Below are 56,592 nucleotides of genomic sequence, written 5' to 3'. Positions count from 1 at the left end.
CCTCGAGAGGGTGACGCATCAGTCGGACAGAGGTGATCTCAGCAGCAGCGGCCCCGGACCGCCAGGGACAGAAGCGGGCAAAATTCGCTTATCCCTAGGGATGGGAAAAGAGTTGGTGCAGCGGTCTGGGATGCGGGACAAATCCGCGTTCACGCTCCCGGCCGGTCCGTACGGCGAACCTTCCGACAGGCCCGCCGCTCCCGGTGTGTTACCGCCGGGGTGCCGCCGTTGGCCATCTCGGGCATGCCTGCTTCCGGCGGAACTCGGGCGGGCGGCCGTCAGCCGCCGCGGGCACTGCGCGTGGGCGGTTCGCGGCAAGGGCACGGCGCGCAGGCGGCAACGCAAGGGCCCGCGCCTCGGCACCCGGAGAGGGTGTGCCAAGGCCGCGGGCCCCGTGCCGGCGGACGGTGTCAGTCGGTCTGCATCGGCACGTCGATGTAGTCGCGGCTCACCCAGCCCCACTGGCCCTTGTGCGCGCCGTAGTACGGCTTCAGGTATCCCCAGCCGCCCTTGTAGCAGGCCCAGTAGACACCCTGGCCCTTGTTGAGCAGCCCGAGGCTGGTGTAGCTGGTGCCGGGCCCGGTGCGGAAGTTGACGGTGGCGATGACCCGGGTGTCGAGCTTGACCTGGTGGGTGCACGCCTTGGAGCCCGTCGCCGCGCTCGCCGGCGCGGCCGCGGCGAGCGACAGTCCGAGAACCGAGGAGGCGGCCACGGCCGTGGCCACGGTCATGGTCCGGGCGCGGTGCGCGGGCTTGGTGCGGCGGAGGGCGGACGGAAACGGCACGGCAATCTCTCCTTGCTCGGTGGTGGTGAAGGGGAGCCTCCAGGCGGGCAGCGGCCCGCAACCGGTGCCGGGCCCGGGCGTGCCAGGGCCCGGCATGGCGATCGGGGACGGCGTTCCGTGAGGTGGGACCACTCCCCCGGCGGTGGGAGCGGGCTCAGGCGGCGGCCGGTGCAGCCGCGGGCGCGGTGGGGGCTGAGAGCAGGAGTGCGCACAGGGCGGCGGCCACCAGCGGGACGGCGAAGTGCCCGCCGAGCGGACCGGCCAGAGCAGTGCCGCCGGCCACGCCCAGGCGGATCGCGCTGGACATCCAGCCGACCGCCTCCGTCGAGGTGCCCGGCGGCGCGAGCGCGGTGACGGTCAGACTGGCCACGGTCAGCAGGGGGACGAACAAGGCACCCGGCGCCGCCGACAGGACGAGCACGGCCGGGGCCGGGAGCGGGGCGAGCAAGGGGAGCCACCCGGCCGCGAACAGGGCCGCCAGCACCAGCAGGTGCCGTGACTGAGGAGCGGTCGCGCTCTGGAGGCGGGCGAACAGCACGCCGCCGAGCAGTCCGGCCGCGGAGAACGTCGCCGGCAGCGCGCCTGCCAGCCAGGAGGCGTCCTGCCGCCCGGCCACGGCGATCGAGGCGACGTCGAGGGCCCCGACCGTGCCGCCGAGGAAGACCAGCGCGCACAGCAGCAGGCGCATGGCGGGCGGGCGCAGCACGCCCAGCGGGTCCGGGCGGCGGCTCACCGCGCGCCAGGCCCGGGCGGGGGGCGCGGTGGCGAAGACGAGGGAGCCGGCCCAGGTGGCGGCGGCCGCCAGGGCGAGGGCCGCCGCCGGGGTGAGCCAGGTGGCCGTGACGACGGCGAGGGCGGGGCCTGCGACGTAGACGATCTCCTGGGTGGAGGAGTCCAGGGTGTAGGCGGTGCGCACGTGGGCGGCATCGGGCAGCACCGCCGGGTACAGCGATCTCAGGCCGCCTTCGAGGGGCGGGCATCCGGCTCCGGCCAGGGCGACGCACACGGCCGTGAAGGGGAGGCTGGTGGTGCCCGCGAGGGCCAGGGCGCTCAGCGCCGCCACGACCAGTACGGCTCCCAGGTGGCAGGGCAGTGGCAGGCCGCGCCGGTCGGCCAGCCGCCCCAGCAGGGGCAGCCCGAGCGCCGGACAGACGCCGTACAGCGCGGCCAGCAGGCCGGCGGTCGCCAGGCAGTGGCCGTCGGCCTGCGCCTGGAGGATCAGCGCGACGGGCACGATACCCAGAGCCATGCGTCCGGTCACCGAGGCGCTCAGCAGGCGGCCGCAGTAGCGGTGGCGCAGCACGGCGCGGAAGGTCGGCCCCTTGCCCGGTGCGGTCGCGGGGCGGGCCGGAACCTGGTGGGTGGACGGCTGGGGTGCAAGGCCGGCCACTTCGGCGGTGCGGGGGACGTCGCGGACCTGCACCTGGGCCATGCCTGCCTGCCTCTGCAAGAAAAGTCGGGGTGTTAGGCGGAGGGCCCGCCCGCACGGCGGCCTTGTCAGGGGTGCACGCCGCGCGGGCGGTGGGATGCAGCCCGGGGAAGAGCCGCAGGTGGCACAGCCCAACAGGCCCACGGGCACCGCCTCAACGCCGCGTCCCCGACAGCGGTCGGTGCCTGGTGCCAAGTCCCAGCACCTGGTGCGGCGTTCCCTCTCGCCGGTCCGCCTCGCGGCCCCGCAAGGGTGGCAACGCCGGTGGGCGGCCTCCGCGAGGGGCGCCAGTGTCGGGGCTGCTCGCCCACAGCAGCGACCGGTGGCCAACCGGCCGGCAGAGCCCCACGGGCTTTAATCACGAGTCGTGACGGGATCGACGAGTACATCGACGAGTACTTCGAGGACGAGCGCCCGCGGCTGCTGCCGCTGCCAAGCAGCTGAACAAGACCATCGCCCGCTACGGCCGCGTCGACCTGCTCTGTATCGACGAGCTCGGCTACATGGAGCTCGACCGCCACGGCGCCGAACTCCTCTTCCAGGTCCTCACCGAACGCGAGGAGAAGAACAGCGTCGCCATCGCCTCCAACGAGTCCTTCGGCGGCTGGACCAAGACCTTCACCGACCCCCGCCTCTGCGCGGCCATCGTCGACCGCCTGACTTTCAACGGCACCATCATCGAGACCGGCACCGACTCCTACCGGCTCGCCTCGACCCGGGCGCGGACCGAAGGCGCCCGCCAAAGCCGGCTGACCGTTGCATGGTTCAGCTTGATGGTCCTCCACCCCAAGGATCGTCAAGCACCGCTTCGGGGGTGTTCGCCGTGAGCATTTCGTCGATACAGCTGCGCAGCCCGACGCCGGTGGAGTCGATCCAGGTGAGCCATGGCACCGGCTGGAGCAGGCCGTCGTATTGACGGGTGCCGGGGTCGGTGAGGAGGGCGCGGAGCTCGTCGGGGGCGGGGTCGGTGACCAGGCACAGCCAGGCCAGGCCGGCGCCGATGCGGACCTCGGGCGGTCGTCCGGGATCCGACCACAGGCCCCGGGCCCACTTGGGAGCATGTTCATCCTGGTGTTCGCGGGCGAGTTGGGCGATCGCCAGGATCAGGCTCACCTGGACTACCGCATCGTCTTCCTTCGCCAGCCCGGACTGCAGAGCAGAGGAGACGTGTGAAAGCCCGTCGGTCGCCGCCGCCAGAACGTACGCGGTCACGGAGCGGACCTCGGGGTCAGGGTCGGAGAGAAGCGGGAGCAAAAGGTGCAGGTCGTCCGTGACGGCCTGACGGGCGGCCTGGATCGTCCAGTCCACCGGGCACATCGTGCTGCCCTCGATCATCAGCGGCTCCTCGGCGACCTGGAGCAGGCCTTCCCGCGATCCGTCCCCCATGTGCTGACACCGGCCGATCTCGGCGACCAGGCGAAGGGTCTGCGCACGGAGTTCGGGGCGCGCGATCACCGCGATCCGGAGTAGGAACGGCACCGCCAGTGCTCCCACCGCGATCGTGCTGCCCTGGTGGTGAAGACTCGTCCAGAGCTGCCACAAGGCCCTGTCGGCAGCTTCGGCGTCCTCGGACGCGAGCGTGGCGAGCAGGCCGGGGATCTCCTCGCCCGGGCCGTAGAAGTGCCGGAACCGCTGCCAGGGGACCTCGTCGTACCTGAAGCCGTCCTTGACCTCCCGCGGGATCGCGCTGACGGCCGCCCGCACGTCGCAGTCCGTGCCGACCCACCGTTCCGGCCAGTCGTCCCAACGGTCATCGTCCATGGCTTGGACTTCCAGTCCATCGACAGCATCCGAACGCCGGGAGTCTAACGACCGGTGATCAAGGGACGGACCGCTTCTGCCGCACTCCGGTGGCAACGCACCAAGGCGACGTCATTTCTCGTGAGCATCTGCAGCACTCAAGATCGCCAACTGCTGCCCAAACTGCTGATCAAACGCTGCTACTTCACGTGAACGAAGCCACCCCACCGCGGCGTGCGCCCCGGGCATGGCACACGGCGGCATCCCCGAGAGGGGTGCCGCCGCGGTGACGACGCACGGTCGCGCTGCTGCGCCAGACAGGATCAGCCGGCCAGCTCCAGCAGCCCGTCCTGACGCACCCAGCCCTTGGCGCCCTTGGGCAGGCCGGACACCGAGCGCCGCGAAAGCTGGGTGTACACCCAGTCGTTGCGGCTGCAGAGCACCGTCAGCTTGTCGCCGCGGTAGAGCAGCCCGCGGCTGGCGTAGCCGGTGCCCGGGCCGCTGCGGTAGTGCCAGCCGTTCTTGCCCACCGTCCCGCCGAAATTGCGGAAGTTGACGGTGCACTTGCTGTTCTCACCGAGGGCGTGCGCGGCCGGGGCGGTCGTCACGGTCACGGCGGCGGCGGCCGCCATCGCGAGGGCGGCGGAGGTGACGGAGCGGAGGGCGAGACGGCGGATCATGGAGGCCGACCTTTCAGGCGGGAAGGATACGGAGCACGGTGGTGCCCGGGGTTCGGGCGGGGCGTAGCCGATGCTGAGTGCTGGCGTACTGCCGCTGCCGGGCCCGGGCCGCGCCCTCCCGAGGGCCGGGTCAGCAACCCGGCGGCCCGTCCCGCCGGGCGGAAGAAGCAGGGGGCAGGTGCCCGGATCCCCGCCGCGGGTGCAGTTGGCCGACAGCAGGTACGGGGGTGCGCGCAGAGGCACAGCAGGGACCGGCGGAAGGGTCACGGGGCCGCTCTGCCGAGGATCCGGTCCTCGTGGCCGGGGCGGCTCGCCGAGCGCCTCGCCTGCATCGGGGAGTCCGTCCGGCGGGAGGCTCAGCACGGTTGTACGCCTCGATCCTCCCGCCAGACGGCGTCCTTGCGGGAGGATCGCCCGCGCGGCCCGCAGGCGCGCGTAGATGGGTGCACATCTGCTGCCGACCGTCCCGTACGGAGCCGACGACGTGAGTTCTCTCCACGATGCGACCTCGCCCCCTGCGACACGGGCGGTCATCAGGTACCAGCCGACCGGCGGCGCCGCGCCTGTGCAGTTCGCGCGTTGCCGGGACGTGTGTGAGGCCTTCGCGTGATCCGGGCCGTGCCCGTGCGCCGCTCGCTGCTCACCGAGTCTGCCGAAGTCGGTGACCTGATGGACCACACCCCGCAGTCCGCCTACGCGCATCTGCGCGACACCCAGCCGCGATGGTTCCTCACCCCACAGGGCGACAGCGCGATCGGCATCATGCGCTGGCCGATGGTCGAAGGGCAGGTCCTCCACCGGGACGAGGACCGAGTGGTCCTCGAGGACCCGGTCATCCTGCCGGACGGGCAGCACGCGCGCCGGCTGCGTCTGCTCTCCGCTCGGCCGGAGCATCAGGTGGCCGTGCTCCCGTTGCTGGCGGACAGCGTGGTTCTCACCGAGCGGTTCCAGCACGCCACCCGCACCTGGCACTGGGAGATCCTGCGCGCGCCCGGCGTGGAGGGCCTGGCCGATACCGACAACGCGGCCGGGCAGTTGCAGGACCAGCTCGCCGCTTCGGCCTCGGAGCTGATCGGCCTGGGCCAGGTCCACCCGGACCCCTACGTCCTGGCAGATCCAGTGCTGTTGTACGCCGGGCGGATCGACACAGTGGGCGAGGTCGCTGCGGCAGGCGGCATCCGCCGGGCCTGCACCGTGCCCTTCGCCGAGGCGGAAGAGATGGCCCTGACCGGCCTGATCACCGATGCCGTGACCATCAGCTCATTGTTCAGAGCGCGCCAGACCGGCCTCACCGGCTGACGCACCGGCGCCATGGCTTCCTGCCGGCAGCCCCCGGGAGGCGCGCTGCTTGCACCCCTTCACGTTCAGCGCAGGTCACGGCTGCACCCCGTGGACCGTGGCACCGGCTGCCAGAGCCTGGGTGGGAGCCTGGTCGTGGTCGTGGTCGCGGGCCGCGCGGCCGGAGGAGACGGCGGAGCGGGCCATGGCCTGCTGCGTGCGGGCGCGGATGGCCTCTGCGTCGAGAGGTGCACCCGGGTCGGTGAGCTGGTCCAGCGCGCCACGTACCCGGGTCAGCAGGTCGCCCTCGGCGCTGGCGGCGGCGCGCAGGCGGGCCGGAACCGGCCTGCTCAGCTGGTAGCTGATCTGTCCGTCCAGCACGTGTCGGGCGCGGTCGGTGGTGCCGAAGGCCTCGATGACGCGGCGCTGCGTCTGGCCGGTTGCCACCGCGGCGAGCTCGGCGGGCAGCTCGCGGGGGGCCGGTACGAGATGGGCGAGACGCCCGAGCGCGTCATGCATGAGGTGCAGCTGGCCCTCCCGCGCGGCCAGGTAGGAGTTCTTGGCGTGCAGCAGTTCCGGGTCGGCGAAGTAGACGGTGCTGTCCTGCGCCGTGGCCGTCGCCCGCTGCGCTTGCAGGGCGCCGACGGCCTCCTGCGCGGTGCCCGAGTCTTGGCGCCAGGCGGTGGCCGGACCGCTGGCCTGTACGCAACGGCCCGGGACCGGGAAGGCGTCCAGAAGCCGCTGGGCCTCCGTCTCCCGCCCCGAGTAGGCCGCGGCGGTGTACTTCCGCACCGTGTCGCGGGCCTGGGCCAGGTGCGCGGTGCGGGCCTCATCCAGCGCGGGCGCAGCGATCCCCGGCTGGTGTCCGTCGCCGCGCCGGTCAAGGAGGTAGTCGGTGATGTCCGGCTCGAGGACGGCTCGCAGTTGCTGGGCGTTGGCGTCGCGCAGGGCGACCTGGTCGAGCAGCCAGTCGGCCAGTTCCCGTAGCGCCGGGACGTCGGCGGCCAGGGATTCCACCGCGTGCCAGTCGTCGACGAGCTCGGTCCGGGACCGGTAGGAGCCTTCCACACGGTCGAGCAGGTCGCTGGCTCTCAGAACTCCTATCGCAATGACTTCAGGCGTCTCCAGCAGATGAGTGCGCATCCGAGGGTGAGGAAGGCTTCGTGGATGTCGTCGCGTATCTCCCAGCGGATCCGCAGGCGACGGAACCAGTGCAGATGGGCGAACGCGCGCTCGACGACCCAGCGTTGGGTGCCCAGGCCGGAGCCGTGCTCGGTGCCGCGGCGGGCGATCAACGGCTTCACGCCGAGGTCCCAGACCAGGCGGCGGTACTTGTCGTGGTCGTAGCCGCGGTCGCCCAGCACTACGTCCGGGCGGCGCCGGGGTCGGCCGCGCTTGCCCCGCACCGGCGGCACGGCCTGGAGAAGAGGGATCATCTGGGTGACGTCGTTGCGATTGCCGCCGGTCAGGGTGGCGGCGAGCGGAATGCCGGTGGCGTCGGTGATCAGATGATGTTTGCTGCCGGTTCTGCCCCGGTCGACAGGGCTTCGTCCGGTCTTGGCGCCCCCTTTAACGCCCGGATGTGGGAGCCATCGACCGCCGCGCGGGAGAATCCAGGGCGTTCGCGCTGCGGAGCTTGGCGAGGAGGACCTCGTGCAGCCGGGGCCACACGCCAGCCTCGGTCCACTCGGCCAGGCGGCGCCAGCAGGTCATGCCCGACCCGAAGCCGAGCTCCTGCGGAAGGTGTTCCCAGGAGATCCCGGTGTGCAGGACGAACAGGATGCCCTGGAACACCAGCCGGTCCGGATGCCGCTTGCGTCCTGGGTGGCGGGTCCGTCGCTCGACCTTGGGCAGCAGCGGCTCGATCACCGCCCACAGCTCGTCGTCGACTTCCTACGGCTTCGGCCGCGCCACCTCGCACCCCCGGATCATCGGTCCCGGAGTGATCCAACCACCTCGAAGATCATTTCGTTGCCCGCCTCACCACACGCCGACCGGCACCGGTCGACCACATCCTGCACTGGTCATACTGGCGACGACGACGCCAACACCAAGCCCGCCGCAGTCACTACAAACGACGCGGACACAGCCCCTGAAAACTGCCCAGCACTCAGAACAAGCACCGTTGCAGTATTAGACGCCATCTCATTTGGTTAGTCGCCGGTAGCAGATGAGAGTGCAGGCGATGCTGGTGAAGGCCAGGAAGTGCTCGGCTTTGCGCTCGTAGCGGCGGTGCAGTCGGCGGCATCCGGCGAGCCAGGACATGGTGCGTTCTATGGTCCAACGATGGCGGCCCAGGCGGGTTGAGGACTCGATGCCTTTGCGGGCGATGCGGTGCCTGATGCCCCGCTCACGTAACCATCGCCGCAGGTGGTCGTAGTCGTATCCCTTGTCGGCGTGGAGCTTGCCCGGCCTACGCCGTCGGCGTCCGCGCCGGGATCGGATCGGCGGTATGCCCTTCACCAGCGGGATCAGCGCCTGACTGTCGTGCAGGTTCGCCCCCGAGATCCCGGCGGACAGGGGCAGACCGGTCCGCTCGGTGATCAAGTGGATCTTCGAGCCGTACTTGCCCCGGTCCACAGGATTCGGACCTGTCAGCTCCCCCTTTTCAGGGCCCGCACGTTCACCGAGTCGATCGCGCAGCGGGACCAGTCCAGCTCACCACGGGCGCCGAGCTCGTCGAGGACCAGGCGGTGGAGCTTTGCCCAGACCCTGGCCTTCGTCCATTCGGCGAAGCGTCGGTGAGCCGTCGCTCCCGACGGCCCGAACGAAGCGGACGGCAGCTGCTGCCACGTGCAGCCCGACGTGGCCACGAACACGATCGCAGCCAGCACCTCCCGGTCACCGTGCCGGCGCCTGCCGCCTCCCTGAGGCCGGGTAGGCGCTTCCGGCACCACTCGCTGGAACAGCTCCCACAACTCGTCCGGCACCAGCCGCTCAACGATTCCCACGGCAGCAGGCTATCGAACACGCCAAATGAGATGGCGTCTTAGGCGATCCCGTGGTACGTCTTCGTTGTACGTATCGAGCACGACGTAGGCCGCCCACTTATTCCCTTGGCCTCCCTCGCTGGGAGGTGTTCCCTACCATGGAGGTTGCCCCGGCCTCCAACCGCGACCAGGGCATGGCAGGACATCGAATTCAGGCGCCGTTTCGACGGGTGTCTCTCGCACCACTGGGAATTGGACTTCAAGCAATCAAGCCTTAGCCATATCGCGCGGGTCTTGCGGCACCCCGTCCTGAACGCCTCCAGACAGGCACCGCTTTCCGAGCATGCTGTTGTCCCCTCACGCTTTCGTGCTCAAGTAAGCCCTGCGACCCAAGAACCTCCCTCCAAGTTCATCCCGACTGCGTCGGGGATACAACGAAGCGCCGCACGGCGCACGCTGGACCAAGACCTTCACCGATCCGCGGCTCTGCGCAGCCATCGTCGACCGCCTCACGTTCAACGGCACGATCATCGAGACTGGCACCGACTCATACCGCCTCGCCAGCACCAGGGCACGAGCCGAACACGCTGGCGGCGGTTGACCTCGAGTGCCATGCCCACCGATAAGTCGCCTACTGAAGGTCACTGGCGCTGGCTGGCGGCCGTTTTCCGTGGGGGATGCCGTCGCGCAGCCGCGCGAGGGTGACTTCGGCAGCTGCGAGATCCTGCACGCCGAGCCCGATGAGTTTGCAGATAGTGATCTCACTTTCATGTGTCCGGCCGGGTGCTACTCCTGCGAGGACTTCGCCGAGCTCGGCGAAGTCCTCGCAGACTGTCCTGGCCCTCGCCAGGTCTCCATGGACGGTGGCCAGCGCACGGCTGTCGACCACGACCCGCTCGGCGCGCTGCAAGCAGCTGGAGGAAAGCTCAGCTTTCGAGGGGTCGTCGGCTCCGACGGCTGTGATGTGAAGGCCAGGAGTCAGCCAGGCGTCTTCCACCAGCGGTTCGGTGCTCGCCGTGGCCGTCACCAGTACGTCAGCAGCCGTGCACACCTGCTGAACGCCTGCCACCGAGGTCACGTGCAGGTCTGGCCGCCTAGATCGGAGGGCCTCGGCGAGGCGTAGGGCGCGGCTGTGGCGGCGCCCCCACACGCGCACCTCTCGTATGGGCAGTTCGTCTGCTGCGGCCAGTACCTGCAGGTAGGCCTGGACGCCGGTTCCCAGGACGCCGAGGACGGCGGACTCGGGTCGGGCCAGGGTGCGCGCGGCGAGCGCGCCGGCAGCGGCGGTCCGGATGTCGGAGAGGTGATGCTCGTCTTCGAGTATCACCCGGAGATCTCCCGTCTCGGCGTCGAACACTGCGATCACGCCCGCGCCCGGGGTGCCGCCGCGGCGGGCGCGTTCCAGGAACCAGGTCGCAACCTTCACGGTGAAAATGGGTCGTCCAGGCAGCCAGGCCGATTTCACATGAACGTCGCCGTCGCGGCCAGCCGGGGCAAAGACGGTACCGGGAGATTCCCCCAGCCCGCGGCTGTAGTCGGCGAGCGCGGTCGCGACCGGCTCGAGGACGTCCTCGTATCCCACGGCCGCGCGAATTGCGTGAGGACCGAAGTGCGCTGGCATTCGCGCGGTCATTGGGGCAGTTCCTGAAGACGCCCTTCGGCGACGAAGGCGACCTCGCCGCCGACCTTTACGGAGCGGATGTCCTCACCCTGGCCGTCGGCGCTGATCGTCATCTCGCTGGGGCGGCCGGTGAAGCGACCCTGCCGCAGGACCGCAGTCTCGCCGTCGCCGATCCGGTGGTGGCGGCGCAGGTAGGCGGCGGCGCATCCGGCGCCGCTGCCGGTGGCCACGTCCTCGACGATTCCGTCGTTGTTCCAGTGTCGTCCCTCCAGGGCAGTGGCGTCGAGGAGGTAGGCGAACTGGGCGCCGAGCCCGGCAAGTGGAGCGTCAAGATCCAACGCGATACGGGCACGTTCCAGTGCGCCGCTGCGCACGGGAAGCACCAGGTAGCGCAGGCCGGTGGACACGACCTCGGCGGGCAGGTCCGGATCCAGATCATCGGTGTCCAACGAGAACCAGGAGGCCACATTTTGCGTGTCCGGTCGGCCGAGGAAGGACGCCGGGCCCTGATCGAGGACGCTCGCGTATCGCCCGGGGCCGCGACGCTGTGTGGTGACCTCCACCGTGCGGGCCTTCAGCCGCAGCGTCCACGTCTCGTTGTCGTCCGTGCCGTGCAGGGCGTGAAGCACGCATGCCGCGCCGATAACGGGGTGCCCGGCGAAGTCGAGCTCCTCGACGAGGTCGAAGACACGGGCCTGCCATGTGTCATCCCGCGCACCGCCGCGGGTCAGGAAGATCGATTCGAAGTGGCGCAGCTCCTGGGTGATCCGTTCCATCTGAACGCCGGTGAGCCCGGCGGCGTCGGGAAACACCGCGAGGCTGTTGCCGCTGTACGGAAGGACGCTGAAGACATCGACATGGAAGTAGTGCATGTGTCGACGCTACTGACCGACCCAGCCAGAAGGAACTGGTCGAATGCTGGGGTGGCCCATAGCATCTGCTTATGCCCACAGATCTTGAGACGGCGCTATTGCGGGTCTTTGTCACCTCTGCCCGGTCCGGCAGCATCAGCCGAGCCGCGGCCGCGCTGGGACACAGCCAGCCCGCGCTCAGCCAGCAGCTGCGGAAACTGGAACGCACCGTCGGACAGCCCCTACTGCATCGCGCCGCCACCGGCGTGTCACTCACCAAGGCCGGTGAGGCACTACTGCCGTACGCCGAGCGAATCCTGGCGCTGTCCGCCCAGGCGCTCACCGCAGCCGGGCCAGCGGTGAAGGGACACTGCGGCGTGGGGCTGATCGAGGATCTCACCGCCGCGCCGCTTCCCCAGGCTTTGGCCGACTTCACCCGCATGAGTCCCGAAGCGACGCTCGAACTGATCAGTGCCCCAGGTCCGGCACTGCAGGAGGCACTCACAGCCAGGCGTATCCACCTGGCGCTATGTGACCCCTCCTACCTTGCCGAACCGCCGCGCTGGACGGCACGGCTCCCCCTGATCTGGGCGGTGGGGCCCGGCATCGATCCGAGCCTCGACCCGCTGCCGCTCGTACTGTTCTCCCAGCCGTGCCGCTGGCGCGTACCAGTGCTCGATGCTCTGGAAGCCGCCGAACGCGGTTGGCGCATCGCCTTCGAAAGCACCAGCCTGGCGGGCGTACAAGCGGCAGTCCGGGCCGGGCTCGGCGTCGCCGCTTTGCTCCCGGCGAATGTGGAGCCGGGCACAACAGCGCGCGGCCTCCCTGAACTCCCCCACGTCGAACTCGGCCTGGTACGGCGCCCAGGCACCGACGGCAACCCCCTCATCGACGCCGTAGAAGAAGTACTCAGACGCCTCATCTGACACAGGGTCACAGCTGCCACGGTCATCTCCGTCCGAATGGCTACTGCAGGTCACTGTTGCCCGCATCAGCGGAATCCGCAGCGATGCTGAGGTGCTGTCATTTCCGATGAACATGCATGCGTCCATTGATAGCCGACTGCTGTTGAAACTCATTGACAAACGCTGTCGCTGAAAGTGAACGAAGCCACGCGTGGGAGCAGGCGCGGGTCGAACTGGATGCGCGGACGCGAGAGGAGATCAGCCCGCTGGCCGCGCAGATCGATCTGCTGGCCGCAGCCCACGCGACGGCCCGCACGCGGACGACGATGCTGGAGCGGGAGCTGGAGCCGCACCACCGGCTGGCCGAGCTGTACCGGTCCGTCCAAACAGCCGAGGAGGAACTGAAGGGGGTGCGGGGAGGACATCCGCAAGCGCAAGAACCTGCTGGCCGGGCGGCAGGCCACGCTAGGCGAGTTCGAGGAGCACTTCGCCGGGCTCATCGACGCGGTCGCCCTGCCCGGAGACCCCGGGGCCCGGATCAACCACAGCTCGCTGCTGCCACAGGTACGCGCCGGGAACCTCACCAAGGTCGGGCACGGAGTGCGCACCGCGATCAACGTCGTGTACCGGATGGCGTTCCTCAGCTACGCGCTGGTGACCGGGGCGACCGACCTGCCGTCGCTTCTCATCATCGACTCGCCACGCAAAAACGTCGGATACGGGCAGGACGACCAGGAACTCATCGGCCGACTGTATGCGCACTTCCTCGACCACATCGCGGGTCTCCGCGGCGGCGCGACCCATACCCGGCCGCACCAGATCATCATCGTCGACAACGACCTGCCCCAACTGCCCAAGCGCCTGCTGGAACAGATGCACACCATCGAACTCACCCGAGAGGACCTGCTCGTCCGGTGATGGTGTGGTCTGCTGTTGGTGGTCGCTGTGGTTTGGGTGTGCTGTGTGGTTCAGGACGTGCGGGAGCTGCCGGTCTGCCGGCTTCTCCAAGGTCCTCGGACGTAGGTGTGTTGGTTCGGGTTCAGCCGTGTTGTGGCAGTGCGGTGATGGCCACGAGGGCGTGCGTGAATGCGTCGGCCCAGGGCCAGCGGGCGGGGAGTCGTAGCCGTAGTCGTCGGGCTGTGTGCACGAGGCGGCCGGGATGGTGAACAGGGTCCGCTGGAGGGTGGCGGTGGTGGCTCGGGCGAGGCCGTGGCCGGCGAGGATGCCGACCGCGCGGCCGAGGTTGTGGGCCATGGCTGCCAGTGCGAGCCAGGCGGCGTTCGCGGTGAAACGCCCTGATGGAAGGTGGGCCAGGCCGGCTGACTTCAGCTCGGCGATAGTCTGCTCGACCACGGCGTGTCGGCGGTGGTCGGCCTCGAGCTCGGTGAAGTCTCCGGTGCGGTCGGTGACGAACGCGTGGTGGTCGTAGGTGGTGAGCAGGGCCAGCTGGGAGCCGGGGGTGGGACGGACCCGGCGCACGATCAGCCGCACTGTGACCGGTGTCTTGGTGTGCGCGAAGCAGGTGTAGGTGGTCTCGGCGACGTCCGCGCCGGAGACTTCGGGGGTGGACAGCCAGTACGGGATCGGCGTCCATGCGTCGTCGGGGATGGCGGCGATGGTCGCCTTGATCTTGGGGTCTGGCGGATGGTGATGGAAAAGCGCACGTCCAGTTTGCGGGCGGTCAGCAGCACGTCCTTGGAGTAGAAGGCGGAGTCGGCGCGGACGGTCAGCTGCCCGGATGCTCCCGCGTGGCGGGTGCGGCTGATGGTTTCGGTCAGGAAGGACTTCGCGGCGCGGGCCGCACCAGCACTTCCGCCGTGCAGGCGGGAGAAGAGGACCTGCCCGCTCTGGGCCAAGGTGGCCAGTTGCGGGTGGTAGCCGCGGGTCTTTGTGTAGCCGAACGCGGCACCCTGCTTGGCCCGTCCGTAGACCGGAACGATGGTGGAGTCCAGGGTCGATGGTCAAAGGACCGGCCAGGTCAGCGGGCCCGCCGCCTGCGGCCCACAGGCGCTTGAGAAACTCGCGGGAGACCGCATCCAGCTGGCGGATGTTGTGCCAGCGGAACGACCGCAGACAAGTACCCACAGTGGAAGGGGCGCGGGTGGCGTTGAAGATCTCACCGGTCGCACCTGCCCGTAACAGGGCGGTGTCGTCGATCGAGTCGCCCCCTCCCAGCACCGCCCCGATGGCCGTCAGCGCCTTCGCTCCGCCGTGTGCTCCGTGGGACCGCAAGTGCACACGGCTCTCGACCAGTTCTGCCAGGCCGGTCCGCTGGGCGAGAAGAGCCGGGGCCAGCAACCCGGCGCACGGCACGAGGTTCGGCTCGTCGAAACTCACTCGTACACGGCCCAGATCATGAGAAGCTCGCACTCGTCAGATGCCCTCTCGACGCGGAACGATTCGGCCTCAACAACCGAGATCATCCCAATTCAGAGGGCATCTGTCTGTTCAAATCCACGATCCGCCAGCACAACGAAACGGTGGATCCGGGCTAAGACGCCATCCGCTTTCCGAACGTGATCGTTTGGTTCGGGCTGGGTGGGCATGAACTCCGGCTGGCGGCGGGAGAGATGGGCGTGGTTCGTTCGTTCGTCTCGCTTGTGGAGGTGGCTGGTGCCGTCGGTGCTCGGTCTGCTGGAGGCCCGGGAGAAGAAGGTCCGGGAAGATGTGGCACGGCTGCGGGAGGAGGCTGAGCGGGTGCAGGCCGCGCTCGGCGAGGCGGAGCGGGCACTTCAGCGTCTGGCGGATGCCCGTGTGACGGTGGCCGAGGTGCTGGCGGAGCCGCCTGTCGCGGTCGCGGAGCCGGTGGTGAGTGCGATGGCGGGGTCGGTGGTGCCCAGACGGGCCGAGGGCATGACAGCGACGGTCCTGCCTCCGGACTACCAGCGGATCATGTCCGTGCTGGAGTCGGATGCGGCCCGGGAGGGTATGCGGTGCCAGCAGCTGGCCGCAGCCCTGGGCCTTGAGGCGGTTCCGGCGAAGGTCGAGGGGCTGCGGTCGAAGGCGAAACGCCTGGTCGAGCGGGGGTGGGTGCTCCAGGTGCGGCCGGGGGTGTTCACCCCGCTCGGGGCGCCGGCCGGCTGAAGGTGCCTGGCCGGTGCCCGGCCAGGCGGTTGCTCATGAGCATGGTCATGGACCACAGCACCATGGCCTCGTGCATGGCGGGCAGCGTCTCGTAGTCGCGCACCAGGCGGCGCGAGCGCATCAGCCAGCTCAGCGTCCTCTCCACCACCCACCTGCGCGGCAGCACCACGAACCCGCTGGTGTCGTCGGTGCGTTTGACGATCTCAAGGGTGAGCTGGAGCTTCTCGGCCGCCCAGTCGACGAGCCGCCCCGCATAGCCACCGTCCGCCCAGACGAGGTGGATGGAGAAGTACATGTTGCGCAGCCGCTCCAGCAAGGGCAGTGCGGCGTCGCGGTCCTGCACGCTCGCCGCACTCACCACGACGGCAAGGACCAGGCCGAGGCAGTCCACCACCAGGTGCCGCTTGCGGCCGCCCACCTTCTTCCCGCCGTCCCACCCGGACGTCGAGCGCGGAATGTTCGCCGCTGCCCGCAGTGACTGCGAGTCCACGATGGCGGCCGTCGGGTCCGGCGAACGGCCTTCCTTCTGGCGCACCTTGTCGCGCAGCCGGTCGTGGAGCTCGGCAAGCAAGCCCGTCACCTGCCAGCGGCGGGCGAACGCGTGCACCCGCCGGTACGGCGGGAAGTCACAGGGTAGGTTGACCCACTTGACGCCGTTGTCGACTACATAGCGGACCGCGTCCAACATCACGCGGTGGCAATAGCCCTCCGGCCGCCCGCCCCGCCCCTGAAGCCACGCGGGGACCGGCAGCAGCGGCCGGATGACCTGCCACTCCGCCTCCGTCAGGTCGGAGCCGTAACACCGCAGGCGGTCCGGCCCGTCCGCCGCGTTGCCGAACCTGTGCGCGAGACAGTCACACGCCGGAGACGGCGCGTTGGACTCCACAGACACGAGCACGAAAGACTGCGACACAGGGCCTCCTGGTGCTGCTCGGTTGGGATCGCAACCCCGAGCTACCAGGAGGCCCTGCCGTTATGCCCCGACCGTCAAGACATCACCCGAACAGGAACCGTGTTCGACTGATCAAGCCTGCCGAGCGGTAAGCGGATGGCTTCTAAGCATGAGGGCACTCCGGGCCGGCCGGTCAGTGCCCCGCAGAACATCGGCGATCGCCTGGGACCAGGCGCGGCACCAGACGTCGTCCGAGGTCTGCGGCTTACTGACTTCGGCTCGTCAAGGTGACGCTGGGTCGTCGAGGGTCAGGCCGGTGCCCGCTATGAAGCCGTTGAGGGTACCGGGCTGATACTGGAGGCGTTTGAGCCGGTTGCGTACGAGGACTTCGAGCCGGTCGAGAGCAACGATGGCGAGGTTGGCCAGGCTGCGCTTGACATGTGCCCATACCCACTCGACGGGGTTCAGGTCCGGCGAGTACGCGGGCAGCAGGAACACCGTCAGCCATTCACGCTCGGCGATCAACTCACGCATGGCGTGGGAGACGTGCGTGTTCAGGCGGTCCCACACCAGCACGATGGGCGCCTTGACGAGGTGGTGGACGCCGTCGATCAGCGCGATGAAGTCGCGCTCTCCCAAGCTGCGACGCTTGGCCTTGCCCGCGGAATGGGTGCGCAGGCGGTGGCACAGCCGGGTGCGGGAACCGGGCCGTATGGCGATCAGCCCGGCCACGGACAACCGTCCCGAGCGTCGCCCGCTCACCGTCACGACCGGGGTGCGGCCACGCCGGCCCCAGGTGCGTCCTTTGGGCGGCCGTCGCGTGAAGCCCGCCTCGTCCTCGAAGCAGACGTAGCCCCCGCACGCCGCCCGGGCTCTTTTACCTCGGCCCAGGTCGCCTCCTTCCACACGGCCACGGCCTGCTCGTCGCGCTCGGCCACCCGCCGCGCGGGCACCTGAGGGCTGAAACCGAGCCGGTGCATCAGCCGTGTGGCCCCCGAGACGCTGTAGGAGACGTGGAACTTCCTGCCGATCAGCGTGCCACCCGGGCAGCCGTCCACACCTGGTCCTCTACCCAGCCGTGCGCGGCAGGCCCCTCATCGAGGTACGCAGCCAGCTTTTCCAGACAGCGCGGGGACAGGCGGCATCGCGAACCACTCGGGCCACGGGAGACCAGTGCCTGCACGCCGCCGTCCCGCCACAGCGTGTGCCACTGGTAGGCCGACTTCGGGCTCACCCGCAGGCGCCGTGCGACCTCCGGCGGCTTGATGTTCTGCTCGAACAGCTCGGCCGCCTGCATCCGTACCGTCTCCCGGCGCTGACGTCCCCCAGGGGTCAGCCCGCCCCCATCCGCATACCTCATACACCACGGGATACAGACAACATTCCGGGCCCATCAGGGACTCAGAGAAAGATCACCCTAACGAGCCGAAGTCAGTATCAGCGAACTCGTTGTGCGGGCCTTGAGGTGTCACCCGCCGGTTCGCGTGAGGACGTTCAGGACGGTTTCTGCTCGTCGGAGAGGCTGGAAGTGGATGTGTCCGTCTGGGGTGATGCGCACTCCGTGGACTGCAGGCTCGGGCAGGCTGTTGTAGTGGAAGGGAGTGGATGAGTAGTAGGCGCCGGTGTCCAGGAGGGCGACAATGTCGCCGGGGGCGAGCGTGGGCAGGGGCCGGGCCTGGGCGAGCAGGTCGCCGGCGAAGCAGCACGGGCCGGCGATGTCCTGGGGCACGGGTTCGCCGTGCTTGACAGCGCCGTCGGGGTCGTGGGCGGTGATGCGAAGGGGCCAGGATTCGGGCATGAACACGGTGCGGGCCGCAACCTGGGCGCCGGCGTGGGTGATCGCGATCCGGCGTCCGCCGGAGGTCTTGGTGTATTCCACGAAGGCGGCCGTGAAACCGTTCTTGGCCAGCAGGGACCGTCCGAACTCGGTGACGATCTGGTAGCCGCCGCGGAGCAGGGCTGGCGCATGGGTTTGGAGACAGGCCACGTACTCGTCGAAGCCGGGGGCCGTCTCGTCGTCTGCGAAGTTGACGGGGAGCCCGCCGCCAATGTCGATGCCCGTCACTTGGCGTCGGCCGCATGTGGTGTTGACCTCGTCCGCGAGTACCACGGCTTTCGCGATGCCCTCGGCGATCAGCTCCAGGGGGCAGCCTTGCGATCCGACGTGGGCGTGGATCCAGGAGAGCCACGGGCGGTCGCGGTAGGCGGCGATCAGCCGTCGCCTGCTTCCGGCGTCCTCCAGCGGGATGCCGAACTTCGACGTCGCGGTGGCCGTGCTCATGGCCGCGATTCCGCCGCGACCGACCTGGGGATTGACGCGCAACCCGATGCGCGAGGCGGAGGGCGAGGAGCGGGCGGCGAGGATCTCGTCGATGCGGGCGAGTTCCTGGAAGTTGTCCGCGTTCACCGCGACTCCCAGTTGAAGGGCCTGGTGAAGATCCCGGCGGGTCTTCGCGGGAGAGTCGAAGACGATCCGTTCCGCCGCGAAGCCGGCGGCCAATGCCTGGGCGAGCTCTCCGGGGCTTGCCACCTCGCAGCCCATGCCCAGGGTGCGCAGTTCATTGAGCACCGGCACCAGGCAGTTCGCCTTCGCCGCGAAGGTGTGCAGGACGTCGACCGAGGCTGGGAAGGCCTTGTGCAGCGCCGCGACGCTCTCCTCGACCCCGTCAAGGTCTATGAACGCGGCCAGTAGGGCGTTGTCGGGGTCGAGCAGGCGCTCTTGTACGGCCGCACGCAGGATGCGCTGGCGCCGCTCGCCTGCTGGGGAGTTGGTCATGGGGCGGTGTTCCGTTCTGTGTGGCGAGCGGCCGCGTATCGGGCACAGGACGCGACGAAGTCGTCGAAGAGCCTGCGGTGGGCCGGTTGGTGGAGCAGCTCTTCCGGGTGGTACTGGACGCCAACGGTCCACCGGTCGGGGTCGGTCGACTCGACGGCTTCCACGACGCCGTCCTGCGAGGTGCCGACCGCCCTCAGCACCGGGGCAGTCCTGGCGATCGCCTGATGGTGCAGGCTGTTCACCCGCAGCAGGGTGCCGCCGGACAGCGCGGCGAGGCGGGACCCCGCCTCCAGCCGGAGGTCATGGGTTTCCGTGTCCAGTGGAAGATCCTGGAGGTGGTTCAAGTCACCCGGCTCCAAGTGCTGGACAAGGCTGCCGCCGAGGGCGACATTGAGGATCTGGCAGCCCCGGCAGACACCGAGCATCGGCATGCCCAGGCTGTTGGCGTGGGCGATGGCGGTGATCTCCAGCGCGTCGAGGTCCTTGTCGATGACGGTCTCGGGCCGCGCCTCCTCGCCGAAGTGGCGAGGATGGGGGTCTGGCGCGTCCACACCACCGGGCAACAGCAGGCCGTCGACCCGTTCCACTAGGTGCCGGATGGCGGCGCTGTCGGTGCCGGTCACGATGACGACGGGTATGGCGCCCGAAGTCGTCAGGACACGTACGTAGCTCTCTGTCAGTCTCAGGAAGGAGGGGCGGTCGGGCACGTCTCGCCCGACCGTGACCCCGATCAGGGGCCGATGCAGGTCGTCAGACACAGGGGTGGGGGCCTTTCGTAGGGGGGCGGGGCCTACAGGACGCTGTCGAGGAAAGCCCTCGTGCGCTCGTGCTGCGGATCGCTAATGACGTGGCACGGCGGGCCGGCTTCGACGACGACGCCGTCGTCCATGAAGACGACCTGGTCCGCCACCTCGCGGGCGAATCCGATCTCATGGGTCACGACGATCATCGTCATTCCGCTCTTCGCCAGGTCGCGCATCACGCTCAGCACATCACCGACCAGCTCGGGGTCCAGCGCGGAGGTCGGCTCGTCGAACAGCATCAGCTTCGGGTCCATGGCGAGTGCCCGGGCGATGGCAACCCTCTGCTGCTGGCCTCCCGACAGTTGGGCCGGGTATGCGCCGGCGTGGTCGGTGAGCCCGACGCGCGCCAGCAGTTCCATGCCGCGTGAGCGGGCGGCCTTGCGGCCCTGGCCTGCCACACCGACCGGGGCCTCGGTGATGTTCTCCAGGGCCGTGAGATGGGGGAACAAGTTGAACCGCTGGAAGACCATGCCGATGCCCCGGCGCTGGGCCGCGATCTGTCTCGGCTTCATCTGCCGGATGCGGGGCCCGTGTTCCTCGTACCCCATGAGCTCGCCGTCGACGTAGATCCGGCCGCCGTCAACTCTCTCGAGGTGGTTGATGCAGCGCAGGAAGGTCGACTTACCCGAACCCGACGGCCCGAGCAGGCACATCACCTCCCCGCGCTGGACCTGGAGGTTGATGCCCTTGAGTACGTGGTTCGCTCCGAAGCGCTTGCGCACGTCCCGCGCCTCCACCAGCGGGTTCGGCGTCATGAGTCGGTCTCCGTCCTGGTATTGCCGTGGCCTGCGCGGACATCGGTGTGCGCCACGTGGGCGACGCGGGTCCGGAACTGGCCGGCCATCTGCCGTAGTTGTTGCCATGGCGTCATGGGCAAAGCGCGGTTGGCCCCTCGGCCGTACCGGCGTTCGAGGTAGTACTGCGGTACGGAGAGCACCGAGGTGAGGAACAGGTACCAGGTACTCGCGACGATCAGCAGCTCCACCTGGCTGAGGTTCTGTGCGGAGATCCAGCTGGATCGTGTGTACAGCTCCGGCACGGCAATCAGCTGGAGGAGGGCGGTGTTCTTGAGCATCGAGATCGTCTCGTTGCCCATGGGCGGGATGATCACCCGCATCGCCTGGGGTACGACGATGCGCCGCAAGGTGCGCGTGGGTGACATGCCCAGCGAGTGGGCCGCCTCGACCTGGCCGTGATCGACGGAGAGCAGACCCGCGCGGACGATCTCGGACGCGTAGGCGGCCTCGTTCATCCCCAGAGCCAGCAGACCGGCGACGAACGGCGTCACGATCTCGTTGGTGTTGGCCGAGAAGAAGTGGAGCGACGTGAAAGGGATGCCGAGGCTGATCTTTTCGTACAGCAGGCCGAGGTATCCCCAGAAGACGATCTGGACCAGCAGCGGGGTGCCGCGGAAGAACCACGTGAACGCCCAGGACACCACACGCAGCACCGGATTCGCGGAGAGCCGCATCACCGCCAGCATCACGGCCAGAGCCGTTGCCAGCAGCATCGCACAGGCGGTCAGCGTCACCGTGAGCATGACGCCCTGGATGATCCGCCCGTCGAAGAGGAAGTCGGCAATCGTGGGGTGGTCGATATTCTGGTTGCTCCACAGCGAGAGCACCCAGCCCACGCACAGGACGACCAGCGCTGCCGCCGCGGCCCACCGCCCCGGGTGGCGCCGGGGCACGGCGGCCACGTCGTGGGGCATGTCGGTGGCGGGGGTCATCCGGCGTTCACCGTTGCGGTCTTGACGCCGTACGATGACAGGCCGTACTTCGCCAGAAGCTCGTCGTAAGTGCCGTCCTTGATGACCGCCGTCAACGCCGCCTGGAGGGCCACGACGAGGTCGTGGTCCTTACGGAGCACTCCGATTCCGGTGTACACCGGTGCGTAGCCCGTGGGGTTGGCAGGGTCGCGTACGACCTCGAAATGCTTGCCGTCGCCGGACGTCCGAGCCGTGTACTCGGCAGCCGCGGCGTCCAGGACGTCGGCAGTGGCCTTCCCCGCCCGGACGGCGACCAGGGCGTCGCCCTCGGTTGGCAGCTCGACCACGGTGATGGGTTGCTTCCCGGCAGCCTTGCACTTCGGGGCTTGGGCCCTCACGAGATCGGCCTGCGTGGTGGCCTTGGCCACCGCGGCGGACGTGCCGCAGAGATCGAGCAGGCCGGTGATCTTCTCCGGGTTGCCCTTCTTCACGATGATGTCCATGCCGGCGTGGAAGTAGTCGACGAAGTACAGGCTCTTTTGCCGCTCCGGCGTGTCGTTCATCCCGTACATGATGATGTCGTGCTTGCCGGACTGGAGCGACGGAATGATGCTGTCGAACGCCTGGTTCGTGAAGGTGAACGAGATGCCGAGTTTGGCCCCCAGTGCCTGTCCCAGGTCGTAGTCGAAGCCGGTGAACCTCTGCTGCGAGTCGAGCATCACCATCGGTGGGTAGACACCGCTGGCCACGTTGATCCCGTTCTTGAAGCGCGCGGGAAGCAGCTTCGCGACCTTGGCGTCGGCGGTGACCGGCGCGGCGGTCGTGGCTTCCTTCGCCGTCGTGGGGGCGTCCGGTGTGGCGTTGCAGGCGGTGAGGAACAGCGCTGTGGCCGTGACGGCGATCGCGGTGACGCGACGGAGTGTGGTCATGACGGGTATCCGTTCGATTCGACAAGCGTGAGGTGAGCCGGGCCGGGTGTACCGGACCATGGACGTCACCGGAATCAGGCATTTCAGCGGTCTTTGTCCGCACCGAAGCCTTCAGGTGGTCGGCGGTACTGGAGATTTTTTCATCCCCCGGGGCCGGAGGTAACGGCCGATTGGACTACGATTTAGCTATGTCATCGTCTGTTCCGACAACAAGCGGGATGGTCACCGTCCGCCATCTCACGGAGACCCTCGGGTCGCCGATCCTCACCGTGCTGGCCTCGCCCGGCGGGCTGGAGCGTCCCGTACGAGGCACCGTCGTGCACGACCCCGCCGACCCCCTGCCCGCAGGCACGGATCAGCTGTTGCTGATGCCCGGGCTACGGGCCGACCAGCCCGCAGCAGCCGATCTCGTACGGGACGCCGCGGACCTCGGGTACAGCGCGATGGTTGTAAAGCTCAGGGGAACGGACACCTCCGTGCTCGTCACCAAAGCGGAGCTGAGCGGCCTGACGCTGCTCGCCACGGCCGACGAGGTTTCCTGGCGCCACCTCGACGCCCTGCTGCTCTCCGTCCTCGGCTCACAGGGCGTCGGCGGAGAACCGACGACCGACACCGGAGACGGGCTGTTCACCCTGGCCAACGCCGTCAGCGCCGTCATCGGCGGATCGGTGGCGATCGAGGACCTGGACCGGCGCGTGCTGGCCTATTCGTCCTTGCCCGACCAGCGGATCGACTCCCTGCGTCGTGAAGGAATCCTCAGCCGCAGGGTCCCCGAGATCGAGCACAACCTTGAGCGCTATCGCATCGTGCTCGCCTCCAACGGCGTGGTCCGGTTCCCCGAGGCTCTCGGCGCCCTGCCGCGAGCGGCCATCGCCATCCGGGCCGGCACCCAACCCCTAGGCACGATCTGGGCGATCGAGAGCCCCAACGGCATCGACGCCCGAGGGGAACGGGCCCTGGTCGACTGCGCGCCGCTGGCCGCCCTGCACATTCTCCGCAGCCGCAACGCCTCCGAACTGGAACTCCACAAGCGCGAGAGCGCACTGCTGGGAGCGCTCGACGGCCTGTGGGCCACCCACGAGACGAGCTTCCGGCTGTCCATCCCGCCGGGAGCAGAACTCGGCCTCCTCGGGTTCACCGCCTCCGCCGACGCCACAGGTCTGCTCGCGCTGACCGCCCACCTCGGCTACGTCTTGTCCCGCTACGTGGCGCCATTCCGGCCCGACGCGAGCATCGCCACGACGTCCCGCGCGATCTACGTTCTCCTACCCGGCGGCGGGGCCCAGGCCGCGACCCGGCTCGCCAAGGACGCGCTGGCTGCGATCCGCGGCTCCTTCGGCGATTTCGTACGCGCGGCGGTCGCTCCCACCGACACCGATCCGGCAGCTCTGCCCGCGATGCGCCGCGAGATCGACGACATCCTCCGGGTGACCACCGCCTACCGGGACGCACCGCACATCGCCGCCCTGACCGATGTCCAGGCACGGCTGCTGCTGGCCCGCGTCGGTGACGAACTCGGCCGGGAGCCGCGCCTGAGACACCCGGGCGTCGCGGCCATGGCCGCCCACGACAGCGAACACGGAACGAACTTCGTCGCCTCGGTCCTCGCGTGGCTGGAGGCGGTGGGCAACGTCGCCGAAGCCGCGGCGCGATTGGACGTGCACACCAACACCCTCCGCTACCGCCTGCGCCGCACCACCGAACTCTTCGACCTCCCCTTGGACAAGCCCGACGAGAGACTCACACTCTGGCTCCAGCTGCGGCTCATCCGCCTCTGATCCGACGCTTCCTCAGCAGGCGACCGCTGCGTCCGGCTCCGCGCCGATGGACGGGGAATGGACGGCATCCGCAAGGCAACGGGCTCTGGCAGTCGGTGCGAGGCGGCCAGGATTCACGGCGCCCCCTACGTCAGCCCTGGTCGGAGTGCTTCCGGATGCCACATCAGCCTCGGCTCATGCCGTCGCCTCGATCGAGCCGGACCGAACAGGATCAGGGAAGTGGCCCACGCCACATTGACCACCCTCGGTCGCATCCTGCCGAGATCGCCCTCCGGATCTCGAGCGCAGCGAGCACAGGAGAACCGACCATGCGCACAACTACCGCTGTCCAAACTGTACTGCCCATGCAGGTTGGTTGAGTTCGTGCGACGACACGGTCTGGATCTGTGAGATGACGAAGGCCTCCGGTTGTGGAGTGGAGCTGTCTGGGAACCGCTCCGCCAACCAGGAGGACTGCGGGTCTCACGCTAACGCTGCTTTGACTCCTCGTGCCCGTCTTCGCCTGGCGTGTCTGCAGTGATTGTCGATGACGGATGGCCGGTCGCCCGTGCGGCCGAGCGCTACGACGTGTCCTGGCCCACCGCGAAGCGCTGGGCCGACCGTTACGCCGAGTCCGGTCCGGCAGCGATGGCCGACCGGTCCTCACGGCCGCACCGCAGCCCTGCCCGAACCACGCAGCCACAGGTCCGCAAGATCGTGCACCTGCGCTGGAAGCAGAGCCTGGGCCCGGTCCAGATCGCCGGACGGCTGGGCATGCCTGCCTCGACCGTCCACGCCGTCCTGACCCGGTGCCGGATCAACAGGCTCTCCCACACCGACCGCGCCACCGGCGAGCCGGTCCGCCGCTACGCACACGACCACCCCGGCGCGATGCTCCACATCGACGTCAAGAAGCCCGGAAACGTTCCCGACTGCGGCGGCCGGCGCTACGTCGGACGCGTCCAGGGCCGCAGGAACCGCGCCGCGACACCCGACAGGCCCCGCAACAAATACCGCGGCCCGCTGCTGGGAACCGCGTTCGCCCACACCGTCGTCGACGACCATTCCCGGGTCGCCTACGCCGAGATCTGCGACGACGAGAAAGCCGCAACCGCAGTCGAGGTCCTGCGGCGCGCGGTCGACTGGTTCGCCGCCCGCGGCGCGAAGGTCGAGCGGATCCTGACCGACAACGGCTCGGCCTACCGCTCCCGGCACTGGACACAAGCCTGCACTGGGGTGCCGCCTACGGGCGCCAGGCAGCTCCGGTCGTCAGCAGCTATGGGCGTCAGGCAAGGGCCAGTGCCCATTGCGAGCCGGCGCAGCACGGCGATGGCGACAGCTCCCTTTCATGCCCGTGATCAGGGGTTTTGACGGCGAGGGTGGCCCAGACGAGTTTTCCGCCGCGAGGCTTGGCCACGACACCCCAGCAGCTGGCCACACACTGGAGGATGAGCAGGCCGCGGCCGTGTTCTTCCGCAGCTGCCGGGGAACAGGGGACGAGCACGGCGGCAGGGGACTGGTCGGTGACGGCGATCAGCAGCTGCGGCTCCGCCAACGTGCCGCACTTGGCCAGGTGCACCGTGACGGTCTCGGTACGGCCGTAGAGCACCGCGTTGGTCACCAGCTCGGAGGTGATCAGGGCTGCGTCCGCTGCCAAGTGGCCCAGGCCCCAGCTCCGCAGATGGGCGGTGACCTCCCGGCGCGCGGTGGCGATGTGAGCCGGGTCGGCGGCCAGGGCAAGGTCGACGCGGTTGCGGTGGGGGTTGGACGGCTCGCAACTGGAACTCGGAGCCCGGGCGGCCAGGCCCGAGACCGGAGCGCGGGCGACGGTGGTAATCATGACCGGGTGCTTCCCTTCGGGGTGCACTGGACCGGGAGGGGCACCAGTGCGGAGTTCTGACTTATGGCGATTCTTCATCCCAGCCGGACTGGACGTCACAGCCGATCGGACGTCAATTCGGCCATACCCTTGTCCGATCAGACAACCGACACGATCGACGCGGTCAGAGCCCGGCGGGTCCCAGCCAAACGGTCACCGCAGCCAGCACCAGAAGGGCAACATTTTGAGCCCGATCACCCGACCTCACCACGAGACAGGTGCAGCACCATGCCGCCCATCTGCAGAATGACCAGGCAGACCGCGGCCGCGACGGCGAGCAGGGCCGCGATGTCGTCACCGCCGCCATGGCCGAACACGTTCAGAGGGGGACGACGCGCTCTCCGTACACGTAAGCAGCCGCCGGAAGTCATCGGCACCGGGACCTGACCCGGGTACCACCCACCACCTGGTCGTACAGCGCCTTGCATGCCTCGCGGAGTGCGACCGCAGAGGCCGTCAGGCTTTCGGACGGATCATGCCGCTGCTGGCTGAGGGTCGCCAGAGATGCCAACGTCTTACTGATCGTTTCAGAATGAGTTTGGCTCATAGGCTTGGCAGTTGGGCTGGTGGACGGCAGAGTTCTGCGGGTGTCGGATGATCTTGTGCCTGATGATCTGTGGGATCGTGTCGCTCCGCTGCTCCCGCCTCGTCCGCCGCGGCGTCGGCGGTATCCAGGCCGACTGCCGGCGGATGACCGTGCGGCTCTGCGGGGGATCGTCTACGTGCTGCGCACGGGTGTGACCTGGGCGGACGTGCCGACCGAGACGATCGGCTGCAGCGGGGTGACGTGCTGGCGGCGCCTGCGGGACTGGACCGAGGCCGGCGTCTGGCCCCGTCTGCACGAGATTCTTCTCGCGGAACTCCGCAAGGCCGGACTGTTGGACATGGAGGACGCCGCGGTCGACGGCTCGCACGTCCGGGCCCTGAAAGGGGGGCTCACACCGGACCTTCGCCGGTCGACCGCGGCCGCCGGGGCAGCAAGCACCATGTGATCACCGACCGGCACGGAACGCCCCTTGCGGTGTCGTTGACCAGCGGAAACCGTCACGACGTCACCCAGCTCATGCCCTTGCTGGACGCGGTACCCCACATCCGCGGCCTGGTGGGCAGGCCGCGTCACCGACCACGGCGGCTGTTCGCCGACCGCGGCTACGACTACGACAAGTACCGGCGGCTCCTCCGCGCTCGCGGCATCACGCCAAAGATCGCCCGCAAGGGCACCGCCCACGGATCCGGCCTGGGCAGGACCAGGTGGGTCGTCGAGCGAACCTTCGCCTGGCTCCACCAGTTCAAGCGCCTGCGGATCCGCTACGAGATACGAGCCGACCTCCACCTCGGACTGCTCCAACTCGCCTGCAGCATCATCTGCTTGAGACGACTCCGAACCTCATTCTGAAACGATCAGTTAGAGGTCGCGCGGATAGGCGCGTTGGGGACACCGGCAACAGAACGGGCACAGGTCCCGGTGATCATGGAGTTGCGACGCTCTGTGATCACTGAGGAGACCTGTGCCCGCGCTGCCGTCATGGCTCACCGAACCGCTCTGGGACCAATTCGCGGCCCTGCTGCCCGGGCGGGCGGAGTACCACCCGGACCATCCACTCGGCTGCCACCGTCGGCGCATCAACGACCGGATCGTCTTCGACAAGATGCTGCAACTGTTGCGCTTCGGCTGTTCTTACGAGGCCATTGCCGACACGACCTGCTCGGCCACCACGATCCGCAGCCGCCGCGACGAGTGGATACGACTGGGCGTCTTCGCCCGGCTCAAGCAGATCGCGCTCGACTCCTACGACCGGATCGTCGGCCTCGTCCTAGACCAGATCGCCGTGGACGGCTCCATCACCAAGGCTCCCGGAGGCGGCGAAGTGGCCGGGCGTTCCCCGGTCGACCGCGGCAAACAGGGCCTGAAACGCTCGGGCATGACGGACGGATACGGCATTCCGCTGGGCCGCGTCCTGGCCGGAGCCAACCGGCACGACTCCCCGCTGCTCGCCCCGACCTTGGACCCGCCTGGACGACCTGGGCCGCTGCCCGTCGACGTCACCGTGCACCTGGATGCCGGCTACGACTCGGACAAGACCCGCGCTGTGCTCGACGAACGTGGCCTGCACGGCCGCATCGCGCACAAAGGCGAGAAGGCGCCCATCCAGGCCAGTCAGCGTTGGCACGTGGAACGTACCCACGCCTGGCAGAACGCCTTCCACCGCCTCGCCCGCTGCTACGAGCGGCGTGCCACCGTCGTCGACGCATTCTTCGACCTCGCCGACGCGATCATCACCGTGCGTAACCTGATCCGACGGGCATGGACAACCCACCGCTGGGACGAACGACCCAACCGCCGACCATGAACGCACACCTACTTCCACGCGACCTTTACCGCGGCGCGACGGCCGCGAGTACTCCCCGTGCAGCCGTTCCGTTCGGCCAGGTCCACCCGGCGACGAGACGTCCGGACGACCACTGCGCGGCCTCCGCTGGCCGCAGGACGCGGTTGACCTGAACGTCAAGCCCGTCGCCAGGGCCAGTTCCGTGCACGGTGACGGTCGGGTCAGGGGTGTCGCTCTTGCTCTGGTGCTGCGGCATCGCCTCACCGCACAGGAGGGCGCGCAACTGCGCCATCACCACCGGGTCGTGGACGCCATCGTAGATCCATCGGGTGCCGAGCACCCCGTGCTCGGACGTGCCGATCAACGCCTCGACAGGGACGTCCTCCAGCGCCGCACCGCGGTAGCCCATCGGCACCAGATACGCCACCGGCTCCTGCGCGGCGGCGTCCACCACGACCATGAACTCGATCCCGACCGCGCCCTCCGGATCGTCCAAACGGAACCCACCGGCCTTAACCAGTTCCGGCGTTCCTGCGTCGCCCACGTACCAGCTTCGCTTCGGTAGCCAGCCGGTGAGCAGCTCCAGCTTGGTGGGCGTCATGGTGGTGCGGTGGATAGAGGCCATGCGAGCTTCCTCACGCGTAGGTCTGGGCCCGTCCTCCAACGGGATGTGATCGAACCTATAGGAAACCGCCGTGCTTCCCGAGCGGCAGAGAGCTGGCCTCGATGATCGCAATGCTCCTGGTTCCCACCTTGCCGAGCGTGGCTATCGCCATCGCGATCGTGCGCCACAACCTGTTCGACATCGACCGCATCCTGAGCCGGTCACTTCTCTATGCCGGACTGACGGGCATCGTCGTCGGGCTCTACATCGGATCCCTGAGCCTCTTCGGGCTTGTACTGCAGCACTCAGCCTCCGGGGTTGCCCCGCTGCTGGCGACCGGCATGGTCGCCGTCGCCCTACAGACGCTGCGCGACGTGCTGCAGCGTCTGGTCAGCCGGCTCGTGTACGGATTGCGGGACGACCCGTATGCGGCTCTCGCCCAGCTAGTGCTCTGACCGCCTAGGTTCGCCGGGTTGACGGTCGTGGCGGTTGGATGTGCGGTGACGTCCGTAATGCGTTCAGGACCTGTCGCTGGTGAGCATGGCGGCCGCCACGGCGTACGCCTCGTTCGCCGCAGCGGGCGTGCGTTCGCGCAGTGCGGTGACAATGGCCCCGTCCATCAGCAGCACAAACCGCCGCGCGAGTTCGTCGGGTGCCGCATGGCCGTTCTCGGCGAGCAGGTCCGCGACGTACGTCGCGACGCGTTCCTTGTGCTCCGCCGCGACCCGGTAGGCGCCGCTTTCGGTGTCGGCGGTCTCGGCCATGGTGTTGATGAAGGCGCAGCCGCGGAAGTCGGCGCGTGCGAACCGTTCGGCCAGCGCCTTGAACACATCCAGCGGTTCTCCGCCGAGCGCGTCCACCCTCTCCGCCAGCCAGGCGCGCCAGGCCCGGTCACGTCGCTGGAGTACGGCCACGACCAGGTCGTCCTTGCTTGCGAAGTGGCGGTAGAAGGAGCCGCGGCCGACCCCGGACTCGGCCAGGATGCGCTCGACTCCGACAGCTCGGATGCCTTCGGCGTAGAAGAGTTCCTCAGCGGTGTCGAGGAGGCGTTCGCGGGCTTTGGTGGCCATGACTGCAGCTTATCCCGACCTTGACGAAGATGGAACCGATCAGTACCGTTCTGCAAGACGGAACCGATCGGTACCATTTGGAGGTCGACCATGCCACGTATCCCGCAGCTCACCGAAGACCCCGCAGGACTACTCGACAAGACCCGCCAGCAGCTCGGCCGCGTGCCCAACCTCTATGCGGCGCTTGCCAACGGCCCGGCCGCGCTCGCCGGTTACCTGGCGATGCGTGATCAGCTCACCCGCGGCGCCCTGCGCGTCCGTCTCCGTGAACAGCTGGCGCTTCTGGTGGCCCAGGAGAACCACTGCACCTACTGCGTCAGCGCCCACACCATGCGCGGAAGGAAGCTCGGTCTGAGCGACGAGGAGCTGGCCCGCACCCGTGAGGCGTCCGACGACGGCGACCCGCACGCTGACGCGGTGCTGCACCTGGCACGCGAGATCATCCGCACTTCAGGGCGGGTCGAGGACACGGTGCTGGCCGCTGCCCGAGAAGCCGGCGTGACCGACGCCGAACTGGCCGAGATCGTCGCCCACATCGCGCTCAACACGCTCTCGAACTTCTTCAACCACCTGGCTCAGCCCGATCTGGACTTCCCGGAGGTCGCCGCGTGAACGTGAACCCCAACTGGCGCATAGGCTCCATCGAGCTCATGGCCGGCTACACCCTCACCGATGCAGACGGCCGCTGTATCGACCGCGCCGACGACATCCACTTCGCGATCGAGGGAGGCTTCATCAACGTGCAGCTCCCCGACGTCCCGGACATCCAAATCGTCTCGGCCCCCGCCCTGCGTCTGCTGACTTGCACCGCAACAACCCTCGGGCAGCCCTCGCCGGGCTGATCCCAGACACAGGGGCCGAGCACCGGGCGGTTGAACGGCCGATAGCGGCCGGCCGCGGCACCGCGGGCGCCAGCGTTTCGAGAGGCGTCGCCCTGTCGGGCTCCTCGGACGCCCCGCTGTGACCGGGCCGGCCACGGGGTCAGACCCGGCCGGAGCCCCCCGGCTCACGTGCGTTGTCTGGGGCCGCCCCGGCCTCGGGACACGCCCGCGGCCGACGGTGCCGCGTCTAGCGCTGTGACCGCGTAGGTTCGCTCGGGGTCAGGCTGCGGTTTTGACTCGAACCGCTCGACCCGCACGACGGACACCCCGTCCAGGTCGAGCAGCAACGTCGTGTCGTTGACCAAGCCCGTGGCTCCTGCATGATCGTTCTGCGTCGAGAACAGAAATGATCACGCAGGCCCACGGGCGCTCTGCGTCCAGGGGACGATCACCACCATCACGGCCACATAACGTGACACCACGTCAGTAACCGAGACGAGGCACACGCTCAATTTTGAAGACCCTACAACGGCGGCGCAGCAGCGCTCAGGCCTCGTGATCGGCCCTGCCGAGGCGGGGGAGCTTGGACATGAAGGTGACAGCCTTGCGAAGCAGCGGAACGGTGACCGACCCGGCGCCTACGAGGGTGATCTGCAGAGTTTCGAGTACCTGGTCCTGGCTGACTTGCTCCTCGTCGCAGCGTTCCAGGTGATAGTAGACGCACTCCTCGCAGTCCTTGATCACGGACACGACGAGGCCGAGCAGCTCCTTGGTCGCTGTGGGCAATGCGCCGGAGGTGTAGGCCGCGCCGTCGAGGGCGAAGAACGACTCGAAGATCGAGCCACCACTGCGCAACCGGTCATTGCCCTCTGCACGGGCAAGGCGGAAAGCTTCTGGTGTTGGGGTGACCACGCGGTTTGGGCCGGAGTTGCCAGCGTCTGCACTGAGGCGGGGGGAATCGCACATGCGGACACTGTGGACCAGCGACCAGTTTAAACGCCAACGGCGACTTCTGATTCTGGTATTAGGCAGGCTGATGCGCTGGTCCGCGCCCGGTCGGACTCTTCACGGGCCGAACCTGTTCGCCGTCTCGGCGAAGTCCGGGAGTCCGTCCGTTAGGGCAACAGGCGGCGCACGTCTTGTGTCACCACTCGCCGAGCCCGCGGACACCTCCGCACCGCGCAACTTTGAAGACCCGCCATGATCCTCGCCCCGGAGACCTCGCGGCCACCAGAGCAGAGATCAGCAGCCTGCCCGTGCGCGCCAGGAGTCGGGAGGTGTCGACTCGCCGTCAACTTGATGCCCTGGTGTCGTTCGCGGAGCACTCGCAGAGGCACATGCCCGTCCGGAGGTGTCGTACGCCAGCCAGTCGGCATGTGCCGGTGGAGGCGAGCGGAGGGGACCTGCGCCCAAGCGCGGCGATGGCGGGTGACGATGTCGCGTACCCGCTCGAAGCCTTCGCGGCGGCTGCCGCTGCTATGACAACGCCCACCGACATAGAGGTTCTCAACAACCTCAGGGAATCTCAAACAAGTTCAGGTAGCGCTGCTCAAGCCCTTCAACGCTTCAGACCAAGGGCGCACATGCCGTCAAACGTGCAGGTCATCAGCCAGACAGCTAAGACCAAGATCAATCTCATGCATGGACAGGGAACCGAGCCACCAGAGCAGCTGCCAATCTCACGCACCTGAGACAAGACGAGAACCCACAGTGCGGGGGCGTTCGGCCAGGGCGGTCTTCAGCAGGCGGTCGAACTCGCTGGGGTGGCGCGGTGGTTCACCGGCCAGGTCGAACGCAGTGAACAGTTCGTAGCGCACCGCTCGGGCGGTGGGACGGGCCCGGAAGGTGATCTTGCGGACGTCCTCGCCGGGCTCGAGTGCGCGCAGGCAGATGTTGACGGCGAGGGTCTTGCCGAAGCCGGCCCCGCCGTGGATGCACATCATGGCGCGGGCGGCGACCGTGTCGGTGATGTTCTCCCGGGCGGCCAGCAGGGCCCGGGTGGTGACCACGGACGCATCGGGCAGGTCGACGTACTGGTAGGTGGCCGCGGTCACGAGGCGTCTCCGTCTTCGTCGGTGGTGGGAGGTGCGGCCCACCCGTCGCGGCCGTCCGGGGCGGAAGCGCCATCATGGCCGTACGGGTGCCGGACGGGCGGGCCTGGCGTGGTCAGCGCGGCCAGGGAAGCAGGGGTGCGCCAGTCTGCCGGGGGCGCGGCGGGCGGGATGAGGTCCGGCATCGCGAGCTGCGCGAGGTCGGAGTCGGCAGTCTGGGCGAGTTCGGCCTCGGCCTGCGCGGTCGTCAGCGCGCCGAGCCGCTGAGGTGCCTCGGGCTGGTTCACGGCGGCGTAGCGCTCGCGCTGCGAAACCTCCAGGTCCTTCTTCAGGCGGCGGGTGCGGGCGAACCGTGCCCGCCGTACCGCGCGGAGCTGTTCCTCGGTGGCCTGATCGGCCAGGTCCGCAGGGCCCAAGTAGCAGCCGGTGGCCGCGTGGTAGACCTCGATGCGGTGGTCGTGGTGGGGCATGAAGCGGATACGGACCTGGATCCCGGCCTGGCCGGTCATCCACGGCCCCACGTAGTCGCGTTTCCTGAAGCGGACACCGCGGGTGGTCAGCGTGCGGGTGCCGGCGTCTTCCAGGGTGAACGTCCACAGATCCGCGGCCGGCACGTCCCGCAGCGGGGCGGGATCGTCCTGCCACGCCTGAAGCGGAGTCTTGCCCTGCAACGGTGAGGGGCGGTGCTCGGTGTTCCACCAGAGTGTCCAGGCCAGCAGCCGGGCGGTGAAGTCCTCGAAGCCGAGCAGCACCTCGTCCTTCGGGCGAGAAGCCCGTTTGCCGGGGCGCGGCTGGCGGGCATAGCCGGGCAGCGCGGCCAGAAACATGCTCTCCACCGCCCGATTGAGGCCTTCCACGGTGCCCTTGAGGTGGGGGGTGTAGGCGGGCAGGTCCTCCACCGTCACGTCGAGGAGATCGAACGCTGCGGTCACCGTCCGGGACAGGAAGTCCTTGCCACGGTCCACCCGTACCTTCTCGGGCACGCCGCCGAACGGGCCGTAGGGTTCCTCACGCAGGACCGCGGAGCGCAGCGCGGCCAGCACCGACTCCCGCGACGGGTCTCTTGGCGTGACCGCGACGCCGGTGATCGCGTTCGTCGCGCAGTCGGTGAACCAGGTGATCCATGGCCTGCGGGCCTTGCCCTCGACGTCGACCAGCACCGGGGCCTGCATGTGGTCGGTCTCCCACACCTGGTTGCGCCAGCCACGCGGCCGGGCCAGGAATACGTCGTGCTTGCGCGCCGCCCGCTCCCCTCCCGCAAGTCCGGCCCGCTCCCCCGGCGTCAGATCACGGCGGATCGCCCGGTGCAGCGTCGTCAGCGACGGTGCGTCTGCAGGCGGAGACTGCCTGGCAGCACGCAGGACCAGTTCGCGGTGGACCGCCCGCACGTTCCCCTTCCACAGCGCCAACAGTCCACGGACTTCAGGCGTGATCGTGAACCTCGCGTCGGTCTGGGAGCGTGCGCCGGGGTTGGCGGCTGCGGTCTCATCGCTCTGAGCGGTGGCCAGCCATCGCCACACCGTGCGCTCCGACACTCCAAGCGCACCCGTACGTGGACTGCTGTCAGCTTCTTACCTGCCCGGGGGCGAGCAGCCGCCGCACGGCCGGACCGCGCAGCGCCGTCCTCGACGCCGCAGGCAATCCGCCGTCTTTGCGGATGGCGTCGCCGTCCTTCATGTCAGCTCCCCTCACGCGAGTGGGACGTCGTGTGCTTGCCGGTGGCCGGGAGCATGCGATCGCCCTCCCGTCTCTTGCAGGAGCGCTCCGTTCACAGTGGCGGCGCGACCCGCTGGAACAGCCGCCTCAGCAAGGCCCGGTCGATGGATGCATCAGCGATGGTGAGCAGCGCGTTCTGCAGGTGCGCAGTCAAAGCGGCCCACGTGCGGAACGTGCCGTGCGCGCACGACCGGTCGATCCACGTCAGATCCTGGGCCGGTACGGTGCGCCACAGCGGATGGAAGCCGCTCACCACGGTCGCCACTTCCGCTCCGGTCAAGCGTGGAACCTCCTGCCATGCGCCGATACGCGATGCCAGCTGCGGCAGCCGGGCCAGCGCCCGCTCGCTGCCCGCCCCGCACAGCACCAGCATGATCCGCGTGCCGGGGTGGTCCCACAGGCTCTGCAGGTACTCCAGGCACGGCACGGGCAGGCGCTGCGCCTCATCGACCACCATCACCCGCGCCTCACTCAAGGCCCCCGTGACCGCGGCGTCGGCCAGCGCAGACGTATGCGGGAAGCGGCCCGCCAGCGCCAGCGCGTCGAATGCCGCACGCCTCATGCCGGCCACCGACGGGCGCACCGGTACTGGCACCCACGTCACCTTCCAGCCCGGGGGCACTTCGCTAAGCGCCATCCGCACGGCGGCGGTCTTGCCCCGGCCCGGGTCGCCGAACACACACACCGCGCCCTGGGTCGCCATCGCCTGCCCGACCGCCTCGGCCACCGCCCGCACCGACGACGTCCACACCAGCCGGGCGCCCGCCGGCAACGCCACACCCGCCGGCGCACCGCCCTCCCCCACTGGCAAGCCCCCAGTCGCCTCTGATACGAGACGCGAGGGCGCAGACGTCTTCTCCTTCTCCGCGCCACCCTCACGCGGCCGGGCCAGGGCGAGGTCAGACAGGGCGTGCCGCGTTTGCTGCTCTTCGCGCTCCCGCCGTACCACCGCGCGGTCCGGCAGGACTCTGCCGGCCTGAAGGTCCCTGCGCACCACCCGGTGCAACGACGCCAGCGAAGGCACCTCGCCCCCGGCCTCCTTCAGGTACCGGTACAGCGCCGCCACGTTCCCGCCCGCCTGCGCCAGCACCTCCCACGCCTGGTCGGACAACTCCAGCCGGGCCCGCGGCCTGCGCTCCACGCGGCCCTCCGTCCGCGCCGCCTCCAGCCAGCGCCACACCGTGCGCACATTCACCCCGCCGACCTGGGCACCCGCACGCACATGCGCCGTCGTCAACGCCCCGGCCGCATCGAGCTCCAGCAACCGCGCAACCAGCACCGGCCTGGACACCCTCAACCCCGCCGCGACCTCACCCCACGCGCCCGGCTCCCCCACCCACGCTCTCCCGCCTGCGGAAACCGACACCGACCACCGTGCCGCCGCGCAGTCCTCGGAAGGATCAGAAGTGCCGTTCCCGAGACAGAGACACGGGGCGGGGTGTACCGCCCCATGACAGCCACGCCGCTACAGAAACCGCCCCACGACAGTGACCACGCCCTTCCTCAACGCCCGACCATCGAAAACACCCAGCTCTGATGTGCCGTCACTGACACCCACCCACTGACACAAAACCGGCACATCGCATTCTGAGCAGCCGGCGCACACGGAGACGCCCGTGCCGGAGCACCGCGACGCCGACGACACGATGACGGACGAAGAGCGCGAAGCCGAGGCGGCCCGCGGCCTGGCGCCCATGAAGCGACTCACCGAGCTGACACGGAAGCACACCAAAGCCGAACTGCTGCGCATCGCCTACGCGGGCGGTCTAGTGCGCCACAACTCCCCTGAGCAGTGGCGCAAGGATGAGATCGCCTCCGCCGTCGTGGACAACGAGCTCAGGGCCGCCGCCCGGTCCGGAGCCGACCAGCGTCCCGCTCCGCCCAAGGCTGTCGCCCCGCCGAAGCGGCCGCCGGTACGGCACCACCATGACGAGTGCGACAAGACGGTGTACGAGGGCGGCGCCTGCACCTGCGACATCATCGAGCAGTTCGGACCGCCCTCCGATCGGGACGACTATTGAGACGGCCTCCGACCGCTCCCCACTGGACCCCGGGCCTGTCGAGGCCCGGGGTCTTGTGCGTTCACGGGGTGAGGCGGTGCCAGATGAAGACGCAGCTCTCCAGGCTGGCGAGTGACGGCCGGCGCAGCACGGATCGGATCCGCTCGGGTCCCACCAGGACGACGGGCATCCGGCGCTCACGCTCCTGGAACAGGCTCCACACCCCGTAGACGTGCAGCAGGGCCTCGGTCCGCAGCAGATGGGCATCGCGTACGACCACCACCGGCCAGGAGCGCCGCGCGAGTTCGTTCTCGACAGCCTGCTGCGCGTCGGCCAGCCGTCGCGGCCGGGCACCGAGGTGCAGAGCGGCGTGGAACGCGTCCAGGAGCGCCGCCAGGGTCCTCGGTGCTGCGGTCGTCACCACGACGGGGTCGGCCCCGTTGCAGCGGCTGAGAGCGGCCTCCACCACGGCCTCACGCTGGACGTCCTCCGGCGCGATGACGCACAGCAGCGCGCGGGTCTCCAGGATGTGTCCCAGGTTCTCGGCAAGTGCGGCGAACGCTTCGTCGGACACGGCCGTGGCGACCTCGCCCATGGCCCCTCCTCTGGAGTTGCGTACGGGACGCCACCAGTCCAGCACGTTCGCAGACAGCGGCGGAGCGTTGGCGTCATCACGGCGCAGATTGACCGGGCCTGTTCGAGACGTGATGGCTGTGCCGGATCAGCGAAACTCGGGACCCGGGTGACGGTTGCCGCGGGAGTCGTAGACCGCGAGTGACAGGTCTTTCACCGCGGCTCGGGCACGTTCGGCGTCCAGGCCGTCGTCAAGGGCCTCCAGCGCGGCGGCCGCCGACACCCGAACGGAACGGGGCAGGCCGTCATAGGCGCAGAGCCGGTACGCGACGGTGCGACGTGCCTCCTGTTCCTCATCGCTCACCCCGTCAGAGGTCAGCGGGAAGACCGCAGCCTCGTACATCGCGATGCTCAACAGGACCGTGTCGGCGATCCCTTCCGCATAGCCGTCGCCCACGGCCTGGACGGAGGTCACCGCGGGCCGGGGGCGGGCAAGCATTCCGAATCCCGCGCCCAGGGCGGTGGTAACCGCGCCCACCACGGCCCCCGCCCAGCCGTCCAGGACAAAGCCGAAGCAGGCTCCACTACTCACCACGCACGCCAGCAACGCGACGGTCATCACGTATACACGGGTGCCGAGCGGGGACGTCATGGCCAGCAGTATGAGCCACTCGGGTGGCGGACATGGCGGGTGGAAGGGATGGGAGGTGACATGGACACTGCCGGAGCCGATGCTGACCACCCCCGTGCCTGGCGGGGCGGACCGCCGAGTACCACCGCAACCAGATCCGCGAGGCCCTGGGATTCCGGCCTTCCACCCGGGCGGACGAGGAACGTCTGATCGCCTGGCTGGCCTGCGAGGTGTGCCCGGTCGAGCTGGTCGAGGACCGGCTGATCGAGGCCCTGCTCGTGCAGTGCCGCGAGGACCACATCAAGCCGCCGGGCCGGATCGACCGCATCATCACCGCAGCGCAGACCCGGGCGGAGGAGGCGTTCTGTGCGCGGACCGTCCAACGCCTGGGCGTGGCCGGCGCCGATCGACTGCTGGGCTTGGTCGCCGAGGACGACGAGAGTGGCACCGCGCTGTTGGCCGCGCTCAAGCGCGACCCGGGCACGGTCGGCCTGGACTCCCTGCTCACCGAGATCACCAAGCTGAACGACGTCCGCAGACTCGGCCTGCCCGAGGACCTGTTCACCGACTGCTCGGAGAAGGTGCGCGCCGCGTGGCGGGCCCGGGCGATCAAGATGTACCCCTCGGACTTCCGCGACACGAGCGAGGACGTACGGATCACGCTGCTTGCGGCACTGTGTTCGTCCCGGCAGTCGGAGATCACCGATGCCCTGGTGGATCTGCTGGTCGCTGGTGCAGAAGATCAACGCCCGTGCCGAGCGGCGGGTGGAGAAGCAGCTGACCGCGGAGCTGAAGAAGGTCCGTGGCAAGGAGGGCATCCTCTTCCGCCTGGCCGACGCGGCGATCGGCCAGCCCGACGAGACCGTACGTACCGCCCTGTATCCGGTGGTCGGGGAGAAAACGCTGCGCGACCTGGTCGCGGAGGCGAAGGCGAACGTGAAGGTGTTCATGGCCAAGGTCCGCACCACGCTGCGCTCCTCGTACAGCTCGTACTACCGGCAGATGCTGCCGCCGCTGCTGAGCACGCTGGGCTTTCACTGCAACAACACCGCCTACCGGCCGGTGATGGACGCGCTCGCTCTCCTTGCGAAGTACGCCGACGTCGACGGCAAGACCCGCTTCTACGACATGGGCGACGCGGTGCCGATGGACGGCGTCGTACGCAAGGACTGGCGCGAGGCGGTCGTCGACGAAAAGAGCCGCATCGAGCGGATCCCGTACGAGCTGTGCGTGCTGGTCGCGCTGCGAGACGCGATCCGGCGCCGCGAGATCTACACCGACGGGGCAGCCCGGTGGCGCAACCCCGAGGACGACCTGCCCGGCGACTTCGAGGCAGCTCGTACCGTGCACTACGCGGCGATCCGCCAGCCCATGGACCCCGCGGCGTTCATCACCGGTGTCCAGCAGCGGATGACGGACGGTCTGGACCGGCTGTCGGCGGCGTTCGCGGACGGCTCGGCGGGCGGGGTGAAGGTCACCACCCGGCACGGGGAGCCGTGGATCACCGTTCCCAAGCTGGAGAAGCTGGACGAGCCCACCGGGCTTCAGGCACTCAAGGACGAACTCGTACGCCGCTGGGGCGTTCTGGACCTGCTGGATGTGTTCAAGAACGCCGACTTCGACACCGGTTTCACCGACGAGTTCTCCTCGGTCGCCGCCTACGAGCGCATCGACCGCGATGTCCTTCAGCGCCGCCTGCTGCTGGCGCTGTTCGCGCTGGGCACGAACATGGGCATCCGCGCGATCGTGTCGACGGGCGAGCACAGCGAGAGCGAGGCCGCGCTGCGGCATGTGCGTCGGCACTTCATCACCGTCGACAACCTGCGCGCCGCCGTCACCAAGCTGGTCAATGCCACCTTCGCCGCGCGGGATGCCGCCTGGTGGGGTCAGGGCACGGCGTGCGCGTCGGACTCGAAGAAGTTCGGCTCCTGGTCGTCGAACTTCATGACCGAGTACCACGCCCGCTACGGCGGCAACGGCGTGATGATCTACTGGCACGTGGAGCGGAAGAACGTCTGCATCTACTCCCAGCTCAAGTCCTGTTCGTCGTCCGAAGTCGCGGCGATGATCGAGGGTCTGCTCAGGCACTGCACGGACGCCGAGATCGAGTCGAATTACGTCGACACGCACGGCGCGAGCGTGGTCGGGTTCGCCTTCACCGAGCTGCTCAACTTCCGCCTACGCCGCGGCTGAAGAGCATCGGCAGCATCCGCCTGTACCGGCCCGATGACACCCCGCCCGGCTGGCCCGCGCTCGGCGCCTCGCTGACCCGCGCAATCCGCTGGGACCTGATCGCCCAGCAGTACGACCAGATGGTCAAGTACGCCACCGCGCTCCGCCTAGATGATCTATTCCAAGGGGTGTCCGTAGAGACGTGAACGAGGGTGTCCAAGATCGTTGTGTGACGAACAACCTGGACACCCTCGCGACCGCACTCTACGTGAGAACCGACGACCTACTGAAAGCGGCTCCGCACCTGGGCCCGTGGCGACCGAAGGTGGGCATAGCACCCAAACTCAGCGACGCTGAACTGGTCACTCTGGCGGTGATGCAGGCCCTGCTCGGCTTCACCAGCGAGGCCCGCTGGCTGCGCCACACCCGCGCCCACCTGCGCCACCTGTTCCCCTACCTGCCCCAGCAACCCGGCTACAACAAGCGCCTGAGGGCGGCGGCATCGCTGATCCGCCGCACCATCCGCGTCCTGGCCACCGACACCGCGCTGTGGAGCGACGACGTGTGGATCGTGGATTCCACCCCGGTGGAATGCGGCCGCTCCAAGGAGACCGTCAAACGCTCCGACCTGGCTGGGCCGAGTACGGCTACTGCGCCAGCCACAGCCGGTTCTTCTGGGGCCTGCGACTGCACCTGATCTGCACCCCGCACGGCCTGCCGGTTGCCTTTGCCCTGGCTGGGGCCAAGGCAGTCGAGCGCGAGGTCCTGCTCTACATCTTCGCCACCGAACCCGAATTGCTCCACGCCCGGCCGGGCCAGACCCTGCTCGCGGACAAGAACTACTACGGTCGCCAGTTCGAGCAGCAGCTGGCAGAGCAGGGCGTACGGCTGCTGCGCCCGGCCCGCAAGGGTGAGACCCCACGGGCCGGAACAAATCTGCTCAAGCCGCTACGGCAGCTGATCGAGTCGGTCAAACGACACCCTCAAGGGCCAGCTCGACCTGGAACAGCACGGCGGCCACACCCCCGCAGGCGTGACCGTCCGCGTTCTGCAGCGCATCCTCGCCCTGACTGCCGCGATCTGGCACAACGACCAGACCGGACAACCGATCCCCCGCTCACTGACCGCCTACGATCACTGACCCCTTGGAATAGATCATCTAGGCACGGCAGAGGCCGAGCAGGTGCTGCGGCGCGTCACCCGCGGCGGCCCCAAGCACCCCACCTACCAGGCATTGGAAGAACTCGGCCGCGCCGTGCGCACGATCTTCGCGTGCGACTACCTCGCCGGCCCCGACCTGCGCCGCGAGATCCACGGCGGCCTCCAGGTCGTGGAGAACTGGAACTCGGCGAACACCGTGCTCCACTACGGCAAGGACGGCGCCCTGACCGGCCCGGACAAGGAGCACGCCGAGACCAGCATGCTTGCGCTCCATCTCCTGCAGTCGAGCCTCGTGCACATCAACACGCTCCTGCTCCAGCAGGTCCCTGCCGAACCCGCCTGGGCATCGAGGCTCACGCCCGAGGACCGGCGCGGACTGACCGCGCTGTTCTGGTCGAACATCAACCCCTACGGCACGTTCCGCCTCGACATGAACAAGCGGCTCGACCTGCTGTCCGCCACGGTGCCCCGCCCCCGTACGCCCGCCGGCGCCGCGTCCTCGCCCGCAGCGCCGTGACCCCCTCTCGCACCGAAGGACTTCGGCATCGCGCTGAACAATCCGCGGCCGGCCGGCTCGCGGGTCAGCCTGTCGGATGGGCGCCTGGTGTGTGGCCGAAGGTGCGTCGGAAGACGTCGATGAACGCGCTGGCCGATGACCAGCCGCATCGGTGTGCCACTGCGGTCACCTGTTCCTTCTCGGCCAGCAGGACCAGCGCGCGCTGCAGCCGCAGCTGGGTGCGCCACTGGGGGAAGGTCATGCCGAGGTCGCTGCGGAACAGCCGGGACAGAGTGCGATCACTCGCCCCGACCTGGCGGCCCAGCTCGGCGAGAGTGCGGGGGTCGGCCGGATCGGTCAGCAGGATCTCGCACAGTGTGCGCAGCAGGGGCGTGGCCGGTGTGGGCAGGTGCAGCGGCTCCTGGGGGGAGGCCCGCAGCTGGTCGAGGAGGACCGCGCGCATCCGGGTCCGTTCCGGGCTGTCGTCGTCGGGTGTGTGGGTGTAGGCGATGATCAGTTCACGCAGCAGCGGGCCGACGGCCAGTACGGTCGGTGCGTCGAGGCCGAGTGGGTTGTCGGTCGCGGGCAGACCCACCAGATGCAGTTCGAGTTGCCCGTGGGCCTGGTGGGCATGGACGATGCCGGCCGGCACCCAGATGGCGCGGGTGCCCGGGGCGACCCAGGAGCCTGCGCTGGTCGTGACGGCCAGCACTCCCCGGCCGGCATAGACGATCTGGTGGTCGTCGTGCCGGTGGGCGTCGATCGCGCCGCCGGGTGCCAACCGCTGGGTGCGCGTCGGAGCGATCGACTTATGGCGGATTTGCGTCATAGTTTGGCAGTTTATCGGAAGCGCGACACGAGGGCGGGTCCAGACCATGGTGGGGTGCGAAGGAATACATCGATCACTCTGCTGTCCGTCGGGCACGCCTGCGTCGACATCTACCAAGGCGCCGTGGCGGCCTTGGTGCCGTTCTTCATCGCGGAGCGCGCCTACAGCTACGCGGTCGCCTCGGGCATCGTGCTGGCCGTCTCGCTGCTGTCCTCGGTGGCGCAGCCGGTGTTCGGTGCGCTCACCGACCGCTGGGCCATGCCTTGGCTGCTGCCCGTCAGCACTCTGCTCGGCGGTGTCGGCATCGCGCTGAGTGGGCTTGGCGGCTCGTACGCGCTCACGCTGGTGTTCGTCGCGATCTCGGGCATCGGCGTGGCCGCATACCACCCGGATCCGCCCGCGTCGCCCGGATCGCCAGCCAGGGCAGTCACCGGGCCATGGGCTGGTTCTCCACAGCCGGCAACATCGGTTTCGCGCTGGCCCCGCTCACGGTCACCGCCTTGGTGGCCCCCGGGGGACTGAGCTGGACGCCGCTGCTGGTGCTGCCGGCCCTCGCCTGCGCCATGCTGTGCCTGTCCGTGGTGCGCTGCGTACAGCAGCGGCAGGCCGACGGCCCCAGTACGGGGAGGCGGCCGGAGCGACGACATCGCCTCCTTCGTGAAGCTGTCCCTGGCCGTAGCCTTCCGGTCGATCGCGTTCGTCGGCCTGAGCACCTTCATCGCGCTGTACGTCCGCCAGCGCCTGGGCGGCAGCGCGGCCGCCGGCACCGCGGCCCTGACCGTGCTCTACCTCGGCAGCGCGATCGGCTCGGTGCTGGGCGGAAGCCTGGCGAGCCGCTGGGACCGGGTGACGGTCTCACGCTGGTCGTACCTGATCACCGCCGTGGCCATCGCGGGGATGGTGTGGGTGCCGGGCCCGGCCATCTATCTGTTCGTGGCGCTGGCCTCAGTCAGCCTGTACGTGCCCTTCTCGCTGCAGGTCACGCTCGGCCAGGACTACCTGCCCTCCCGGGTCGGTACCGCCAGTGGGATCATCCTCGGCCTGACCGTCAGCATCGGCGGCCTGGCCAGTCCCGTCATCGGCAGCCTCGCCGACGCCACGTCACTGCAGACCGCGCTGGCGCCGCTCGTCCTGATGCCCCTGCTGAGCTGGCTGTTCTTCCGCAACCTGCCCGAACCCACCGCACCGCACCCTGGGGCTGCGACGCAGCCGAAAGCCGACGACACCGGTGTCACACACGCGCCCGCCCAGCAGCCCGACCCCCGCTGACCGACACGGGGTGACGTCACCGGCGTGCAGTCGCACCCCACCATCCAGCACATGGCCGACGGTGCGGTGCCTGCTGCCGCGACCGCACCGCCGGACCTACCCCAACGCCACGACCGTTCGACAACTGCCCTGTCACTGACCACCAAAGGACGATCCGATGGACACAGAGACCCTTCTCATTCACGCCGCCCGGCAGACTGCGGCCGCCGCACATTCGGTGAACCCTCCGCTGGTGCGCACGTCGACGACCGTGTTCGACTCGTTCGACGCCTACAAGCAGGCACAGGGCGCGCTGGTCTTCGACGGTCCGCGTTACGGCAGATCAGGCACGTCAACGACATTCGAACTGCAACGCGCCATGGCGCAGCTCGCGAACACCGAGACGTGCATCGCGACAAGCAGCGGCCTGGCGGCGATCACCGCCGTGCTCGCCGCACACGCCGGTCCCGGACGCCACATCCTGGTCAGCGCGGGCGTGTACGGGCCCACGCGCGTCTTCTGCGACAACGAGCTGATCCCGTCCGGAACCGACGTGGAGTACTTCGCCCACGACGCTGACGTCTCGTCCCTGCTGCGCGACACCACTAGCCTCGTGTTCGTCGAGACGCCCGCGTCGTTGACGATGGAGATGTGGGATGTGCCCGCCATCAGCTCGGCGGCGCACGATCGCGGCGTTCCTGTCGCATGCGATGCCACCTGGGGAACACCAGTCTTCTTCGACGCGCACGCGCTCGGGGTCGACATCTCCATCCATGCCGCGACCAAGTTCATCAACGGCCACTCCGATCTGCTGCTCGGACTCATCACCGGAACGCTCGACGCCCTGGCCGGTGTTCGTGCGTACTGCGACCGCAGCGGCACCCATGCCGCCCCGGACACCTGCTGGCTGACGCTGCGCGGGCTGCGCACACTGGCCGTTCGCATGGAACGCCACCAACGCTCAGCTCTTGCCGTCGCGCAGTGGCTGCAGTCGCAGCCCGGTGTCCAGCGCGTCCTCTTCCCCGCCCTCGATACCGATTCCGGCTACAAGCTGTGGCGCTCACATTTCTCCGGTGCGGCAGGTCCGTTCACCATCGAGCTGGCCCCGTGCAGCGAAGAGGCGTTCACCCGGTTCATCGACGATCTCTCACTGTTCAGCCTCGGCACGAGCTGGGGCGGGTTCGAGAGCCTGGTCATGCCCGCCGTTCCCCACCACCTGCGAGCCCTGGCCGCCCCGGCGAACGCGCCCCGACTGGTCCGCTTCCACATCGGGCTGGAAAGCCCCCAAGACCTCTGCGACGACCTGGCCTCAGCACTTGCCGCCGTACAAGGCGACGGAGACACCGGCAAGCATCTTCAAGAAACCATCGTTAACTGAAGATCCGCCACCGAAGATCGAAAACGGGCGACACGCCTTCAAAAACTCCTTCAGAAATCCGGTTCGTCAACAACCCCGCGAACACCGTTTCTTGAGAAGACTCCGGACATGAACGCGCCCCTGGAGCCGTCCGAACTCCTCATCCCCTCGCCCGCGGTCATGACCGACATCCGGATCGGCTACGCCCGCGTCTCCACCGGCGGGCAGAAGCTCGACCGGCAGTACGACGCACTCAGGGCCGCGGGCTGCCGCCGCATCTTCGCCGACAAGAAGTCCGGCAAGAACGACCTGCGCCCCGAACTCAAGGCGTGCCACGCCTTCCTCACGCCCGGCGACACGCTCGTCGTCCCCTCGCTCGACCGCTACGGCCGCTCGCTCCAGGACCTCGTGAACATGGTCGCCGAGCTCCGCGAGCACGGCATCCGCTTCCAGTCCCTGCACGAGAACCTCGACACCACCACCCCGGGCGGGCGCCTGATCTTCCACGTCTTCGCCGCACTCGCCGAGTTCATCCGCGAACTCATCGTCGCCGGCACCAAGGAAGGACTCGCCGCCGCCCGCGCCCGCGGCAAGATCGGTGGCCGCCCCACCGTCGTCAACGAGGACCTGATCCGCGCCGCCCGCGACATGCTCCCCAACCCCGCCAACAGCGTCACCACCATCGCCAAAATCCTCGGCGTCTCCGTGGGCACGCTGTACGACCACATCCCTGACCTCAAGGAGCTGCGGAACTCCCGCGTGCCGCGTCAGCTGGAAGGCAGCAAGTAGCGCGCCGCTACTTTGCGGCTGGGGTCAGAGATAGGACTCCGGGGCCTTGATCCCCTCGAGTTCGCGGAAACTGAAGCTTCTTCAGAGAGAACCCGAGGGTCCAGGGATGCCATTTTCGGGGGCGGACCCGTGGGTTCGCGGCGGACACGCGGGATCGGCTTCGAGGTCGGTGTGCAGGTAAGAACGGTGTCACCGATCCTGCTGGCTTATTCCGTGCCCGGCGGGTGTGGCGGCTCGTTGGTCGGGGCAGCAGCGGCCGTCTTGGCGTTCCGGTCGCGGGTGGGGTGGGAATGTCGATGCGGCCGAGGCCGTGGCCGAAGGTGCCCGAGCTGACCGCGCAGGTGGCGCGGGCGGTGGCGGCACGGGGCCCGTATCCGTTGGCGATGCGGGTCCGTGACGAGCTGGGCGAGTTGTTCGCGGACGCCGAGTTCGCCGAGGCGTTCGAAGCCAGAGGACGGCCAGGCTGGTCACCGGGCCAGCTCGCGCTGGTGACGGTGTTGCAGTTCGCCGAGAACCTCACCGACCGGGAGGCAGCGCATCGGGTGCGGTACGGCATGGACCTGAAATACGCGCTCGGCCTGGAGCTGGATGACCCCGGGTTCGACGCATCGGTGCTGTCCGAGTTCCGCACACGGTTGGTTGAGCACGGGATGGAGGAGAAGGTGCTCGACCTGCTGCTGACCGCCCTCAAGGACCGGGGACTGGTGAAGGCCGGAGGCAAGCAGCGCACCGACTCCACCCGCGTGCTGGCGGCAGTACGCGACCTGAACAGGCTGGAGCTGGCCGGGGAGACACTGCGGGCCGCGCTGGAGGCACTGGCCTGCGCGGCCCCGGACTGGCTGACCCCGGCGGTGCCCGTTCGGGAATGGGCCGAACGCTACGGCCCGCGGACTCACTCCTGGCACCCGCCGACTTCCACGAGCAAGCGCGAGGAGATGGCCCTGGTCTACGGCCGGGACGGGTTCGCGCTGCTGGAGACGGTGCACGCCCCTGATGCCCCGGCCTGGCTGCGCGAACTCCCGGCGGTGCAGGTCCTGCGCATGATGTGGGTGCAGAACTACCACCGCACCGTGACCGAGGCCGGGACGGAGGTGAAGCGGCGGGAGAGCAAAGACCTCCCGCCCGGCAGACTGCGGCTGGCCTCCCCGTACGACACCGACGCGCGCTACGGCCTCAAACAGGGCTCCTGGTGGACCGGCTACAAGATCCACATCAGCGAGTCCTGCGACGATCCCGATGACCAGGACTCGGCTGCCGGCGGCCAGGCTCTGATCCCTGGAGCCGACGGACCACCGCCGCGCTTGATCACCAGCATCGCGACCACCGACGCCACAGTGACCGACGCGGAAATGACCGAACCGGTCCATCGCATGCTCGCCGCCCGCGATCTCCTGCCCGCCGAGCACTTCCTCGACTCCGGTTACGCCTCCGCCGAGTTGATCGTGGGCATGAAGAAGAACTTCGGGATCACCCTGGTCACCCCGGTTCTGCTGAACAGCTCCCCCCAGGCACGTGCCGGCGCCGGCTTCGACCGCACCGCTTTCACCATCGACTGGGACAAGCGGCAGGCCACCTGCCCACGCGGGGACACCAGCACCTGGTGGAGTCCCGCTACCCTGCGCGGCACCAAAGCCATCGTCATCAAGTTCGACAAGGACACATGCCGCCCCTGCCCGGTGCGCGACCAGTGCACCCGCTCGAAGACCGGCGGCCGAACCCTCTCCCTGCAACCCCGCGAGGTTCAAGAAGTCCTCGACCATGCCCGCCTCCAGCAGGGCGACGAGCAGTGGCGAGCCAAGTACGCAACCCGCGCGAGCATCGAGGGAACCATCCACCAGGCCGTCGCGGTCACCGGGATGAGACGCGCCCGTTATCTCGGTCTCCAGAAGACCCACCTGGAGCACATCTTCTCCGCCGTTGCGCTCAACCTCATACCCCTCGATGCCTGGTGGAACGGCCACCCGCTCGACCGCACCCGCGTCAGCCACCTTGCCCGCCTCGACCTCTCCCTCGTCGCGTGACCGAATAAGCCAGCAGGATCGTCACCAGCCGCAAACGGTGGGGATCTTGCAGGGCGTCCCTCGTACGAGTGGGGCCGCGCTGGTTTGGCGACCGGCCGAGCGGGTGATTCCTGTGAGGCGGCCGCGAGGAAACCGCCCAGGACCAGGCCAACCACCGACAATGGGAGGCATGGCACAGCCGATCCCGTGCGGACCGTGAGCACCGCCCCCGCAGCCCCGCAGGAACCACCTTCCTGGGAGCACTGCGGGCACGGTGCCGACCCCGTCACGGACCCGGTCGGCTGCCGCGGCCGCCACCTCCCCTACCGCACCGCCTGCCTTGCCCACGCCAGCCCAGCGGAACGCGACTCCTACCTGGCACTCCTGTACCCCGGCGCCCCCCTCGACCACCGCGGTACCCGCCTCACCGGACCGCTCCTCCGCTCCCTCCTCGATGCCCTCCGCGACCCGGACACCTCAGCCCTCATGATCGGCGACGCCTGGTTCACCGGGGCAATGTTCAGCGACGACGCCTGGTTCACAGTGCCGACATTCACCCGCGACGCCTTTTTCAACGGCGCGACATTCAACGGCGATGCCTGGTTCGCCGGGGCGAGATTCAAAGGCGACGCCTGGTTCGCCGGGGCGACATTTAGTGGCGTGGTTCGGTTCGACCTGGCGAGGTTCCACTGCGACGCCCGATTCGATAGGGCGACGTTTGCCGGAGAATCGATGCTCGGGCCCCTGGTATGCGTGGGGAGCGTCGGTCTCGATGGTGCGGTCTTTGAGACACCAGCGACGATCGAGATCGCGGCCACTGCAGTCAACTGTCGTCGCACACGGTGGATGTCGACGGCAGCCCTGCGCCTGCGCTACGCGACAGCTGATCTCACAGACGCGGTGCTCTCATCGCCCGTTGCCGTCACCGCCCACCCCACCTCCTTCACCCCCTCCGACGTCATGGCAGTAGACGAGAGCTTGTTGGCCGACGCCGACCGCGGGGTACGTGTGACCTCGGTACGCGGTGTCGACGCTGCCCACTTGGTTCTGACCGACACCGACCTAAGCGCATGCCGTTTCTTCGGAGCCTTCCACCTCGACCAACTCCGCATCGAAGGCCACTGCACCTTCGCCCCCGTTCCGGAAGGCTGGTACATCCGCCCGCCCTTTCGGTGGACCCGCCGCCGCACTCTGGCCGAAGAACACCACTGGCGCGCTACCCGGGCAATTAGCAGCCCCAGCCCACCCCGTCGCTGGCTCCCCGGCTCGCCCTCCGACCGCATCCCGCAACCGGCGGAAGTGGCCGCGACCTACCGACAGCTGCGCAAGGCACCTCAGGACAGCAAGGACGAGCCCGGCTCGGCGGACTTCTACTACGGCGAGATGGAGATGCGCCGCCACGACCGAACCCCTGAGACAACGGCGGTGGAGCGCGGCTTGCTGGGGGCGTACTGGATACTCTCCGGATATGGTCTGCGTGCCTCCCGCGCCTTGGTAGCGCTGGGGTTGGTCATGACCGCGACAGTGCTGGCACTCATGATGTGGGGCCTGCCATCTGGCATGCCACCGCCGACTCAGTACATCAAGGAACCTCTGCCAGCGGGGCAGCGGAGCCAGAAAACTCTCTACGAGACATACGAACGCCGTCCAGGCGGGCGGGCGCCCGGCCCGTGGTCGGAGAAGTTCAGTCGACAGCGGACAGAGCGCGCGCTGCGTACGTCGGTGAACTCAGTGCTCTTCCGTTCCGCAGGCCAGGGGTTCGGCCTCGGGGAACATCGGTACAGCGGTTAACGCTAAGCCGGTGATCATGGCGTCTAGCACAGGTGGCAGGCCCGGCGGTGATGTTCGGCGGAAGATCCCTGAGCGGCTCCGGGCGCCGATAGCTTCACGCTCATGCCAGTGGAGTTCCTGACCGACGAGCAGGCGGCGTCGTACGGCAAGTTCAACGAAGAGCCGACCAGGCCGGAGCTGGAGAGGTTCTTCTTCCTGGACGACGAGGACCGCAAGCTGATCGCGAAGCGGCGCGGGGACCACAGCCGACTCGGGTTCGCTCTCCAGATGTGCACCGTGCGCTACATCGGCCGGTTCCTCCCGGACGACCCGCTTGATGTGCCGTGGGTCGTGGTCGAGCACCTGGCAGCGCAGCTCGACATCGAAGACGTCTCGTGCGTGAAGCGGTACACCGAGCGCAAGCCGACGGCGTACGAGCACGCGTGGGAGATCCGGGACGCCTACGAGTACCGCGAGTACGAGGGTGCGGAGTGGTCTCGGCGGTTCCGTACCTTCACCTTCCTGCACGGGCGGGCGTGGACGCACGCCGAGGGGCCGGTGGCGCTGTTCAACCAGGCGGTGGGCTGGCTGCGCCGTCATCGGGTGCTGCTGCCCGGGGTGTCGGTGCTGGCCCGGCAGGTGTCAGAGGCCCGGAAGGTCGCGGAGAAGCGGCTGCACGCCGCGGTTGCGGGGGCCGCGCGGCGGGCGGACCCGGCGCTGCCCGGTGACCTGGTGGCGACGCTGAAGACGCCAGAGGGCTCGCGGTTCTCGGAGCTGGAGCGACTGCGCCGACCGCCGACGCGGACGACGGGCACGGCGTTCGCCCGCGCGCTGGAGCGGGTAGACGAGATCGGCGCGTACCGGCTGGGGAGGCTGAAGCTGTCGCAGATCCCGCCGAACCGGATGGCGGCGCTGGCCCGGTACGCGCTGGGGTCGAAGGCGCCGCTGTTGGAGCGGGCGGCGGAGCCCAAGCGCACGGCGATGCTCACCGCGGTGATGCGGCACCTGGAGGCGAAGGCGATTGACGAGGCCCTGGACCTGTTCCAGGTCCTCATGGCCACCCGGTTGCTGAACACCGCGAAGCGGAAGACGGAGAAGGAACGGCTGTCCACGCTGCCGCAGCTGGAGAAGGCGTCGCGCACGCTCGCGCGGGCAGCGAAGGTGCTGTTCGAGGAGCTGGAGCTGGTGAGGAGCACGGCGCGGACCTGGACGTGGCCGCACTGTGGACGGCGGTGGAGGAAGTCGCCCCACGCGCCGCCCTGGTGACCGCCGCGGCCACGGTGGTCTCCTTGGTGCCCGAGGACGAGGATTCGGCCGAGGTCGCGACGCGGGCCGCGCTGGCGACCCGGTACGCCACGGTGCGTCCGTTCCTGGCGTTGCTGGGCGAGTCGAAGGCGCTGGACGCGGCGAGCGCCGGGAAGCGGGTTCTGGCCGGAGTGCGGGGTCTGCCTGCCCTGGCGCGGCGGAAGGTGGGGGTGAAGCCGCTGCTGCCGCGCGAGGTGGACGACAAGCTGGTGCCGCCGGCGTGGCGCAAGGCGGTGTACGCCAACCCCGAGCAGCCGCAGGGCGCGGTGGACCGGGACGCGTACGTGGTGTGCGTGCTGGAGCAGCTGCACCGGGCCCTGAACAACCGTGACGTGTTCGCCTCGCCCTCGCACCGCTGGTCCAACCCGCGCGCCCGTCTGCTGGACGGGCCCGACTGGGACGCGGTCGAGGAGGACGTGCTGGCCGGGCTGAGCCTGGACATGCCCGTGGAAGAGCACCTGGCGGAGCTGGTGCGCGGCCTGGACGCCGGGTGGAAGCAGCTCGCCGAACGCCTGGAAGAGGCGGGGCCGGCGGCGAAGGTGTCCATCGAGGTGCAGGACGACGGGCGGGTGAAGCTGAACGTCGACAAGCTCGGCGCGCTCGGCGAGCCGAAGTCCCTGACCTGGCTGCGCAAGCGGGTCGAGAAGATGCTCCCGAAGATCGACCTGCCGGATCTGCTGTTCGAGGTGAACGCCTGGACAGGCTTCCTCGACGCCTTCGTCCACCTCGGCGACGGCACCACCCGGATGAAGGACCTGCCCACCTCGGTGGTCGCACTTCTGGTGTCCGAAGCGTGCAACATCGGCCTTGCCCCGGTGGTCAACCCAGGCTAAGAGGCCTTGACCCGGGCCCGGCTCGTGCACGTCGACCAGTACTACCTGCGCGCCGACACCATCGCCGCGGCGAACGCATGGCTCATCGAGGCCCAGGCCGCCGTGCCCATTGTGAAGTTCTGGGGCGAGGGCCTGCTCGCCTCGGTGGACGGGCTGCGGTTCGTCGTCCCCGTCCGTACCGTGAACGCGGCGCCGTCGCCGAAGTACTTCGGGTTCAAGCGGGGCATCACCTGGCTCAACGCCGTCAATGACCAGGTCGCGGGCATCGGGCAAATGGTCGTCCCCGGGACCCCGCGCGACTCCCTGCACATCTTGGACGCGCTGCTGAACCGGACGGCGGGGTAAAGCCGGAGATGGTGGCCACCGACAACGCCTCGTACTCCGACATGGTGTTCGGCCTGTTCAAGATCCTCGGCTACAACTTCAGCCCGCGGTTCCGCGACCTGGACGACCAGCGGTTCTGGCGCGCCACGATGCCCGGCGTCGAGACCGGTACGTATGGAGCGGTGGAGGACCTGGCGCGCAACCGTGTGAATCTGAACAAGGTGATCACGCACTGGCCGGACATGCTGAAGGTCGCCGGTTCCCTGGTCACCAACCAGGTCCGCGCCTACGACCTGCTGCGCATGTTCGGCCGTGAGGGGCGCCCGACCCCGCTGGGGGCGGCGTTCGCGGAGTACGGGCGCATCGCCAAGACCGAGCACCTGCTGCGGGTGATCGATCCGGTCGATGACACCTACCGCCGGCAGGTGAACCGGCAGCTCACCGTGCAGGAGTCCCGCCACAAGCTGGCCCGGGACGTGTGTCACGGCAAGCGCGGCACGATCCACCAGGCGTACCGGGACGGGATGGAGAACCAGCTCGGCGCGCTCGGCCTGGTCCTCAACGCCATCGTGCTCTGGACGACCCGGTACATCGACGCCGCCGTCGCCCAGCTCCAGGCCGAGGGCCACGAGATCCGCGAGGAGGACATTGCCCGGCTCTCCCCGCTCAAGCACCGCAACCTCAACCTGCTCGGGCGCTACAGCTTCTCCGCCTCCACTCCAGCCGCCGGTGCACTGCGCCCGCTGCGCGACCCGGACGCGCCGGAGCTGGACGAGGACGACGACGGGGGCGAGCAGGACTGAGGGGTCAGTGGCCGACCAGGGCGGTGATCAGCGTGCGTGCCTCGCCGGTCGGGCGCTTCGCGGAGGTCGAGACTCGCTGCCTGGGACTCCCAACTGGGGTGGCTCAGCGGTCTCGGCCCTGGATCTGCGCGGCGGCGCGTTGCAATTCGGCAAGGACCGTTCGGACGGCCATTCGGGCGGTTCGCTCGGGCCGGTGGAGGACGTCGATGGCGCGTCGAGCATGTACTCCGCTGAGCGGCCTGAGGACGACATCGGGGTGCGGCCTGGCGGTCCACCGGGGCATCAGCGCGAGGCCGCCGCCGGCGGCGACGACCTCGGTGACCACCGCGAATTCGTTGATGCGGTGGACGATGTCGAGTCGGCGGTTGGCGACGCTGGCGATGGCCTCGATGGTGGACATCAGCGGGAAGCCACCGTGCACCGTGATCCACGGCTGGTCCGCCACGTCCCGGGGCGTAAGCAGAGGCTTGGACGCCAGCGGATGGCCGGCCGGCAGGGCGACGTCGAGGGGCTCGCGCAGCAGCGTTGTGGACGTCACGCTGTGTGGCCACGGCCCGCCGTGGTCGAGGCGGTGTGCGAGCACGAGATCGTGGTGACGGGTGAGAGCGGGGAAGCGGTCCTGGGCGACGTCCTCGTCCGAGAGCGCCAGGCGGGGTCGGCCGGGGCCGGCGAGGCTGCGCAGCAGGGGCGGGAAGAACGCGGACGCTGCGCTGTGGAACGCGGCCACCGACACGTCGCCGTCAGGTTGCTCGGCGAAGTCGGTGATCGTGTGCCGGGCCTGGGCCAGGGCGGTCTCGACCTTGATGGCCGCCGCGGCCAGGGCCTGCCCAGCGTCGGTCAGTACCACGCGGCGTCCGGCGCGTTCGGTGAGCGGAACGGGGATCGAGCGCTGCAGCAGTCGCAGCTGCTGCGAGATCGCGGAAGGTGTCACGTGCAGTGCCTCGGCGACCGCGCTGACGCTGCCCAGGTCTCCCAGTTCGCGCAGGATGCGCAGCTGCCGTTCATCCACTCTGACAGTGTAGGGCTGCTACACCTTAGGTTTAGAAGTTGGTTGTAGCCTTCAACCTACTGGTGGGGCAGCGTGGAGGCATGCATGTTGCCCGCCGCACCGATGCGGTACTTCTCCTGGTCGCGCTGGTCTGGGGTTCCAGCTATCTCGCGGCCAAGACGGCCACCGCCGCACTCCCGGTCCTGGCGGTCCTGTTCGCCCGGTATGCGATCTCCGCGTTCGCGTGTGGAGCTCTGGTCGCCTCCCGCCGCCGAAGGCGCCGGTGGACCCGCGCGGAGGTTCGCGTCGGGTCGCTACTGGGAGTCACCCAGGCGGCCGTGCTCGTGCTGGAGACCTACGGGGTGGCGTACACCAGCGCCGCGAATGCCGGGCTGATCATCAGCCTGACCATCGTGCTGACACCGCTGCTGGACCGCACCGGCAGCCGCCGGCTGCCGTGGACGTTCTTCCTGGCCGCCGGACTCTGCGTTGTGGCGGTCAGTCTGCTCACTTCCAGCACCGGGCTGCACGCACCACGGCTCGGAGACGTGCTGATGCTCGCCGCCGCAGTCGTCCGGGGCGGGCACGTCGCTCTCGTCGGACGGCTCACCGCGGGCCGTCCCATGGACCCGCTGCACCTGACGACCGCCCAGACCGTCGTCGGCACGGCACTGTTCCTGCCGCTCGCCGTCACCCACCTGCCTGGCCTGGTCCACAGCAGTGCCACCACCTGGACCCAGCTGATCTATCTCGCCCTGTTCTGCAGCGTGTTCGCCTTCCTCGCCCAGACCTGGGCCGTGCAAGGCACTTCAGCCAGCCGGGCCAGCCTGCTGCTGGGCACCGAACCGATCTGGGCTGTCGCCATCGGGATCAGCGTCGGCGGCGAACGGCTCACCCTCTGGGCCACTCTCGGCGCCATGCTCATGATCGCCGGAACCTACTGGGGCCAGGCCATCGAACGCACCCACCGCACCACCACAGCAAAAACCGAAAAAGAGGATGAAACGTGCCCGACAATGACACCTACCAGCGCCTGATCACCCTGCTCGACACCACCCAGACGCCCTACCAGCTCATCGATCACGAACCGGACGGCACCACGGACTCGGTCAGCGCCCTGCGAGGACACCCCGCCTCCCAGGCAGCGAAGTGCATCATCCTCAGAGTCAAAACCGACAAGAAGACCACTCGCCACGTGCTGGCGGTCGTCCCAGGCGACCGGCGCGTCGACCTGGACGCCGTCGCCTTCGATCCCGACCTCGAACTCGTCGCCGACCCCGCGATCATCGCCCGACCGCAGTTCTATTTCAACGCCGCCCGCCTAGACCGGTCAGCAGCCATCTCAGGCGCCGACTACGCCCGACTCGCCCAGCCACGCATCGAGCCGATCGCCGGCCCAGAGCCTGGCGAAGCCCGAGAAGCCACACCGTCATGAATGCAACGCCCGTCTGAGCCGAATGTCGGTAAACGAACGTTTGACGACAGGCGGCCGGTACCTCCAATGAACCCGTGCAATCCGGGGGTTCGCGGGGGCTCGAATCCAATCAGATCCGATGGTGATTGCTGACAGGGTTTGACGACAGATAGGGTCCATTCCTCTGTACGGAAGGGGTCCTTCGGTGGCGAATCTGGTCTACAAGCGGGTCTCGACCGACCAGCAGTCGACCGCCCGGCAGAACCTTGTCCTGGACGAGGCCGGCATCGAGGGCCCGGTCGTCTTCGAGGAGGAGCCGGGCACTTCCAGCCGTCTCCACCCGCTCCAGCGGCCGAAGTTCCGCGAGCTGATGAACTACGCGCGGCCGGGTGACACCGTGCACATCTCCGAGATGTTCCACCTCGTACGCGGCACCGGGCACATCCTCGACGTGCTCGACGTCCTCCACCGCGACCAGGTCGCGCTGCGCATCCACGACGGCGCGTTCTCCGCGATGGACCTCACCGCCCGCCACCCGCGCACCGGCGAGCTGTTGTCCACCGTGAAGTTCATGGTGTAGACCCTCGCCGCCGCCGGCGAACTCCAGCGCGACCTCCAACGGGAGCTGACCTACGACGGACTGCGGGCCGCCAAGGCCAAGGGCAACAAGGGCGGGCGCCGCCCCGCCGTGGCGGCCGCAAAGACCGCCGACGTGCGCACCGCGTACCTGGAAGGCCGATCCATCGCCGCCCTCGCCCGTGACCACGGCGTCAGCCGCGGCGCCATCCGTACCGCCGTCGCCGACCTCCTGCCCGAGCGCACGGCCGCCGACCCTGGCGCTCCGGCCCCGGAGCTGCCGGTCGTTCTCGACATGCCGGGCAAGGTCGCCGACTTCCTGAGCGCCTCCGAACTGGAGCCCGCCGAGCGGGATGCGCTCGACCAGGGGGTGGCCGTACGACGTGGCCAGGGCTACACCCTGCGCGTCAGCGCCGCCCCCGCTGTGCACCTCCGACTCCTCGCCCGCTGCCAGCCGCTCGACGGCGGCCATGGCGTTATCGCGGTCCCGGCCCAGCGCAAGGCCCGCCGCGAGTACGAGAACCGCGTCAGCGCGCTCGCACCGACCGGACCATGATCACTGACTTAGCGTTAACCGCTGTACCGATGTTCCAACCGACGCCAATTGCATCGGATGCGAATACGCGACTCCCGTCCTGGAGGCGGGCCCGGGACCGCGCGGAAACGGCCCCATCAGGGACGTTG

At 68.9% G+C, this 56,592-nt stretch carries 50 protein-coding genes and 7 pseudogenes; 27 read left to right on the top strand and 30 right to left on the bottom strand.

Features of this window, described 5'->3' with window-relative positions; all coding sequences use genetic code 11:
* Positions 1 to 410 precede the first annotated feature (410 nt).
* Both ACIBBH_RS36580 and ACIBBH_RS36575 read right to left on the bottom strand, forming a co-directional pair.
* Positions 411 to 785 carry an SH3 domain-containing protein gene (locus tag ACIBBH_RS36580; protein WP_399412267.1) on the bottom strand — a complete coding sequence of 125 codons (375 nt, stop codon included), beginning with the start codon at positions 783 to 785 and terminating at the stop codon, positions 411 to 413.
* A gap of 154 nt (positions 786 to 939) precedes the next feature.
* A complete protein-coding gene (locus ACIBBH_RS36575) occupies positions 940 to 2,217 on the bottom strand; it encodes an MFS transporter (RefSeq protein WP_399412265.1) in 1,278 nt (425 codons plus the stop codon).
* A 419-nt stretch (positions 2,218 to 2,636) separates the two neighbouring features.
* Here ACIBBH_RS36575 and ACIBBH_RS36570 point away from each other — a divergent pair.
* Positions 2,637 to 2,933 (top strand): annotated as a pseudogene (locus ACIBBH_RS36570) (ATP-binding protein); the annotation flags it as partial.
* A 46-nt stretch (positions 2,934 to 2,979) separates the two neighbouring features.
* Here the strand turns inward: ACIBBH_RS36570 and ACIBBH_RS36565 are convergent.
* Together ACIBBH_RS36565 and ACIBBH_RS36560 are read right to left on the bottom strand one after the other, a co-directional pair.
* Positions 2,980 to 3,975, bottom strand: coding sequence for a hypothetical protein (locus ACIBBH_RS36565; RefSeq protein ID WP_399412263.1), 996 nt, complete (start codon positions 3,973 to 3,975; stop codon positions 2,980 to 2,982).
* A gap of 302 nt (positions 3,976 to 4,277) precedes the next feature.
* A complete protein-coding gene (locus tag ACIBBH_RS36560; protein WP_399412261.1) occupies positions 4,278 to 4,634 on the bottom strand; it encodes an SH3 domain-containing protein in 357 nt (118 codons plus the stop codon).
* Between the two features lie 606 nt (positions 4,635 to 5,240).
* Here ACIBBH_RS36560 and ACIBBH_RS36555 point away from each other — a divergent pair.
* Positions 5,241 to 5,933, top strand: coding sequence for a hypothetical protein (locus ACIBBH_RS36555; RefSeq protein ID WP_399412259.1), 693 nt, complete (start codon positions 5,241 to 5,243; stop codon positions 5,931 to 5,933).
* 75 nt (positions 5,934 to 6,008) lie between these two features.
* Here the strand turns inward: ACIBBH_RS36555 and ACIBBH_RS36550 are convergent, their stop codons facing one another.
* From ACIBBH_RS36550 to ACIBBH_RS36540, 3 genes and pseudogenes are all read right to left on the bottom strand, one after another.
* Positions 6,009 to 6,980, bottom strand: a complete 972-nt coding sequence (locus ACIBBH_RS36550) for a hypothetical protein (RefSeq protein ID WP_399412257.1) — start codon at positions 6,978 to 6,980, stop codon at positions 6,009 to 6,011.
* Positions 6,981 to 7,012: 32 nt separating this feature from the next.
* Positions 7,013 to 7,790, bottom strand: a pseudogene (locus tag ACIBBH_RS36545) (IS5 family transposase).
* Positions 7,791 to 8,057: 267 nt separating this feature from the next.
* A protein-coding gene (locus tag ACIBBH_RS36540) for an IS5 family transposase (RefSeq protein ID WP_399412314.1) occupies positions 8,058 to 8,857 on the bottom strand; the annotation gives its coding sequence in 2 pieces (ribosomal slippage) (positions 8,058 to 8,509 and positions 8,509 to 8,857; 801 coding nt in all).
* Positions 8,858 to 9,299: 442 nt separating this feature from the next.
* On the opposite strand from ACIBBH_RS36540, the pseudogene ACIBBH_RS36535 reads away from it, so the two are divergent.
* A pseudogene (locus tag ACIBBH_RS36535) lies at positions 9,300 to 9,443 on the top strand (ATP-binding protein); the annotation flags it as partial.
* 30 nt (positions 9,444 to 9,473) lie between these two features.
* Here ACIBBH_RS36535 and ACIBBH_RS36530 read toward each other — a convergent pair.
* Positions 9,474 to 10,424, bottom strand: coding sequence for an ornithine cyclodeaminase family protein (locus tag ACIBBH_RS36530; RefSeq protein WP_399412255.1), 951 nt, complete (start codon positions 10,422 to 10,424; stop codon positions 9,474 to 9,476).
* 47 nt (positions 10,425 to 10,471) lie between these two features.
* On the bottom strand, positions 10,472 to 11,335 hold the full coding sequence (locus tag ACIBBH_RS36525; RefSeq protein ID WP_399412253.1) for a PhzF family phenazine biosynthesis protein: 864 nt from the start codon (positions 11,333 to 11,335) through the stop codon (positions 10,472 to 10,474).
* Positions 11,336 to 11,406: 71 nt separating this feature from the next.
* On the opposite strand from ACIBBH_RS36525, the gene ACIBBH_RS36520 reads away from it, so the two are divergent.
* The gene (locus ACIBBH_RS36520; protein WP_399412251.1) at positions 11,407 to 12,240 is read left to right on the top strand and encodes a LysR family transcriptional regulator; all 834 of its coding nucleotides are present in this window, start codon (positions 11,407 to 11,409) and stop codon (positions 12,238 to 12,240) included.
* 1,460 nt (positions 12,241 to 13,700) lie between these two features.
* On the opposite strand, the gene ACIBBH_RS36515 is transcribed toward ACIBBH_RS36520, so the two are convergent.
* Positions 13,701 to 14,159 (bottom strand): transposase, encoded by a 459-nt coding sequence (locus ACIBBH_RS36515; RefSeq protein ID WP_399412312.1) that lies wholly within the window; start codon positions 14,157 to 14,159, stop codon positions 13,701 to 13,703.
* Positions 14,160 to 14,832: 673 nt separating this feature from the next.
* Here ACIBBH_RS36515 and ACIBBH_RS36510 point away from each other — a divergent pair.
* Positions 14,833 to 15,303: a hypothetical protein gene (locus ACIBBH_RS36510; RefSeq protein WP_399412250.1), complete on the top strand. Its 471-nt coding sequence runs from the start codon at positions 14,833 to 14,835 to the stop codon at positions 15,301 to 15,303.
* On the opposite strand, the gene ACIBBH_RS36505 is transcribed toward ACIBBH_RS36510, so the two are convergent.
* The 8 genes from ACIBBH_RS36505 to ACIBBH_RS36470 all read right to left on the bottom strand — a co-directional run bounded on the left by ACIBBH_RS36505 (position 15,275) and on the right by ACIBBH_RS36470 (position 22,411).
* Positions 15,275 to 16,216: an IS5 family transposase gene (locus ACIBBH_RS36505; protein WP_399412248.1), complete on the bottom strand. Its 942-nt coding sequence runs from the start codon at positions 16,214 to 16,216 to the stop codon at positions 15,275 to 15,277. The genes ACIBBH_RS36510 and ACIBBH_RS36505 overlap by 29 nt on opposite strands.
* A gap of 261 nt (positions 16,217 to 16,477) precedes the next feature.
* Positions 16,478 to 17,101 carry a transposase gene (locus ACIBBH_RS36500; RefSeq protein ID WP_399412246.1) on the bottom strand — a complete coding sequence of 208 codons (624 nt, stop codon included), beginning with the start codon at positions 17,099 to 17,101 and terminating at the stop codon, positions 16,478 to 16,480.
* A gap of 124 nt (positions 17,102 to 17,225) precedes the next feature.
* Positions 17,226 to 17,555, bottom strand: a complete 330-nt coding sequence (locus ACIBBH_RS36495; protein WP_399412244.1) for a helix-turn-helix domain-containing protein — start codon at positions 17,553 to 17,555, stop codon at positions 17,226 to 17,228.
* 108 nt (positions 17,556 to 17,663) lie between these two features.
* Positions 17,664 to 18,971, bottom strand: coding sequence for a diaminopimelate decarboxylase (locus tag ACIBBH_RS36490; RefSeq protein ID WP_399412242.1), 1,308 nt, complete (start codon positions 18,969 to 18,971; stop codon positions 17,664 to 17,666).
* The gene (locus ACIBBH_RS36485) at positions 18,968 to 19,729 is read right to left on the bottom strand and encodes a gamma-glutamyl-gamma-aminobutyrate hydrolase family protein (protein ID WP_399412240.1); all 762 of its coding nucleotides are present in this window, start codon (positions 19,727 to 19,729) and stop codon (positions 18,968 to 18,970) included. The genes ACIBBH_RS36490 and ACIBBH_RS36485 overlap by 4 nt, the downstream gene beginning before the upstream one ends.
* 32 nt (positions 19,730 to 19,761) lie before the next feature.
* Positions 19,762 to 20,529 carry an amino acid ABC transporter ATP-binding protein gene (locus tag ACIBBH_RS36480; RefSeq protein WP_399412238.1) on the bottom strand — a complete coding sequence of 256 codons (768 nt, stop codon included), beginning with the start codon at positions 20,527 to 20,529 and terminating at the stop codon, positions 19,762 to 19,764.
* On the bottom strand, positions 20,526 to 21,503 hold the full coding sequence (locus ACIBBH_RS36475; RefSeq protein ID WP_399412236.1) for an amino acid ABC transporter permease: 978 nt from the start codon (positions 21,501 to 21,503) through the stop codon (positions 20,526 to 20,528). The genes ACIBBH_RS36480 and ACIBBH_RS36475 overlap by 4 nt, the downstream gene beginning before the upstream one ends.
* Complete coding sequence (locus tag ACIBBH_RS36470) at positions 21,500 to 22,411, bottom strand: ABC transporter substrate-binding protein (protein WP_399412234.1); 912 nt, start codon at positions 22,409 to 22,411, stop codon at positions 21,500 to 21,502. Before ACIBBH_RS36470 ends, ACIBBH_RS36475 begins: the two co-directional genes overlap by 4 nt.
* Before the next feature lie 188 nt (positions 22,412 to 22,599).
* Between ACIBBH_RS36470 and ACIBBH_RS36465 the strand changes: the two genes are divergently transcribed.
* Positions 22,600 to 24,189 carry a helix-turn-helix domain-containing protein gene (locus tag ACIBBH_RS36465; protein ID WP_399412232.1) on the top strand — a complete coding sequence of 530 codons (1,590 nt, stop codon included), beginning with the start codon at positions 22,600 to 22,602 and terminating at the stop codon, positions 24,187 to 24,189.
* Between the two features lie 421 nt (positions 24,190 to 24,610).
* Positions 24,611 to 25,401, top strand: a pseudogene (locus tag ACIBBH_RS36460) (helix-turn-helix domain-containing protein); the annotation flags it as partial.
* Positions 25,402 to 25,453: 52 nt separating this feature from the next.
* Here ACIBBH_RS36460 and ACIBBH_RS36455 read toward each other — a convergent pair.
* Positions 25,454 to 26,008: an ATP-binding protein gene (locus ACIBBH_RS36455; protein ID WP_399412229.1), complete on the bottom strand. Its 555-nt coding sequence runs from the start codon at positions 26,006 to 26,008 to the stop codon at positions 25,454 to 25,456.
* A 233-nt stretch (positions 26,009 to 26,241) separates the two neighbouring features.
* Positions 26,242 to 26,364 (bottom strand): hypothetical protein, encoded by a 123-nt coding sequence (locus ACIBBH_RS36450; RefSeq protein WP_399412227.1) that lies wholly within the window; start codon positions 26,362 to 26,364, stop codon positions 26,242 to 26,244.
* A 270-nt stretch (positions 26,365 to 26,634) separates the two neighbouring features.
* Here ACIBBH_RS36450 and ACIBBH_RS36445 point away from each other — a divergent pair.
* Positions 26,635 to 27,443 (top strand): IS5 family transposase gene (locus ACIBBH_RS36445; RefSeq protein ID WP_399412225.1). Its coding sequence is split into 2 segments (ribosomal slippage): positions 26,635 to 26,974 and positions 26,974 to 27,443, totalling 810 coding nucleotides; the frame shifts between segments, so codons are not numbered across the junction.
* 112 nt (positions 27,444 to 27,555) lie between these two features.
* Complete coding sequence (locus tag ACIBBH_RS36440; protein ID WP_399412223.1) at positions 27,556 to 28,398, top strand: IS5 family transposase; 843 nt, start codon at positions 27,556 to 27,558, stop codon at positions 28,396 to 28,398.
* A 25-nt stretch (positions 28,399 to 28,423) separates the two neighbouring features.
* Here ACIBBH_RS36440 and ACIBBH_RS36435 read toward each other — a convergent pair whose 3' ends face one another.
* Positions 28,424 to 29,002, bottom strand: a complete 579-nt coding sequence (locus tag ACIBBH_RS36435; protein ID WP_399412221.1) for a 1,4-alpha-glucan branching protein — start codon at positions 29,000 to 29,002, stop codon at positions 28,424 to 28,426.
* A gap of 137 nt (positions 29,003 to 29,139) precedes the next feature.
* On the opposite strand from ACIBBH_RS36435, the gene ACIBBH_RS36430 reads away from it, so the two are divergent.
* Positions 29,140 to 29,436, top strand: a complete 297-nt coding sequence (locus ACIBBH_RS36430; RefSeq protein ID WP_399412220.1) for a hypothetical protein — start codon at positions 29,140 to 29,142, stop codon at positions 29,434 to 29,436.
* A gap of 63 nt (positions 29,437 to 29,499) precedes the next feature.
* Here the strand turns inward: ACIBBH_RS36430 and ACIBBH_RS36425 are convergent, their stop codons facing one another.
* Positions 29,500 to 30,051 carry a TetR/AcrR family transcriptional regulator gene (locus tag ACIBBH_RS36425; RefSeq protein ID WP_399412218.1) on the bottom strand — a complete coding sequence of 184 codons (552 nt, stop codon included), beginning with the start codon at positions 30,049 to 30,051 and terminating at the stop codon, positions 29,500 to 29,502.
* A 90-nt stretch (positions 30,052 to 30,141) separates the two neighbouring features.
* Here ACIBBH_RS36425 and ACIBBH_RS36420 point away from each other — a divergent pair, with 90 nt between their 5' ends.
* Both ACIBBH_RS36420 and ACIBBH_RS36415 read left to right on the top strand, forming a co-directional pair.
* Entirely contained in the window at positions 30,142 to 30,663 is a 522-nt protein-coding gene (locus tag ACIBBH_RS36420) for a carboxymuconolactone decarboxylase family protein (RefSeq protein ID WP_399412216.1), read from the top strand.
* Positions 30,660 to 30,893 carry a hypothetical protein gene (locus tag ACIBBH_RS36415; RefSeq protein ID WP_399412214.1) on the top strand — a complete coding sequence of 78 codons (234 nt, stop codon included), beginning with the start codon at positions 30,660 to 30,662 and terminating at the stop codon, positions 30,891 to 30,893. The genes ACIBBH_RS36420 and ACIBBH_RS36415 overlap by 4 nt, the downstream gene beginning before the upstream one ends.
* A gap of 525 nt (positions 30,894 to 31,418) precedes the next feature.
* Here the strand turns inward: ACIBBH_RS36415 and ACIBBH_RS36410 are convergent.
* From ACIBBH_RS36410 to ACIBBH_RS36395, 4 genes are all read right to left on the bottom strand, one after another.
* Positions 31,419 to 31,838: a carboxymuconolactone decarboxylase family protein gene (locus ACIBBH_RS36410; RefSeq protein ID WP_399412212.1), complete on the bottom strand. Its 420-nt coding sequence runs from the start codon at positions 31,836 to 31,838 to the stop codon at positions 31,419 to 31,421.
* Positions 31,839 to 32,551: 713 nt separating this feature from the next.
* Complete coding sequence (locus ACIBBH_RS36405) at positions 32,552 to 32,926, bottom strand: hypothetical protein (protein ID WP_399412210.1); 375 nt, start codon at positions 32,924 to 32,926, stop codon at positions 32,552 to 32,554.
* Positions 32,923 to 34,458, bottom strand: coding sequence for a Mu transposase C-terminal domain-containing protein (locus ACIBBH_RS36400; RefSeq protein ID WP_399412208.1), 1,536 nt, complete (start codon positions 34,456 to 34,458; stop codon positions 32,923 to 32,925). Before ACIBBH_RS36400 ends, ACIBBH_RS36405 begins: the two co-directional genes overlap by 4 nt.
* A 233-nt stretch (positions 34,459 to 34,691) precedes the next feature.
* The gene (locus ACIBBH_RS36395; RefSeq protein WP_399412206.1) at positions 34,692 to 35,918 is read right to left on the bottom strand and encodes an AAA family ATPase; all 1,227 of its coding nucleotides are present in this window, start codon (positions 35,916 to 35,918) and stop codon (positions 34,692 to 34,694) included.
* Between the two features lie 337 nt (positions 35,919 to 36,255).
* On the opposite strand from ACIBBH_RS36395, the gene ACIBBH_RS36390 reads away from it, so the two are divergent.
* On the top strand, positions 36,256 to 36,660 hold the full coding sequence (locus tag ACIBBH_RS36390) for a hypothetical protein (RefSeq protein WP_399412204.1): 405 nt from the start codon (positions 36,256 to 36,258) through the stop codon (positions 36,658 to 36,660).
* Between the two features lie 61 nt (positions 36,661 to 36,721).
* On the opposite strand, the gene ACIBBH_RS36385 is transcribed toward ACIBBH_RS36390, so the two are convergent.
* The gene (locus tag ACIBBH_RS36385) at positions 36,722 to 37,234 is read right to left on the bottom strand and encodes an AAA family ATPase (RefSeq protein WP_399412202.1); all 513 of its coding nucleotides are present in this window, start codon (positions 37,232 to 37,234) and stop codon (positions 36,722 to 36,724) included.
* A 126-nt stretch (positions 37,235 to 37,360) separates the two neighbouring features.
* Complete coding sequence (locus ACIBBH_RS36380; RefSeq protein WP_399412200.1) at positions 37,361 to 37,864, bottom strand: hypothetical protein; 504 nt, start codon at positions 37,862 to 37,864, stop codon at positions 37,361 to 37,363.
* Positions 37,865 to 38,548: 684 nt separating this feature from the next.
* On the opposite strand from ACIBBH_RS36380, the gene ACIBBH_RS36375 reads away from it, so the two are divergent.
* From ACIBBH_RS36375 to ACIBBH_RS36360, 4 genes and pseudogenes are all read left to right on the top strand, one after another.
* Positions 38,549 to 40,036: a Tn3 family transposase gene (locus tag ACIBBH_RS36375; protein ID WP_399412198.1), complete on the top strand. Its 1,488-nt coding sequence runs from the start codon at positions 38,549 to 38,551 to the stop codon at positions 40,034 to 40,036.
* The gene (locus ACIBBH_RS36370; protein ID WP_399412310.1) at positions 39,931 to 40,221 is read left to right on the top strand and encodes a Tn3 family transposase; all 291 of its coding nucleotides are present in this window, start codon (positions 39,931 to 39,933) and stop codon (positions 40,219 to 40,221) included. Before ACIBBH_RS36375 ends, ACIBBH_RS36370 begins: the two co-directional genes overlap by 106 nt.
* A 23-nt stretch (positions 40,222 to 40,244) precedes the next feature.
* Positions 40,245 to 41,156: pseudogene (locus ACIBBH_RS36365) on the top strand (IS982 family transposase).
* A 9-nt stretch (positions 41,157 to 41,165) separates the two neighbouring features.
* Positions 41,166 to 41,693: a Tn3 family transposase gene (locus tag ACIBBH_RS36360; protein WP_399412308.1), complete on the top strand. Its 528-nt coding sequence runs from the start codon at positions 41,166 to 41,168 to the stop codon at positions 41,691 to 41,693.
* Positions 41,694 to 41,757: 64 nt separating this feature from the next.
* Here the strand turns inward: ACIBBH_RS36360 and ACIBBH_RS36355 are convergent, their stop codons facing one another.
* Positions 41,758 to 42,501: an AraC family transcriptional regulator gene (locus tag ACIBBH_RS36355; protein WP_399412196.1), complete on the bottom strand. Its 744-nt coding sequence runs from the start codon at positions 42,499 to 42,501 to the stop codon at positions 41,758 to 41,760.
* 54 nt (positions 42,502 to 42,555) lie between these two features.
* Here ACIBBH_RS36355 and ACIBBH_RS36350 point away from each other — a divergent pair.
* The 6 genes and pseudogenes from ACIBBH_RS36350 (at position 42,556) to ACIBBH_RS36325 (ending at position 52,930) form a co-directional block, all read left to right on the top strand.
* Positions 42,556 to 43,770, top strand: a pseudogene (locus ACIBBH_RS36350) (MFS transporter).
* Between the two features lie 157 nt (positions 43,771 to 43,927).
* Positions 43,928 to 45,127, top strand: a complete 1,200-nt coding sequence (locus ACIBBH_RS36345) for a trans-sulfuration enzyme family protein (RefSeq protein ID WP_399412194.1) — start codon at positions 43,928 to 43,930, stop codon at positions 45,125 to 45,127.
* 108 nt (positions 45,128 to 45,235) lie between these two features.
* Positions 45,236 to 45,895: a recombinase family protein gene (locus ACIBBH_RS36340; RefSeq protein ID WP_399412192.1), complete on the top strand. Its 660-nt coding sequence runs from the start codon at positions 45,236 to 45,238 to the stop codon at positions 45,893 to 45,895.
* Positions 45,896 to 46,191: 296 nt separating this feature from the next.
* Positions 46,192 to 47,916, top strand: a complete 1,725-nt coding sequence (locus tag ACIBBH_RS36335; RefSeq protein ID WP_399412190.1) for an IS1182 family transposase — start codon at positions 46,192 to 46,194, stop codon at positions 47,914 to 47,916.
* 195 nt (positions 47,917 to 48,111) lie between these two features.
* Positions 48,112 to 49,686 carry a pentapeptide repeat-containing protein gene (locus ACIBBH_RS36330; RefSeq protein ID WP_399412188.1) on the top strand — a complete coding sequence of 525 codons (1,575 nt, stop codon included), beginning with the start codon at positions 48,112 to 48,114 and terminating at the stop codon, positions 49,684 to 49,686.
* Between the two features lie 102 nt (positions 49,687 to 49,788).
* Positions 49,789 to 52,930: pseudogene (locus ACIBBH_RS36325) on the top strand (Tn3 family transposase).
* Between the two features lie 103 nt (positions 52,931 to 53,033).
* Here the strand turns inward: ACIBBH_RS36325 and ACIBBH_RS36320 are convergent.
* The gene (locus ACIBBH_RS36320) at positions 53,034 to 53,939 is read right to left on the bottom strand and encodes a LysR family transcriptional regulator (RefSeq protein WP_399412186.1); all 906 of its coding nucleotides are present in this window, start codon (positions 53,937 to 53,939) and stop codon (positions 53,034 to 53,036) included.
* Positions 53,940 to 54,019: 80 nt separating this feature from the next.
* Between ACIBBH_RS36320 and ACIBBH_RS36315 the strand changes: the two genes are divergently transcribed.
* The 4 genes from ACIBBH_RS36315 (at position 54,020) to ACIBBH_RS36300 (ending at position 56,464) form a co-directional block, all read left to right on the top strand.
* Complete coding sequence (locus ACIBBH_RS36315; RefSeq protein WP_399412184.1) at positions 54,020 to 54,955, top strand: DMT family transporter; 936 nt, start codon at positions 54,020 to 54,022, stop codon at positions 54,953 to 54,955.
* Positions 54,925 to 55,353 carry a YbaK/EbsC family protein gene (locus ACIBBH_RS36310; protein ID WP_399412183.1) on the top strand — a complete coding sequence of 143 codons (429 nt, stop codon included), beginning with the start codon at positions 54,925 to 54,927 and terminating at the stop codon, positions 55,351 to 55,353. The genes ACIBBH_RS36315 and ACIBBH_RS36310 overlap by 31 nt, the downstream gene beginning before the upstream one ends.
* A 184-nt stretch (positions 55,354 to 55,537) precedes the next feature.
* On the top strand, positions 55,538 to 55,912 hold the full coding sequence (locus ACIBBH_RS36305) for a recombinase family protein (protein WP_399412181.1): 375 nt from the start codon (positions 55,538 to 55,540) through the stop codon (positions 55,910 to 55,912).
* Positions 55,913 to 56,020: 108 nt separating this feature from the next.
* Entirely contained in the window at positions 56,021 to 56,464 is a 444-nt protein-coding gene (locus tag ACIBBH_RS36300; protein ID WP_399412179.1) for a resolvase, read from the top strand.
* Positions 56,465 to 56,592 lie beyond the last annotated feature (128 nt).

Origin of the sequence: Streptomyces sp. NPDC051636, from assembly GCF_044453765.1 — a bacterium.
Lineage (GTDB): Bacteria > Actinomycetota > Actinomycetes > Streptomycetales > Streptomycetaceae > Streptomyces.
Note: the sequence above shows the minus strand (reverse complement) of the source record. Positions and strands in the feature narration are given on the sequence as shown.

Excerpts from the sequence above, each read along its gene's own strand:
- ACIBBH_RS36335 (WP_399412190.1), top strand. The coding sequence starts at position 46,192 with ATGCGGCCGAGGCCGTGGCCGAAGGTGCCCGAGCTGACCGCGCAGGTG.
- ACIBBH_RS36375 (WP_399412198.1), top strand. The coding sequence starts at position 38,549 with ATGCCCTGGTGGATCTGCTGGTCGCTGGTGCAGAAGATCAACGCCCGT.
- ACIBBH_RS36565 (WP_399412263.1), bottom strand. The coding sequence starts at position 3,975 with ATGGACGATGACCGTTGGGACGACTGGCCGGAACGGTGGGTCGGCACG.
- ACIBBH_RS36495 (WP_399412244.1), bottom strand. The coding sequence starts at position 17,555 with ATGAGGTATGCGGATGGGGGCGGGCTGACCCCTGGGGGACGTCAGCGC.
- ACIBBH_RS36475 (WP_399412236.1), bottom strand. The coding sequence starts at position 21,503 with ATGACCCCCGCCACCGACATGCCCCACGACGTGGCCGCCGTGCCCCGG.
- ACIBBH_RS36435 (WP_399412221.1), bottom strand. The coding sequence starts at position 29,002 with ATGGCCTCTATCCACCGCACCACCATGACGCCCACCAAGCTGGAGCTG.
- ACIBBH_RS36525 (WP_399412253.1), bottom strand. The coding sequence starts at position 11,335 with ATGCACTACTTCCATGTCGATGTCTTCAGCGTCCTTCCGTACAGCGGC.
- ACIBBH_RS36345 (WP_399412194.1), top strand. The coding sequence starts at position 43,928 with ATGGACACAGAGACCCTTCTCATTCACGCCGCCCGGCAGACTGCGGCC.
- ACIBBH_RS36315 (WP_399412184.1), top strand. The coding sequence starts at position 54,020 with ATGCATGTTGCCCGCCGCACCGATGCGGTACTTCTCCTGGTCGCGCTG.
- ACIBBH_RS36420 (WP_399412216.1), top strand. The coding sequence starts at position 30,142 with ATGCCACGTATCCCGCAGCTCACCGAAGACCCCGCAGGACTACTCGAC.
- ACIBBH_RS36470 (WP_399412234.1), bottom strand. The coding sequence starts at position 22,411 with ATGACCACACTCCGTCGCGTCACCGCGATCGCCGTCACGGCCACAGCG.
- ACIBBH_RS36380 (WP_399412200.1), bottom strand. The coding sequence starts at position 37,864 with ATGACGTCCCCGCTCGGCACCCGTGTATACGTGATGACCGTCGCGTTG.
- ACIBBH_RS36340 (WP_399412192.1), top strand. The coding sequence starts at position 45,236 with ATGAACGCGCCCCTGGAGCCGTCCGAACTCCTCATCCCCTCGCCCGCG.
- ACIBBH_RS36465 (WP_399412232.1), top strand. The coding sequence starts at position 22,600 with ATGTCATCGTCTGTTCCGACAACAAGCGGGATGGTCACCGTCCGCCAT.
- ACIBBH_RS36425 (WP_399412218.1), bottom strand. The coding sequence starts at position 30,051 with ATGGCCACCAAAGCCCGCGAACGCCTCCTCGACACCGCTGAGGAACTC.
- ACIBBH_RS36355 (WP_399412196.1), bottom strand. The coding sequence starts at position 42,501 with ATGACGCAAATCCGCCATAAGTCGATCGCTCCGACGCGCACCCAGCGG.
- ACIBBH_RS36575 (WP_399412265.1), bottom strand. The coding sequence starts at position 2,217 with ATGGCCCAGGTGCAGGTCCGCGACGTCCCCCGCACCGCCGAAGTGGCC.
- ACIBBH_RS36455 (WP_399412229.1), bottom strand. The coding sequence starts at position 26,008 with ATGATTACCACCGTCGCCCGCGCTCCGGTCTCGGGCCTGGCCGCCCGG.
- ACIBBH_RS36560 (WP_399412261.1), bottom strand. The coding sequence starts at position 4,634 with ATGATCCGCCGTCTCGCCCTCCGCTCCGTCACCTCCGCCGCCCTCGCG.
- ACIBBH_RS36520 (WP_399412251.1), top strand. The coding sequence starts at position 11,407 with ATGCCCACAGATCTTGAGACGGCGCTATTGCGGGTCTTTGTCACCTCT.
- ACIBBH_RS36480 (WP_399412238.1), bottom strand. The coding sequence starts at position 20,529 with ATGACGCCGAACCCGCTGGTGGAGGCGCGGGACGTGCGCAAGCGCTTC.
- ACIBBH_RS36385 (WP_399412202.1), bottom strand. The coding sequence starts at position 37,234 with ATGGGCGAGGTCGCCACGGCCGTGTCCGACGAAGCGTTCGCCGCACTT.
- ACIBBH_RS36490 (WP_399412242.1), bottom strand. The coding sequence starts at position 18,971 with ATGACCAACTCCCCAGCAGGCGAGCGGCGCCAGCGCATCCTGCGTGCG.
- ACIBBH_RS36410 (WP_399412212.1), bottom strand. The coding sequence starts at position 31,838 with ATGTGCGATTCCCCCCGCCTCAGTGCAGACGCTGGCAACTCCGGCCCA.